Raw genomic sequence first — 55405 nt, forward strand, 5'->3', positions numbered from 1 at the left:
AAAACCCTCAGCTCCACCCCCTCGCCCGCCGACCGGCTGTTGGCGGATGCCAGCCTACCTACCGGACAGCGCCGGCAGGTGGACTGGGCCGCTCCCGGCGCGGTCATAGAGGTCACGCGCAAATTCATGCGGGACGGCAAGACCTTCAAGCAGGATACCCTCAAGAGCAGTTATCGCCCGTGGCCCAACATCTTTCTGGTCGGCACCGGCCGCTGAGCCTCATATCAAAGGAGGGGAGAGGTTTGTACGCCTCTCCCCTCCCCTGTTGCCTGGTTCTATTGCTCGGCTTCAAAGCCCAGCAGGTTCAGCAGCCGGTCCAGTTCCTCGCGCGAGCCGTAATTCAGCTCCACTTTGCCCTTATCCTCGCCGGTAATGCGGACGCGGGTGCCGGTGCGGCGGCTGAGGTCCAGTTCCAGCTGACGGTACGTGCGCGGCGGGTTGACCTTGACGGGCGCCGTGGGGCGGGCCTTGCCCTCGCGGCGCAGCGCCTCGGCCTCGCGGACATTCAGGCCGCGCGACGTGATCTGCTCCAGCGCCCAGGCGCGGTCTCCATCCGGCTGGGCCAGAATGGCGCGGGCGTGTCCGGCGCTGATCTGCCCGCTGTCCAGGGCATGCAAGGCGCCCTCGCCCAGGGTCAGCAGCCGCAGCGCGTTGGAGACGGTGCTGCGGCCCTTGCCCACCGCCTGCGCCACCCCTTCCTGGTTCAGCCCCTGGTCCAGCAGCGCCTGATAGGCCCGCGCCTCTTCCAGCGGCCCCAGGTCCTCGCGCTGCAGGTTCTCGACGATGGCAATTTCCAGCGCCTCGCGGTCCCCCAGGTCGCGGATGATGACAGGCAATTCGGTCAGACCGGCCAGTTGCCCTGCACGCCAGCGGCGCTCCCCGGCGACGATCTCGAAGGCCTCGCCACGCGGACGCACCAGCAGCGGCTGAATCACCCCCTGCTCGCGGATGCTCTGGGCCAGCTCGGCCAGCGAACTCGGCTCGAAGACCTGACGCGGCTGGTAGCCCGCCTGCACGATGCGGTTGATGTTCAGGGTCTGCACACTTCCCGCGCGATCCGCCGCCACCGCCTCGGCCGCCGGGCGGGCCAGCAGCGCGTCCAGACCCCGCCCCAGGCTAGATTTTTTCGACACGCGACATCACCTCCTCGGCCAGCCGCTTGTAGGCCGCCGCCCCGCTCGACAGCGGCGCAAAGGCGTTGATCGGCTTGGAAAAGCTGGGCGCCTCGGAGAGCCGTACGTTGCGCGGAATCACGGACCAGAACACCAGCTCACCGAAATGCTGACGCACCATCGTCTCGACCTCCTGCGCCAGATTGGTGCGCCCGTCGAACATGGTCAGCACCACCCCCAGCACCTTCAGGCGGGGATTGAGGCCGCCTTGCACCCGCTCGACCGTCTCCATCAGGCCGGCCAGCCCCTCCAACGCGTAGTACTCGGCCTGCAGCGGAATCAGCAGCGCGTCGGCGGCGGCCAGCACATTTACGGTCAGCGGCCCCAGTGAGGGCGGCGCGTCCACCAGCACCAGATCGTACCCGGTCAGGTGACTCAGCAGGCGGCGCAGGGCGTCGGGATCATCCGCAAGTTCCACACCGGCCCCAGCCAGATCCGGCGTGGCCGGCAGCAGATCGAGCCCCGGCTGGTCGGTGGGCCGGACGCACTCGGCGGCGCGGGCCGGGTCGGCCAGGGCCTCGTACAGCCCCTGCTCCGCACCACGCTGGCCCAGACCACTGGTGGCGTTGCCCTGGGGGTCCATGTCCAGCAACAGCACCCGCCGCCCCCCCGCCGCGAGGTACGCCGCCAGATTGATCGCGGTGGTGGTCTTTCCCACCCCGCCCTTCTGGTTCACCAGCCCCAGCACCTTCATTGCGGCGTCCTCTGTAGTGGTGCCTGGCCCTGCGGCCCCGCGTTCTGCCCGTCTCCCATCAAGTCAACCTCACCTTTGCGCCCCACTTTAGCGTGCCTGCTTCTGGGGTGGGGTCCAGAACAGCGGTTGGGCGGTGGGGACTCCCTCTCGCCGGGGATATTTGGATGGTGTACGCCCCAGCTTCTCGATCACGATCAGGGTCCGGGCGTCGCCCAGCACAGGCAATTCGAACGGATCGACGACCTGAACCTTGCCGCCCACCTCTCCAGCGGCGCGCCGCCCGGCATTCAGTTCGTCGGCGCTGATGGCTCCTTTCTGGGCCACCAGCAAGCCACCCTCGCGCAGCAGCGGCAGTGTCAGTTCGGCCAGCACCGGCAACGAGGCCACTGCCCGGACCACCACCCGGTCATAGTGCTCGCGGTGGTCGGCGCTGCGCCCCAGCGTCTCGGCCCGGCCCACCAGCGGGGTGACCTGTTCCAGCCCCAGCTGGACTGCTGTGTCGCGCACAAAATCGACTTTCTTGCGAATAGAGTCGACCGACGTGAAGTGCAGCTCTGGCTTCACGAGAGCCAGCGGGAAGGTGGGAAACCCAGCGCCCGTCCCCAGATCCAGCACCGTCAGCGGCCCCTCCAGGTACCCCCCACGCAGGCAGGTCAGCGAGTCCACGAAATGCTTGAGGACAATGTCCTCCTGGGTTTTCAGGGCCGTGAGGTTCAGCCGGGCATTGCCCTCCTGAAGCAGCGCGAACAGCCTGGCAAACTGGGGCAACTGTTCGCCGATCTCCAGTCCCAGCAGGCCGGCCCCGTGCCGCAGCAATTCCACACCGTCGGAATTCACAGGCCGTACCTGACTTTCATATCGGCATACCGTTCATACACATGCTCATCAATCTCCCTGAGAGGCAGCCGGTCCAGCAGCGGCAGCAGGGTCTCGCGCAGCACCTGACCCCGCGCCATCCACTGGAAATAGCTGCGTCCACCGTGCTCGTAGGGGCCGTACAGCTTAGAGCCGGGGCACAGGCGCAGCATCGTTTCGAACAGCTTGCGGTGCCGGGTGTGCATTCGCAGCGTGACTTGCGGTTGTTTGCCGTCACCGCCAAAATGCCCCTCGCCGATCAGAACGCCCAGCAGCAGCCCTTCCTCAAATGTATTCAACCCTGCCCTCCGATGTTTCACCGTCAAGTTTCCCGTGAAACATCGGTGCCGTCAAGCACCCACGACTGTCGACAGCATGGTGAAACTCATTCTTGCTGTCACAGTCTTGTTTCACCGTCAAGTTTCCCGTGAAACGCCTTGTTTCTTCAGGTGGACCAGCAGAGCGCCAATATCGGCGTGGCGAACGCCGGAGATGCGGGCCGCCTGCTCCAGGGTTTCGGGCCGACGCTGGCCTAACTTCTCGCGCGCCTCGTTGGAGAGGGCAGGCACCACAGCGTAGTCGAGGCCATCCAGTCGGGTGCCACGGGCACGTGCCTCCGCCCCCAACTGCTGACGGGCACGCTCGATATAGCCCGCGTACTTGACGCGGATCTCCACCGCCTCACGCTCCGCCGCGTCCAACGTGGCCGGGAGCGAGAGGCCCAGCGCCTCCACATCGGCCAGATGGAATTCCGGACGGCGCAACCAGGCATCTCCGGTCTGGCCGTTGGCGCGCTGGGCAGCCAGGGAGCGCATGGCCTCCGTCACACGCCCGTACTTGGCCCGAACCTTGGCCTCCTGCTCGTCAGAGACCAGGCCCAGCCGTTGCCCCAGCGGGGTCATTCGCTCGTCGGCGTTGTCCTGACGCACCAGCAGGCGATGTTCCACGCGACTGGTCATCATGCGGTACGGTTCGTCGCTGCTCTTGAACACCAGATCGTCAAGCAACACGCCGACGTATCCGGTTTCACGGCCAATCGTGGCTGTGTCCAGCCCCAACGCGCGGCGGGCCGCCGCCGTTCCGGCCACCAGACCCTGCGCCGCCGCCTCCTCGTAACCGCTGGTGCCGTTGAGCTGGCCCGCCGTAAAGACACCGGGCAGCAGGCGGGACTCCAGGTTCAGCGTAAGTTCGGTGGCATCCACCACGTCGTACTCCACAGCGTAGGCGTAGCGCTGCACCACCGCCCGTTCGAACCCAGGCAGGGTGCGCACCAGCTGGTCTTGCAGGTACGGCGGCAGCGAGGAGCTGAAGCCCTGCAGGTACACCTCACTGGTCTGGATGCCATCTGGCTCCACAAACAGCAAGTGACGATCATGGTGGGCAAAGCGCACCACCTTGTCCTCAATGCTGGGGCAGTAGCGTGGGCCTTTGCCCTCGATATCGCCGGAGAACATCGGAGACTCACTCAGATTCTCGTGGATCAGTTCGTGGGTCTGCGGGGTGGTGTGGGTCTGCCAGGTGGGCGACTCCTGGGCGCGGGGGCCAGGCGTGCCGGTAAAGCCGCGCGGCTGAGGATCGGCGGGAATCTCCAGCAGTTCCGCGAAATTGACCGAATCCGCCCGGACCCGGGGCGGCGTGCCGGTCTTGAAGCGCTTAAGCTTGTGGCCAGCCCGCTCCAGCGGAGCAGACAGGAAACGCGAGGGCGGCTCACCCTGCCGCCCCTCGGCGCGTGACTGCCGCCCGTACCACGTCACCGCCCGCATAAAGGTGCCCGCCGCAATCACGACGCTGCGGCAGGGGAGACGGCGTCCATCGGTGGTCACCACCAGCCAGCCCCCGAGCCCGTCGGGCTCCAGATCGGCGGCCTCGCCCCGGAGAATGTCGATCTCGGGCTGGCCGAAGATCACCTCCTGGGCATGCTCGGCGTAGGCGTCTCGCTCGTTCTGCACCCGCAGCGACTGCACGGCCGGTCCCTTGCTGGCGTTCAATACGCGGGTATGGATGGCGGTGTCGTCGGCCAAGCGGCCCATCAGGCCCCCAAGCGCCTGAATCTCGAACACCAGCTGACTCTTGCCGGGGCCGCCCACCGCCGGGTTGCACGGCATGCGGCCCACGGTGGCCGGGTTGCCCACCAGCAGGCCCACCCGCGAGAATTTGGCTGCGGCCCACGCCGCTTCCAGGCCAGCGTGGCCCCCACCAATCACAATCACATTCCAGCCGCTCATCGGCCCAAGTGTATCTGCCTGCCCAGACCATGACGGTGACCGGTATCGCGAGACGGCACGCCCCGGAATCGCAGGGTCACCGCCGGATGAGACGGCAGGTGACATAGCTTCATCTGGCCTTCAGACTCCCAAGCTCCTACAATCGGGCATGAACTTCACCACTCTCCAGGCCGATCTGATCGGAACTGACGCCGTGATTCGCACGCCCTTCGGAGAGCGGCGGGTCACCTACGCGGATTACGTGGCCTCCGGGCGGGCGCTGCGCAGCGTGGAGCAGCGGATCAGCACGCTGGCGCTGCCGCTGTACGCCAACACCCACACCGAGGACAGCGCCACCGGGGCGCACAGCACCCACCTGTCGCATCAGGCGTCCGACTACATCAAAGGACAACTTGGAGGCGACTCCAGTTGCAAACTGGTGTTCTGCGGTTCGGGCAGCACCGCGGCGGTGCGGCGCCTTCAGGACATCCTGGGCTTGACGGTGTGCAGCGACCACCGCGCCACCGTGCTGGCCTCCATTCCGGAGCACGAGCGCCCGGTGGTGTTCGTCGGCCCTTACGAGCACCACAGCAACGAGGTCAGCTGGCGCGAGACGCTGGCCGAGGTGGTGGAGTTGCCGCTGTGCGAGAAGGGCAACCTGGACCTGGACGCGCTGGTTCAGGCACTGAAAGCACCCCATTACGCCCGCCGCCCCAAAATTGGCTCGTTCAGCGCGGCCAGCAACGTGACCGGCCTGCTGACCGATACCCGCACGGTGGCACGCATCCTGCACCAGCACGGGGCCTATGCCTTCTTTGACTTCGCGGCCAGCGGGCCTTACGTCAAAATTGACATGAAGCCGGGCAAACCGGACGGCTATGACGCCGTGTTCCTCAGCCCGCACAAGTTCGTGGGCGGGCCAGGAACGCCGGGATTGCTGTGTTTTCAGGATCACCTGTACCACCTGAACGTGCCCAGCACGGCGGGGGGCGGTACGGTGCGTTACGTCAGCCGCACCAAACAGGTGTACATCGAGGACATCGAGGCGCGTGAGGACGCAGGCACGCCCGCCATCCTGGGAAAACTCCGGACCGCCCTGGCCTTCAAGGTCAAGGAGGAGCTGGGGGTGGACGAACTGACGGCGCGGGAGCATCAATTATTCGCGCGGGCGCTGGAGCGTCTGGGAACCAACGGGCGGATTCAGATTCTGGGCAACCCGCAGGCCGCCCGCCTCGCCTTTCTCTCGTTTCTGGTCAAAACGCCGGACGGCAGTTACCTGCATCCCCGTCTGGTGGTCCGCCTGCTCAACGATCTCTTCGGCATCCAGGCACGCGGCGGCTGCGCGTGTGCCGGACCCTACGGCCATGTGCTCCTGAACATCGACGACGAGCGCAGCGAGCGCTACATGCAGTGTGCGCTGTCCAATATCGACGGCCTCAAACCCGGCTGGACGCGCCTGAACCTCGCGCCGTGGGCCAGCGACGACGAGGTGGAGTTCCTGCTGGCCGCCATCGAATTCGTGGCCGAACACGGGACCCGTTTCCTGCCGCTGTACGACTTCGACTGGATGTCCGGGGCCTGGACCCACGCGCAGGACGAGGCGCCGATGGACCTGTTCGGAGACCAGCGTCCGCAGACGGGCGAGGGGGCCGTGCCGTTCACCGCCTATCTGGAAGAGGCACGGCGGCTGTCGGACACCCTGGCCCCGGCAGGGGAGGGGAGAGCGGTACCCGACTACGTCCCCACCGATCTGATCTTTTTCGCGCACTGAACGCACCTCAGCCTCTCCCCACAGAGACTGCTCCTTGCTGTTGTCCAATTCCACTGGACGGGCCTGGACCCTGCCTTCCTCACCCGGAGCGGCTAGAATGCCTAACGCCCGTTAGTTTAGACATCAGTTAGACAGATTCCGCCGACGGCAGAGAGTTCCAGCCTTTGCCGCACGCTCAGGAGGCCCGCTTCAGATGACCACATCACCTCTGGTTGAACCCTTTCCCGAGACTGGGATTCAGCCCTTCACGAAAGAACCGATCCGCTACGTGGGCGAGGACGGCCTGCCCGTCCAGAACCTGCCCGCCGCCTACACTCCTGAACGCCTGCGCGAGTTGCATGCCGTGATGCTGCGCGCCCGCGAGTTCGACCGCAAGCTGATCACGCTGCTGCGGCAGGGACGCACCACCTTCTACGCGCAGTCCAGCGGCATGGAAGCGACGCAGGTGGGCCTGGCCCACTCGATCCGGCCCGGCCACGACTGGGTCTGGCCGTACTACCGCGACCACACGCTGGCCCTGGCGCTGGGCGTGCCCATGTTCGAGCTGATCTCGCAGGTGCTGGGCAGCAACTCCGACCCCAGCCGGGGCCGCCAGATGCCGCACCACTTCGCCGCCCGCAAGCAGCACTTCGTCTCGATCAGCTCTTCCATTGCCAATCAGGTGCCCCCGGCCACCGGCACCGCGATGGCCCAGAAGTACCTGGGCACCGACGAGATCACGGTGTGCACCTTCGGCGACGGGGCCACCAGCGAGGGCGACTGGCACGCCGGCATGAACATGGCCGGGGCGATGGCCGCGCCGTGCCTGTTTGTGTGTGAGAACAACCAGTGGGCCATCAGCACCAACCTGAGTGGTCAGACGGCCAGCGAGAACATCCACATCAAGGCGAAAGCCTACGGCATGCCCGGCTTCTACGTGGACGGCAACGATATCGTGGCCGTCATGGAGGTCGGCCGTACCGCCGCCGAGTGGGTGCGCGCCGGCAACGGCCCCGCGCTGGTGGAGTGCCTGACCTACCGCGTCGGCTCCCACAGCAACGCGGACGCCGACGCCGAGAAGCACTACCGCACCCGCGAAGAGGTGCAGGAGTGGCTGGGGCGTGACCCGGTGGTGCGCGTCGAGAAACTGCTGGAACACCTGGGCCATCCCATCGAATCCGAGGAACGCGCCAATATGATCTCCGCCGTTCACCGCGAGGTCGACGAGCAGGTCATCCGCGCCGAGGCCACCGGGCAACCCGACTGGCGCATCATGTTCGAGGACGTGTACGCCGACCTGCCCGCCCACCTGCGCGAGGAGGCCGCCATGCTGCGGGCCGAGCAGGAAGGGGAGAGAAAATGACCGCCACCCAGGAAAGTCAGGACGTGACCGCCGCGTCCGGCGAACCCCGCACCATCAACCTGATCACCGCCGTCACCGAGGCGCTGCACGAGGAAATGGAGCGCGACAGCCGGGTGGTGCTGTTCGGGCAGGACGTGGGCGCGCGCGGCGGCGTGTTCATGGCCACCGCCGGGTTACAGGCCAGCTTCGGCAAGCAGCGCGTGTTCGACACGCCCCTCAGCGAGGCCGCCATCGTGGGCGCGGCGGTGGGCATGGCCGTGCGCGGCCTGCGGCCGGTGGCCGAGATTCAGTTCGCCGACTACATGGGGCCGGGCTTTGACCAGATCATCTCGCAGGCGGCCAAGATGCGCTACCGCAGCGGCGGACAGTACACCGCCCCGCTGGTGATCCGCACCCCGTCCGGCGGTGGCGTCAAGGGCGGGCACCACCACAGCCAGAGCCCCGAGAGCTACTACACCCACACGCCGGGCCTGAAAGTGGTGATGCCCAGCACGCCCTACGACGCCAAGGGGCTGCTGAAAGCCGCCATTAGGGGGGAAGACCCGGTGATCTTCTTCGAACCCAAGCGGCTGTACCGCGCCTCCAAGGGCGAGGTGCCGGGCCACGATTACACCGTCAAGATCGGCGAGGCCGCCATCCGCCGCGAGGGCACCGATCTGAGCCTGATCGGTTACGGCGGCGTGATGCCGGATCTGGAACGTGCCGCCGACGCGCTGGAGGCCGAGGGCGTGAGTGTGGAAGTGATTGACCTGCGCAGCCTGGTGCCCTGGGACAAGGCGCTGGTGGTGGACAGCGTGCAGAAGACCGGCCGGGCCGTCCTCGTCAGCGAGGCCCCGCGCATCAGCAACTTCATGGGCGAGGTGGCGTACAGCATTCAGGAGGCGGCCTTCGACTCGCTGCTGGCCCCGGTGGGGCAGGTGGCGGGCTTCGACATTCCGTACCCCTACGTGCAGGACAAGATCTACCTGCCCGGCCCCAACCGCATCACGGCGGCCTGCGTGCAGGCGCTGAACTATTAACGTCCTGCGCAAACCCAGACGGCGCGTTACGCTGCGGCCATGAAGCTGAATCCCGATCTGCTGCGCCCGCTGCTGGGCACCATCGGCCTGATGATCGGCTTCGGCGTGTACGCCGTGGCGGGCGATCTCCCGCAGCCATGGCAGCGCCTGAGCATCGGTTTGATGTTCGTCCTGCTCGGGGTCAGCGCCGTGATCTACGCGAAGGGTGAGCGCTGGATTCAGGTGCTGGGCGGGGTGCTGCTGTTGTACGGCGCCCTGCGGATGTTCCTGATCGGCTAGCGGGAGGCGGTGCGCGGGGCGCGGTCAAAGATGAAAAACCTGCTGATTCTCGATTCGTGATCCTCTCGCCTCGCGTTGTTCCCGCCTCCCGCGCACCGCTCCCTCTTTTCCCACTCCCTACAATCTCCACCCCACAACCGAGGTGACCCCATGAAAGAAATTCTGCTCCCCGAACTGGCCGAAAGCGTTGTCGAAGGCGAAATCCTCAAATGGCTGGTGGAGGAAGGCGACACCATCGCCCTGGAACAGCCGCTGTGCGAGGTTATGACCGACAAGGTGACCGTGGAACTGCCCAGCCCGGCGGCGGGCATCCTGAGCAAGCGCATGGCCCAGGAGGGCGACGTGGTGGCCGTTCACGCCGTCATCGCCCTGATCGACGAGAGCGGGCAGGCAGGCGCGGCAGCCCCGGCTGCACAACCCAGCCCCACCCAGGCCATTCAGGACAGCGGCGAGAACCCTGGCACCGCCGACGCCCAGTTGCCCCCCCAGGCCCAGGAGGAGCGCGAGCAAGTCGCCCAGGAGGAACAGGGCGGCAGCATCGTGGAGGCCGGCCACATGAAGGGCGGGGCCGATGACGACTCCAGCAGCCTGTTCAAGGCGTTCGCCTCCGACGAGCAGGTCAAGGTGCAGGGCCTGGGCAGCCGCAGCGGCAGCAGTGCGCCGGGCAGCTCCACCGCCGGAACCGGAATGCTGAACCGCGAGCCTGCGCCCGCCACCCGCGCCGATGGCCGGGTGCTGGCCGTGCCCGCCGCCCGCCAGCTGGCCCGCGAGCTGGGCATTGACTTGGCGCAGGTGCAGGGCAGCGGCCCCAACGGGCGCATCCGGGTGCAGGACGTGACGGCGCATGGGCAGGGCGGGGGAGAGCAGGCGTCGGCGCCTCAGCAGCAGGCTCCGACTCAGACACAGGCGCAGGCGCCCCAGACCCAGAGCGCCCCTTCACAGCCCGCCGCGAAGGGTGCAGGTAGCATGCCCGTCGCCCCCGTCCAGTACCGCACGCCCAAGGGGTACGAGCATCTGGAAGACCGCGTGCCGCTGCGCGGAATGCGCCGGGCCATCAGCAACCAGATGCAGGCCAGCCACCTGTACACCGTCCGCACGCTGACCGTGGACGAGGTCAACCTGACCAAGCTGGTGGAGTTCCGGGGCCGGGTCAAGGACGAGGCCAGGGCGGCGGGCGTCAAGCTGTCTTACCTGCCGTTCATCTTCAAGGCGGTCACGGCGGCCCTGAAGAAGTACCCCAGCCTCAACACCTCCTTCGACGAAGCCAGCGGCGAGATCGTGCAGAAGCGCTACTACCACATGGGCATGGCCGTCGCCACCGACGCGGGACTGACCGTGCCGGTGCTGAAGGACGTGAACCAGAAGAGCATCTTTGAATTGGCGAATGAAGTCGTCGATCTGGCGGGCCGCGCGCAGGCGGGCAAACTGGCCCCGGATGAGCTGGCCGGCAGCACCTTTTCCATTACCAACATCGGCTCCATCGGCGCGCTGTTCTCGTTCCCGATCATCAACGTGCCCGACGCCGCCATTCTGGGCATCCACAGCATCGTCAAGCGGCCCATCGTGGACGAACACGACAACATCGTCGTGGCCCACATGATGTACCTGAGCCTGTCCTTCGATCACCGTCTGGTGGACGGCGCGGAGGCCGCCCGCTTCTGCAAGGAAGTGATCCGCCTGCTGGAAAACCCGGACCGACTGATGCTCGAAGCGATGTAATACGGACTCCGATTGAAAGGTGTTGGAAACACCTGGAAATCCGAGCGGACTTGCAAAGCTGCGAAGCAGAGCGAGAAAGAGAAAAACGTCCCTCCGGACGTGGAATGTAGGAACCGGGAGAGCGCCGGTTCCTACACGAAACAAACGGAATCCGTATAACCCCCCGCTGTGCTGCAACTCCCAAGCTGACCTCAAGATGCGCCCGCGATTCGTCAAGGGCGCATCAGCTTGAAAGATTAAAGTGGAGCATCGGGGAAGTCCGCTGCGGCCTCCCCTTCCACCCCTCTCCAGGAGACTTCGTTACACTGCCATGATGACCCGCATTCTGATTCCCTTGCTGTGCCTGACGGCCCTGCCCCCGGCGGCAGCGGCCCTGAAGGTGCAGGTCTGGGACCGGGAATTGCAGACCAAGGTGGGCGACGGTGAAACCAGCGGCAGCAAGCTGGTCATGCAGTTTGTCGGCGACTACGACGGCCCGGTGGTGGTGCTGTTCGCCCAGACCGACGAGGAAAAGTCGCGCGTGACCTTTCCCGGCCTCAAGAGCAGCTACAACGGCGTGCTCAGCAAGGGGCAGCTGACCCTGCAACTGCCAGCCGCTGGAGCCAGTGCCGCCAACACCTCCCTGACCCTGGGCAAATTCCTCTCTCCCTTTAAACTCACCCTCAGCGCCCAGCCTGCCGGACAGGCCCTGAGCCTGCCGGGCCTCAAGACCACGGAGTCGGCGGCCAAGGACAGCAAGTAGGCCCGTCCCGTCCCCGCCCCACCCCTCAAGGAGAGTGCATGCTCGCGCAGATTCTGGTTGTAGAAGACGATCCACACCTCGGGCCGCTGCTCAAGGAATACCTGTCCGCCGACTATCAGGTGCATCACGCCGCCACCCTGCGCGACGCGCAGTCCTGGCTGGGCATGCACAGCGCCCAGCTGATCCTGCTGGACCTGAACCTGCCCGACGGCGACGGCCTGGATCTGGTGCAGGCGCTGCGGCAGTACAGCAGCACCCCCGTGCTGGTGCTGTCGGCCCGCAGCGGCGTGCAGGAGCGGGTGGCCGGGCTGAATGCCGGGGCCGACGACTACCTGACCAAGCCGTTCGCCATGCCGGAACTGGACGCCCGGATTACCGCCCTGCTGCGCCGCACCGCCGCCGGCACCGGGGTGAACCTGGGCAACACCAGCCTCAGCACCTCCAGCCTGCTGCTGACGGTGAACGACAAGAGCATCAACCTGACCGAGCACGAGGCGCGCATCCTGGAACTAATGATGCGGACCCCCGAACGGGTGTTCTCGCGGGCGGATATCGAGTCTCACCTGTACGGCTGGGAAACGCCCAACAGCAACAGCGTGGAGGTCCGCATCTCACAGCTGCGCAAGAAACTGGAACAGTCCGACAGCGACCTGAAAATCCGCACCATCCGCAACGTCGGCTACGTGCTGCAAGCCTGAGCCGCATGCTGCCTCCCGCACGCCCCGCCCCGCCCGTGCCAGCAACTGGCACACGGCGGGGCGGGGCATTGACGCCGGGGGCCAGTCTGTCCTCGGCGCGGGTGGCGTGGCGCCACAGCCTGCGCTTCCGGCTGGCGGCCACCTACAGCCTGTTGGCGCTGGCCCTGATCATGCTGATCAGTCTGGGCGTGGTCTCACTGCTTCTCTCGCGCATGGACCAGCAGTTCAACGCCCGTCTGAATGACCGCGCTGAAACACTGGCCGAGGCGTTCACTAACCCTGGCGCAGGCCTGGGCAAGACGGCGGGCGGAGTCGGCGCTTACACCATGCTGATCGACGGTGACGGCAAGGTCTACGCGACCAGCACAGCCCTGAACGATTACAAGGACGCGCCTTTTCCGTTCCAGAAACCAGGCAATGTCATGATTCAGAACACGCCCGTGCGGGCCGTGGAGCGCAAGGTGGGGCTGGTGGGCACGCTGTGGGTGGGCCTGCCCGAAACCGAACTGATCGCCGCCCGCCAGAGTGCCGTCAGCGCCCTGCTGGCCGCGCTGATCTGCACGCCGCTGATCCTGCTGCTGGTGGGCTGGTGGGTGGGCCGCCGGGCGCTGTCGGGACTGCAGGGGGCGGCGAACCTGGCCGATCAGATTGATCCCACCCGCAGCCTGGCAACCCTACCGCTGCCCGCCCGCGAGGACGAGGTCCACCGCCTGCTCAGCGCCATCAACCGCCTGCTGGTCCGCATCGAGGCCGGGCAGGCGCGCGAGAAGCAGTTGCTGGGCCAGATCGTGCATGAGTTGGGCGCGCCGCTGACCGTGTTGAAGGCCAGCCTGCGCCGCGCCGAGGAGCGCACCGACGACCCCGAGGTGCGCCGCGCCGCGCTGGTGGCCGACGAACTGACCTTCACCACCCAGGACCTGATGCAACTGGCCCGCGGCCAGCTGGAGCTGAAGCTGGCGTGGCACTACATCCCGGCGCGCACCCTGCAGGAGCGGCTGGAACGGCTGGTGCCCGGCACCACGTTTGCGGGCGACTGGACCGGCGGCATCCTGTGTGACCCGGACCGGCTGACCCAGGCCATCCGCAACCTGCTGGCCAACGCCCGCCGCGCCGCTGGCCCGAACGGCAGCGTCACGCTGACCCTAAAAGAAACGGCGGACAGGCTGACCTTCACCGTGCGCGACAGCGGCCCCGGCCTGCCGCCCGAGCTGGGCGAGCGCATCTTCGAGCCGTTTGTCAGCGGCGCGGGCAGCAGCGGCCTGGGCCTGAGCGTGTCGCGCCAGATCGCGGCCATGCACGGCGGCGGCCTGAGCGGCGGCACCCACCCGCAGGGCGGCGCGGAGTTCGTGCTGACCATCCCAGGGGCGGCGCTGGGCGACGAGGACTGATACGGAATCCGTTTTTCTCCTCGCGCTGCTCGGATTTCCAGGTGTTTTCAACACCTTTCAATCGGAGTCCGTATGAGGCCAGAACCGACTGAGGCAGAGCAGGGTCTGGAAAGGAAGCTGGAAGAGTCGCCGCCTATCCTGAACGCGTGACCCGTGCTGCGCCCACCCCCGACACCTCCGAACTGCTGGCCCTGCTGACCCTGCGCCTGACCCCCAACCTGGGACCGCGCCGAATTGAGGCCCTGCGGCGGCACTTCGGCAGTGCGGGGGCGGCCCTGCGTGCGCCACTGACCAGGTTGCGCGACGTGCCGGGGCTGGACGCCAGAAACGTGGCCGGTCTGGGCAACGCCAAGGCGGCAGCGGAAGCTCAGGCCGAGTTGGAAAAGGCCAGGCGGATGGGCGTGACCCTGCTGGGCCGAGGACTGGACGGTTACCCGGAGGCGCTGGAGGCCCTGGGAGATCCGCCCCCCGTCCTGTGGGTCCTGGGCGAACTGCCGGAATTGAGCGTGGTGCCGCGCGCCGTGGGCATCGTGGGCACGCGGGCGGCCAGTCCCCACGCGGTCAGCCTGACCCGCAAGATTTCGGGCGAGCTGGCGCGGGCAGACGTGGTGGTGGTCAGCGGCCTGGCGCGCGGCATCGACACGGCGGCACACGGCGCGGCGGTGGAGGCCGGAGGCCACAGCATCGGCATTCTGGGCAGCGCGGTGAACGTGATCTACCCGCGTGAGAATGGGGCGCTGGCCGGGCGCCTGACCCTGATCAGCGAGTATCCGCTGGACACCGGCCCGGCCCAGCACCACTTTCCGACGCGCAACCGCCTGATCGCAGCCCTCTCCGCCGGAACGCTGGTGGTGGAGGGCGAGCGCAAATCGGGCAGCCTGATCACCGCCACCCACGCGCTGGAATGCGGGCGCACGGTTTTCGCGGTGCCGGGCCGGGCGGGCGATCCCCGCGCTGCCGGTCCCCACGCCCTGATTCGCGACGGCGCAGTGCTGACCGAATCCGCCCAGGACGTGCTGGACGAGCTGGGCTGGGGGCAGGCACCCGCTGCCCCCAGCCCGGATCTACCTCCCGAACAGGCCCGTGCGCTGGCGGCCCTGAATGCCCCTGCCACACTGGACGATCTCCAGGCCACCACAGGGCTGACCCTGCCGGAGTTGCAGACCGCCCTGGTCATGCTGCAACTGATGGGGCTGGCGGAGGAGGTGGGCGGCCGCTGGGCGCGGCGCTGAGGACAGCTTCACACGTGCGGAGGTCCAAAATCCTTTTCCACGTCCACGCGTGGCGGCCCCTGGAGCGTTACGCCCTCACGGGCAGGCTCGGCCAGCGTGGAGAGCAGGCTTTGCAGGCCGACGCTCAGCCCACCCCCGAGTCCCGAAACGCCGTTTGAATGGGGATCGAGGTCCAGCCTCCACCCACCGCCCTGCCACAGCGTCTCCAGCTTCAACTGCTCGCCACGCCCCAGGGCCGCGAGTTCCAGATCGTCGATGCGGACGCGCACGCCCTGGCGTGTGAAGCGGACTTTCATGCGCTCTATTCTGGCCGCTCTATCGTGAAGGCATGAACATCCTGATTCTGGGCGGCACACAGTTCGTGGGGCGGCACATCGTGGAGGCCTTCGTGGACTCCGGCCACGCGGTTACGGTCCTGACGCGCGGCAAGTCGAAGGACGAGTTGCCCGAAGCCGTCGAGCGCCTGCAGGGGGACCGTAACGAGGGCAAGGCGGGTCTGAGGGCCCTGACCGGCCGGGAGTGGGACGCCTGCGTGGATGTCAGCGGCTACACGCCCCGGCAGGTGCGCGCCAGCGCGGAGGAGCTGCGGGGCCACGTGGGGCGCTACGTTTTCGTCAGCACCGTGAGCGTCTACGCCGAGCCGGAACGCCACCCCGTGCGCGAGGACGATCCGCTCTCGCCGCCCGCCGCCGAGGACGTGACCGAGGTTTCGGGGCAGACCTACGGCCCCCTGAAAGTCACTTGCGAGAACATCGTCCGCGAGCTCTACGGCGATCACTGCACAGTCCTGCGTCCGCAGATCGTGGCCGGGCCGTTCGATCACACCGCGCGCTACCCGTACTGGGTGGACCGCGCCGCGCGGGGCGGGCAGGTCCTGGCCCCCGGCGACGGCTCGGACTTCCTGCAGGTGATCGACGCCCGCGATCTGGCACGCTTCACAGTCAAAGTCGTTGAGGACGGCATCGATGGCGTCTTCAATCTGGCCGGGCCGAGAATCGGCTGGGCCGACTTCATGACGGTGCTGGGCGTCTCCGAACCCGTCTGGGTGGACGCGAAGACGCTGGAGACGAACGGTCTGGGCTTCAAGGAACTGCCCGTCTACATCCCCGCTGGGGGCGAGCAGAGCGGCCTGATGGACGTGGACAACGCGCGAGCCGTCGCGGCCGGTCTGACCCTGAGCGATCCGGCGGTGACGACGCGGGAGACGCGCGAATGGAGCAGGAATGCGGACCTCAACTACGCCCTGACCCCCGAGCGTGAGCGCGAAATTCTGGCATCGCTGGGCGGCTGAAGCTCCCGCAATCCGGGTCAGAAGGCGGGCAGGGTGGGTGGTATGCTGACCCGCGCTACGCAGTACGTAAGGGAGGTGCGCGCCTATCTCGCAGGAAATCTGGTCGGACGTGCTGGGGTACGTCCGCAAAAATATCTCGGAAGTCGAGTACCACACCTGGTTCGCCCCGGTCAAAAACCTGGGCGTGCAGGAGGGATCGCTGGTGCTGGGCGTCCGCAATTCCTTCGCGCAGGAATGGTTTCGCAAGCACTACCTGGAACTGCTGGAAGACGCCCTGCGCTCGCTGGGCGCGCAGAACCCGCAGGTCAGCTTTCAGGTGTTGCCTGCCGCCCAGGACACGCTGTTTTCCCCGGCTGACCCCTCTCCTGCGCCTGGCAGGCCGCCGCCCAGCACGCCCGGCGGTCCCTCGGCGCAGGACCAGGCCGAGAACCGCAAGCGGCTGAATCCCAAGTACACATTCGAAAACTTCGTGGTGGGGCCGAACAACAACCTCGCCCACGCGGCGGCGATGGGCGTGGCCGAATCGCCCGGCAAGGCGTACAACCCGCTGTTCATCTACGGGGATGTGGGCCTGGGCAAGACCCACCTGATGCATGCGGTGGGCCACTACATGTCCGAGCGCTTCCCCGAAAAACGCATCGAGTACGTGTCCACCGAGTCGTTTACCAATGACCTGATCAACGCCATCCGCGACGACAAGATGACCCAGTTCCGCAACCGCTACCGCAGCGTGGACCTGCTGCTGGTGGACGACATCCAGTTTCTGGCCGGCAAGGAGCGCACCCAGGAGGAGTTCTTCCACACCTTCAACGCGCTGTACGAGAACCACAAGCAGATCATCCTCAGCTCGGATCGCCCGCCCAAGGACATCCAGACCCTGGAAGGCCGGCTGCGCAGCCGTTTCGAGTGGGGTCTGATTACCGACATCCAGTCGCCGGAGTACGAGACGCGGGTGGCAATTCTCAAGATGAACGCCGAGCACAACCGCATTGATATTCCGCAGGACGTGCTGGAACTGATTGCCCGGCAGGTGACCAAGAACATCCGCGAGCTGGAAGGGGCGCTGATGCGTGTGGTGGCGTTTTCCAGCCTGAACAACGTGCCGTTCTCGCGGGCGGTGGCCGCCAAAGCGCTGAGCAACATCTTCGCGCCGCAGGAAGTCAAGGTGGAGATGATGGACGTGCTGCGGCAGGTGGCGTCGCACTTCAATATGCCGCCCGACGTCATTCGTGGTTCAGGTCGCGTGCGTGAGGTGGTGGTGCCGCGTCAGGTGGCCCAGTACCTGATCCGCGAGCTGACCGATCACTCGCTGCCGGAAATCGGACAGTTCTTCGGCCGAGACCATTCCACCGTTATGCACGCCATCAGCAAGGTCACCGAGCAATTGGGCAAGGATCAGGAAGTGACGGCTTCGGTCGAACTGCTCCGGCGCAAGATGCAGGGGCTGGATGACGAGGATTTGGATGCGTAATCTCTGCAGAGTATTCTCCTCCCAGTTAAATAAGTTCCAAAACCCGTTCCAAAACGGTGTGCAGAGTTTCACAAGCTGTGGATAACCCTGTGGATAACCTGTGGATAACCCTGTTTTTTCTGTGGATAACTTTGTGGATAACTCGCCCCTTTCCCACCCCTGTGGATAACCCCCCTTTTTATCCACAGGTTATCCACAGGCAAGTGCCACTTATCCACAATTTTGTCCACAGGTCAAACCTGCGCCCAGCGCTGGCGCAAGCCACTTTTCCACAGTTTCCACAGGCCCTATTACTACTACTACTATCTTTTATAGTTAATAAAGACAGGTAAGAGATAGGGGTTGGAAGGCAAGCCAGAAATCTTAGACCAAGCCCAAAAAGTGAGACGTTGAAATGAGACGAAATCCGAAGTTGGAATCCGGCAAAGCCACCCGAAAGGATCAGGCATGAAAGCCCACGTCACGAAAAAAGTTCTGAGCGAGGGCCTGGGTTTGTTGGAACGGGTGGTGCCCAGTCGAAGCAGCAACCCGCTGCTGACCTCGCTGAAAGTCGAGGCGAGCGAGACCGGGCTGACGCTGAGCGGCACGAACCTGGAAATCGATCTGTCGTGCTTTGTGCCGGCCGAAGTGCAGGAGCCCAAAGATTTCGTGGTTCCGGCGCACCTGTTTGCGCAGATCGTCCGCAATCTGGGCGGCGAGCTGGTGGAACTGGAGCTGGTGGGGCAGGAGCTGGCGGTGCGGGCGGGCGGCTCGGATTTCAAATTGCAGACCGGCGACACCGAGGCGTACCCGCCCCTGAGCTTTCCCAGCAACGCCGATCTCAGCCTGAATGCCGAGGAACTGGCCCGCGCGCTGGGCAGCGTGCGCTACGCCGCCAGCAACGAGGCGTTTCAGGCCGTGTTCCGGGGCATCAAGCTCGAACACCACAACGAGACGGGGTCGGCGCGGGTGGTCGCCAGCGACGGTTATCGGGTGGCGATCCGCGACTTCCCGGCCAGCGGCGACGGGCGCAACCTGATCATTCCCGCCCGCAGCGTGGACGAGCTGATCCGCGTGCTCAAGGATGGCGAGGCGCGCTTCACCTACGGCGAGGGCATGCTCAGCGTGACCACCGACCGCGTGCGGATGAACCTCAAGCTGCTGGACGGCGACTTCCCCGATTACGAGCGCGTGATCCCCAAGGACATCAAGTTGCAGGTCACGCTGCCCGCCACCGCCCTGAAGGAGGCCGTCAACCGCGTGGCCGTGCTGGCTGACAAAAACGCCAACAACCGCGTCGAGTTTCTGGTTTCGGAAGGGCAGTTGCGCCTGGCCGCCGAGGGCGATTACGGCCGCGCGCAGGACACGCTGGCAGTCACGCAGGGCGGCGTGGAGCCGGCCATGAGCCTGGCCTTCAACGCTCGGCACGTTCTCGATGCCCTCGGCCCGATTGAGGGAGAGGCCGAACTTCTGTTCTCGGGCTCCACAAGCCCCGCCATCTTCCGCGCGAGCGGTGGAGGTGGCTACATGGCCGTCATGGTCACGCTACGCGTTTAAAGGGCCAACCAGGGGCGGCACGGGGCATGCGGGGATGACCTCCCTGCTCCTAATTCAGTTCCGCAGAAACATTACTCAGTTTTCAGCAAAGTTATCCACAGCTATTCCGCCTGTGGATAACTTTTGTGGATAACTTTCGTCTCAGCCGTGTTTTTTGATCTCTCTTCGCCACGGTTAGACCGCCGGCACCACCACCGGACACGCGGCGCTTATAGTGTCCGGGATACACCTACTCGCTGGCCCGGCGCCGGAAGGGGTGACGTTCAGGAGGACTCGTCATGAACATTGAAAAAGTGATCGCCCGTGAAGTGCTGGACTCGCGCGGAAACCCCACCGTGGAGGCTGAGGTTCATCTGGACAGCGGCTACGTGGGCCGCGCCATCGTTCCCAGCGGGGCCAGCACCGGCACCCACGAGGCGCTGGAACTGCGCGACGGCGGCAGCCGTTACGGCGGCAAGGGCGTGCAGAAGGCCGTGAAGAACGTGAACGAGGCCCTGGGGCCTGCGGTGGTGGGTCTGGACGCCAGCGATCAGGGTGCGGTGGACGCCGCGCTGATGCAGCTGGACGGCACGCCCAATAAGGGCAACATGGGCGGCAACGCCATCCTGGCCGTCAGCCTGGCCACCGCCCGCGCCGCCGCCGAGGAACTGGGCGTGCCGCTGTACCGTTATCTGGGCGGCAGCAACGCCAAGACCCTGCCGGTGCCGATGATGAACGTGATCAACGGCGGCGCGCACGCCGACAACTCGGTGGACTTTCAGGAATTCATGGTGATGCCGGTGGGGGCGCCCAGCTTCCGCGAGGCGCTGCGTTACGGGGCCGAGACCTTCCACAGCCTCAAGAAAGTGCTGAGCGGGCGCGGCTACAACACCAACGTGGGCGACGAGGGCGGCTTTGCCCCTGACCTCAAGAGCAACGAGGAAGCCCTTGAAGTGCTGCTGGAGGCCATCGAGAAGGCCGGCTACGAGGCGGGCAAGGACATCTGCATCGCGCTGGACCCCGCCGTGACCGAGCTGTATAAGGATGGCAACTACCACCTGGAAAGCGAGGGCCGCGTGCTGACCACCGCCGAGATGGTGGATTTCTGGGCCGACTGGGCAGGCCGCTTTCCCATCGTCAGCATTGAGGACGGTCTGGCCGAGGACGACTGGGACGGCTGGCAGGCGCTGACCACCAAAATTGGCGACAGGGTGCAACTGGTGGGTGACGATCTGTTCGTGACCAACCCCGAACGCTTGCAACGCGGCATCGATACCGGCGTGGGCAACGCGATTCTGGTGAAGGTCAACCAGATCGGCTCGCTGACCGAGAGCATGGACGCCATCGAACTCGCCAAGCGGCACCGTTACGGCACCATCATCAGCCACCGCAGCGGCGAGTCCGAGGATTCGTTCATCGCCGATCTGGCGGTCGCCACCAACGCCGGGCAGATCAAGACCGGCTCGGCCAGCCGCAGTGACCGCATCGCCAAGTACAACCAGCTGCTGCGGATCGAGGACATGCTGGGCGACCGCGCGGTGTATCCGGGCCGCAAGGCGCTGAGGTAACGGGAAAACACAGGCGGCGGACGCTGGAAGACCGAGGAACATTCCAGCCTTCGCCGCCTCTTCAGATGCAGCTGGAATCACTTCCAAGTACACTGGTCTTTTGAGCTCCATCGCAAACGAGGCATGCCATGAAACATTTTGATCGAGCCACCAAAATTGTCGCCACCGTCGGACCGGCCAGCCGTAGCCCCGAGGTGCTGGGCCGCATGATGGACGCGGGCCTGAACGTCGTCCGCATGAACTTCAGCCACGGCGATCCCGAAGACCACCGCCAGACCTACACCATGGTCCGTGAACTGGCCGCCCAGAAGGGCCTCACGATAGGCATCCTGCAGGATTTGCAAGGCCCCAAGATTCGTGTCGGGCGCTTTGCTGAGGGGTCCGTGACGCTGGCGGCGGGCGATCACTTCACCATCACGATGGATGATGTGGAGGGCGACGCCACCCGCGTGTCCACCACCTACAAGGACCTGATCCGCGACGTGCATCCCGGGATGGCGCTGCTGCTCGACGACGGCAACATGGCCCTGCGTGTCGAGGGCGTGCGCGGCAACGACATCCTGACCAGCGTGGTGATCGGCGGCGTCCTGAAGAACAACAAGGGCATCAACGTGCCCGAAGCCGACCTTAGCGTGCCCGCCCTGTCCGACAAGGACGTGTCCGACATGGAGTTCGGCGCGGAGCTGGGCGTGGACTGGGTGGCCCTGAGCTTCGTGCGCTCGCGCGACGATCTGCTGCTGGCCCGGCACTACCTGTCGCGCTTCGGTTCACGCGCCAAGCTGATGGCCAAGATCGAAAAGCCGCAGGCGGTCGACCGCTTCGAGGACATCCTCAAGGAGGTGGACGGCATCATGGTGGCGCGCGGCGATTTGGGGGTAGAGATGCGCGCCGAACAGGTGCCGACCATCCAGAAACGGCTGATCCGCCTGTGCCGCGAGGCGGGCAAGCCGGTGATCACCGCCACGCAGATGCTCGAAAGCATGATCAGCCTGCCGCGCCCGACCCGCGCCGAGGCCAGCGACGTGGCCAACGCCATCTACGACGGCACCGACGCCGTGATGCTGTCGGCAGAGTCGGCGGCGGGGCTGTATCCCGTCGAGGCCGTCGAGATGATGGACCGCATCGCCCGCGAGGCCGAGTCCAGCGAGCACTACAGCATGCTCCAGCGCCAGCTGGTGATCGACACCACCCTGGCCCAGGATTCGATTGCCTACGCGGCCTGCAACATCGGCGCCAAGCTGGGCGGGTCCGCCATCGTGGCCTTCACCAGCACCGGTGGCGCGGCCCTGCGGATCGCCAAGAACCGCCCCCCGCTGGCGATTCTGGCCCTGACCCCCAACGAGACCACCCGCAACCAGTTGGCGCTGAGCTGGGGCGTCGTGCCGATCCTGAGCGAAGATCCGCGCAACACCGACGACATGGTGCGGATCGCCAATCGGGAACTGAAGAAGAGCGGGCTGGCCGATGTGGGTGACCGGTACGTCATCACCGCCGGCGTGCCGTTTGGCGTCCAGGGCACCACCAACATGCTGCGCGTGGAAGCCCTGCGCGAGGCGGACGTGATTTCCCAATTTTGACCTGAAGCTTAAAGCCCTGACTTGCCCTGACCACGAACAGTCATCGGCAGGTCAGATTTTTTATCCACAGGCACGGGCTTTGTCCACATGCCCCCTGTGGATAACTCCTGAACAGAGGAGATAGTTTTATCTGTGCTACACGGCATCCCCGGAACAAAAAGTTATCCACACCGCCCTGTGCATAACTTTCTATTCCGTGCCCTCTCGCCCTGGCGCGCAGGCGGCCCGTGAAGGTAGCGTAAAGATGTGGACCGGGTCAATCCCCCAGCCGGTCTTCCAGAAGCAGGCGCACAAACTTGTCCTTGCCCTTCTGGATGACCGCGCCGCCCTCTGCTGACAGGTCGGCCCGCGTCAGTTGGCCCTGGGGGTCGGTGTAGGTCTCGCCGTTCAGCTTCAGGCCCCGGTTCTGGATCAGCTTGCGGGCCGCGCCGTTGCTGGGTTCCAGGCCCGCCAGCACCACCAGTTTCGCCATGCTGATGCGCTCGGCATCCAGGCTGTCGTCCAGCCCCGCCGCGACGTTGACGCTGGGAATGTTGTCGGGAATGCCGCCCTTCGCCACGCTCTTGAAGCGGTCTTCCGCAGCGTCCAGATCAGCGTCTGGATGCAGGGACGCCACCACCGCGCGGGCCAGGGCACGGTGGGCCGCCACCGGATGCCCGTTCAGTAGTTCGGCGATCTCGGCCTGCGGCAAATCGGTCAGCAGCGTGAAGTAGTTGCCCAGCAGCGCGTCGGGCACCTTCATCAACTTGGCGAACATCAGGTGCGGCTCGTCGGTCAGGCCGATGTAGTTGTCCAGGCTCTTGGACATCTTCTCGGTGCCGTCCAGGCCCACCAGGAGGGGTAGGGTCATCACCACCTGCGCCTCCTGTCCGTAGTCGCGTTGCAGGGCGCGCCCCACCAGATTGTTGAATAATTGATCGGTGCCGCCCAGTTCCACGTCGGACTCCAGCGCCACCGAGTCGTAGCCCTGCGTGACCGGGTACAGCAGTTCGTGCAGGCTGATGGGGGTGCCGGCGTTCAGGCGCTTGGTGAAGTCGTCGCGCTCCAGAATGCGGGCCACGGTGTACTTGCTGGCCAGGCGAATCACGTCGGCGTAGCCCATGGGTTCGAGCCACTCGCCGTTGTAGCGGATTTCCAGCACCTCCGGCTCGTCACGCAGGATCAGGCGGCACTGTTCCAGGTAGCTGTGGGCGTTGGCGCGGGTTTCTTCCAGCGTCAGCGGCGGGCGGGTCTTGGACTTGCCGCTGGGGTCACCGATCATGGCGGTAAAGTCGCCGATCAGCATGATGACCTGGTGGCCCAGATCCTGAAACTGCCGCATCTTGCGAAGAATCACCGCGTGGCCCAGGTGCAGGTCAGGCCGGGTGGGATCGGCGCCCAGCTTGACGCGCAGGGGCTTGCCCGTCTCCAGGCCCTGCTCCAGCTTGCGGCGCAGGTCATCTTCCGTGACCAGATCGACGACGCCGCGTTTCAGGATTTCGATCTGCTCGTCGACAGGCACGTTCCGGCGAATTTCATTCATGTTGACTCCATGCAAGGAAGGCGACGCAGACCGTTCTGGCCGCGCCGCTCTGGGGATCTGGATTTCAGGCTAAGACTGACCTCCTACCGCAGGCGGCAGGGGGGATACGCACGTCGGGTCAGACGCCTCATGCCCCGCAGTGTAGCGGATAGCATGGCGGGCGTGAAGACCATTCAAGAGTTGCGCGCCACCTTTCCCCGCCCCGGACGGGTGGACTGGCTGGGCCTGCGCCCGGCCCGCCGCGTGACCCCGGTGCGCGTGTCCGAGGTGGAGGCGCACCCGCTCGTCGGCCTGCTCGGGGATCATGGCAAGACCGCCCCGGCCCGCCTGACCGCGCTGTCCGGCGAGTTGGAAGCAGCGCCCAGACCGTCCAACCCGGCCATTCCCGGCGGCCCCGGACGGCGGCAGGTCACACTGATTCAGGCCGAACACCTGCCAGTGATCGCTGCGCTGGCCGGGCTGGAAGCGGTCACGCCGGAGCTGCTGCGCCGCAACATCGTGGTCAGCGGTGTCGCGCTGCTGGCCCTCAAGGACGCCCGCTTTCGGATCGGCGAGGTGGTGCTGGAGGGCACGGGCGAATGTCACCCGTGTTCGCGCATGGAAGAGAATCTGGGTGAGGGCGGGTACAACGCGGTGCGCGGCCACGGCGGCCTGACCGCGCGGGTGATCGTGGGGGGCGTGATTCACGAGGGCGACGCGGTGACGCCGCTGCCGCCCGAGGGCGAGCCGCAGGGCTGATGGCGCGCAAACCGGCGAATCCGGCCTCGCGCACGCTGGCCCGCGCCTTCGGCTTCACGCGTCTGATCGTGGCCCTGGGCGTGTTCAGCGCGCTGGCCTTCAGCCTGGCGCTGTTCGTCGCCGCGATCGTGCAGGCGTACCACACCATCGGCGACGCCTTTCGCCACCTGGGCGAGCCGGAGACCACCAAGCACCTGCTGGTGGCCGCCGTGGAGCAGGCCGACACGCTGCTGGTGGGCGTGGCCCTGCTGATCATCGCGCTGGGCCTGCAAGGGCTGTTCGTGGGGAGGCTCCAGAACGTCCCGGAGTGGTTGCAGGTGGCCTCCTTCGATGACCTGAAGCAGAAGCTGCTGGGCGTGGTGGTCACGGCGCTGGCGGTCAATTTCTTCGCGGTGGCGCTGGAGTGGACAGGAGGCTCGGACATTCTGGTGTACGGCGCGGCCATTGCCGCCGTGATCCTGGCGGTGGGTGTGTACAGCTCGGTGTTGAGCCGTCTGCATGGGCCTGTCGCCCCCACGGAGCCGGAGACGATGGAGGCCCATGCCCACCCTTGACGCCCGCCTGGAAGCCGTTCTGGAGCTGATTCGGGCCGAAGCCCACGCCGACATCGGCAGTGACCATGCCCGGCTGCCGGTGCGCCTGATCCGTGGGGGACGCGTGCAGAGGTGCATCGCCGTGGAACTGAACCCTGGCCCGCTGGCGCAGGCGCGGCGCAGCGTGGCACGTTCCAGCCTGGAAGCCCGGATCGAGGTCAGGGAGGGCGACGGCTTCGCGCCCATCCTGCCTGGCGAGGTGGACAGCGCCAGCGTATGCGGCATGGGCGCGCACACCATCCGGGGCATTCTGCGACGGGCAGGGGAAAGTCTGCCCCCGTCCCTGGTGCTGCAACCCAATGACTCGGCCCTGCTGCTGCGTCTGTGGGCGCATGAGGCGGGCTACCACGTCCGCGCCGAACGTCTGATCGCCGGGTACTGGCCCTACACGGTGCTGCGGCTGGAGCGGGCCAGCGGTGCAGACCCAGTCTACGAGGGCGTGCCGCTCGACGCCGCCCTGAAGTACGGGCCATTGCTGCTGAGGCTGGGCGGAGACGTGTTGTACCGTCAGGTCTGGGACGACGCCGTGCGCCTGAGCAAGGTGGCCGCGCCGGGACGGGCCTCCTGGGCGGAATTGGAGACGGCCAGGACGGCTCTGAGCGTGCTGGATGGCGGAGTAATACGAAATTAAGATCACTCCCTTCCATCCTGTTGGCGAATCGGCTTGCCCGGTGGCCCCCTCACCCTTCCGCCACTTCGCGGCTCCCTCCCTCTCCCACAGGGGGAGAGGGGGAAGACACATAGTCCAGATTCTATTTAATCCCGTATAAAATAAAAAGCCCGCCTTTCGGCGGTGATAGAAAGAAAATAGCGCGGTATTCGCGAATTGTCAAATCTATGCGGCGGGGCGAAAAACGTCCTACTGCACGTCATCTTCTTTGCCAGCGGCTTGAACTTCTTGCATAATCTCCACCACTCGTCCTGGCTCGGCAAATGCACCTTTCAAGCAATAAAAAATCCGCCTCAATCGGCGGTGTTGATAAAAACTATAGCGCCCTATTCAGGGGCTGTCAAATCCATGCGGGCGGCGGCAGAAAATCCGCTGTAGGACGACATATTCTAGTCACCCTTGACTATGAAACCTGCATAGGCAATAGAAAGCGGCGGATAGGGCCTATCCCCATCCGCCGCCGTCCCGCACTACCTTACTCGCGCTCGCGTTCACGCTCGGCGTTCAACTGGGCCTGGAGCTGGGCCTGACGCTGGCGCACGTAGTCCTGGTGAAAGCGGGTCTCGTCCATCAGATCAGTGCCCACGGTCAGTTGACCGGTGGCGAGTTCGCGCATGGCCTGCGTCACCAGATTGCGGGTGCGCACGCGCTGCTCGACGGGCAGCACGCTGGGTGCGCCGGAGCGCAGCTGCAGGGCGCGCTTGGCCGTCACCACGCTCAAGCGGTACTTGCTGTCGGTCATCGAGAGCAACTTGTCAATGTCTTTTTCCGCCATAGTGTTTAAACCTCCAGTTTGGGGCTGGGCCGCCAGCCGCTTCAACCCCTCAGCTTAACCCCTGGATGGGAGCAAGAGAGAAAGTCAGCTCTCAAAAGCCGGCCAGACTCGAGCGCCGCGAAGGCCGGAAGCCTCCACTGCTGGAAACCCCGGCCTGAACGGTTGAGACGGCTTAGGACTGTTCTTCGCTGCTGGCGGTGTCGCCGGCTTCGGCGGTATCGCCCGCTTCGTCCGTAGTCTCGGCTTTGGCCTCTTCCAGGGTGGCCTCGCCTTCCAGCACGGCGGCGGCGGCTTCCTCGGTCAGCTCGCCAGACGCCACCAGACCCGCCACCTGGGCGGCCTGGGTTTCGGCTTCGGCTTCCTCGGCGCTCAGGCGCGGCGGCAGGACGCTCACCACGACCTGATCCTCGTCCACATTCAGCTTGACGCCCTCGGGCAGCGTGATCTGTCCGGCGGTGACGTGATCACCGATCTGCAGCTTGCTCACGTCCACGACCAGTTCCTGGGGAATGCGGCGCGGGCCGGGGGCGATGATGGCGAGGTTGTGAACCACGGTGTCGAGCAGGCCGCCCATGATCTCGCCCTGGCTCTTGCCCTTGGTGTGGACCGGCACGGAGACCTCAATGGCCTCGCCGTAGGTCACCATGTAGAAGTCCACATGAATCGGCACACGGCGGCGCTTGTCCATCTGCACGGTCTTGACCAGAGCGGGAAAGGTTTCCTGGCCTTCGACGGTGATGTCGTACAGGCCGGTGGTGCTGGTCTGGCGGAAGGCCCGGTCAAAGGTCTTGCGGTCCAGGGCAAAGGACACGTTGTTTTCCTTGTTGTAGGCAACGGCGGGGATCATACCTTCGGCCAGTTTTTCCTGGCTCTTGCGGGGCTTTGCGTTCAGTTCCATGTGCGTCTACTCTCCTTGGCGCGTTCCGTCTTCTGCTCCCCGCCGCACATCGGCCGTTTGCAGCAGGGCAGCAGGCCGGGGGCGGGGGTGAACGGGCAACCCTGGCAGCATAGCAAACCCGGACAGGGCAGGGGAAGGGTCACTCGCATGGTTTGGCGCGATTCTGCTAAACTGGCGGGCGGCACCGAGCGGCTCCCACCTTGAAGCGCAGCGCAAGGCCGAGGCGGCCCCGGTTGGCACAGCGTCTGCAGCGGGTCTTACCGATCCCCCGCAGACCTTCTAAGGAGCGAAAGATGATCAGCGTAACCGAACTGAGAAACGGCACCAAGGTGGAAATGGACGGCGGACTGTGGGAGTGCCTGGACTACTCGCACCTGAAGATGGGACGCGGCGGCGCGAAGGTGGTCACCAAGTTCCGCAACATGGAATCCGGCAGCATCGTCGACCGCACCTTCAACAGCACCGAAAAGCTGCAGGACATCTACGTGGAAGGCAAGACCATGCAGTACCTGTACAAGGACGGCAACGACTACATGTTCATGGACATGGAGACCTTCGAGCAGGTCACGCTGCCTCCCACCCTGGTGGGCGACGCCTCCAAATTCATGAAGGAGAACACCGAAGTCGAGGTGGCGATGTACGGCGACAAGGCCCTGAGCATCACGCTGCCCAACCAGGTGATCCTGAAGATCGTGGAAACCGATCCCGGCCTGCGCGGCGACACCGCCTCGGGCGGCACCAAGCCCGCCAAGCTGGAAACCGGCGCGACCGTGCAGGTGCCCCTCTTCGTGGAGCAGGACACCGACGTGAAGGTGGACACCCGCACCGGCCAATACCTCAGCCGCGCGTAAGGGATGACTCTGAAGCTGCCTCCGCCTGCGGGTGGGGGCGGCTTTTTTGTTGATGGGTGACGGTTGATGGAGAAAGGAGGGACGGGTGCTGATCTGTACGGATGTGGACTACCGCCCGGACGGCACGGCGCGGGCGGCAGGAGTGATGTTCCGCGAGTGGACGGACGCCACGCCAACGCATGAACTCGTCGTCTCGGTTGCGGAGGTAGAGCCGTACCAGCCCGGAGCGTTCTATCGGCGGGAGTTGCCGTGCCTGCTGGCCCTGCTGGAGCAGGCGGCTCAACTCCATCCCCTGGACGCTGTGATGATTGACGGCTACGTCACCCTGGACGCGTGCGGACGCGCTGGCCTGGGGCTTTACCTGTTCGAGGCCTTGCCCCGCGTTTTACCTGTGGCCGTGCCCGTCATCGGCGTGGCAAAGACGGCCTTTCAGGGATCAGGGCACGCAGTGGCCGTGACGCGCGGAGACAGCCTGACCCCGTTGTTCATCACGGCGGTGGGCCTGGACGTGGCCGAGGCAGCGGGGCACGTGGTGCAGATGGCCGGGCCTTATCGTCTGCCCACGCTGCTCAAGCGGGCCGATGCCCTGTGTCGTCGCGCCCCATAAACCTTGACTGGGACGTAGTTTGCCCGCGAGATCCCTTCAGTCTTCCTTAAACTTGAGCGTATGGCACTCAAGTCTATTGACTCTAATGAAGTGTAGCGTTATGCTGTTCCAAGTTTCAGAACTGTTGCCCGTGTGGCGGCAGAATCCTACTTACCTAAGGAGTCAAAACACATGGCTAAAGCTGTTGGGATCGACCTGGGCACCACCAATTCCGTTATTTCTGTCATGGAGGGCGGACGGCCCGAAGTGATCGTGAACTCTGAGGGCGCGCGCACCACGCCGTCCGTCGTGGCGTACAAGGGCGACGAGCGTCTGGTGGGGCAGATTGCCCGCCGTCAGGCCGCGCTGAACCCCGCCGCCACCCTGTTCGAGGTCAAGCGCTTCATTGGCCGCCGCTGGGACGAGGTCAAGGAAGAGGCCGACCGCAGCCCCTTCAACGTCAAGGAAGGCGAGGGCGGCTCCGTTCGCATTGAGGTGAACGGCAAGGACTACGCCCCTGAGCAGGTCAGCGCCGAGGTGCTGCGTAAGCTGGTGGCCGACGCCAGCGCCAAGCTGGGCCAGAAGATCACCGACGCCGTGATCACCGTGCCCGCGTACTTCGACAACTCGCAGCGCGAGGCCACCAAGCAGGCCGGGGAAATCGCGGGCCTGAACGTGCTGCGCGTGATCAACGAACCCACCGCCGCCGCGCTGGCCTACGGCCTGGAGCGCAAGGGCAACGAGACCGTGCTGGTCTTCGACCTGGGGGGCGGCACTTTCGACGTGACCATCCTGGAGCTGGGCGACGGCGTGTTCGAGGTCAAATCCACCGCTGGGGACACCCACCTGGGCGGCGCAGACTTCGACCACCGCATCGTGGACTGGCTGGCCGACGAGTTCAACAAGGAACACAACTTTGACCTGCGCAAGGACAAGCAGGCGCTGCAGCGTCTGATCGAGGCCGCCGAGAAGGCCAAGATCGAGCTGTCCAATGCGTCCGAAACCTCCATCAGCCTGCCATTCATCACCTTTGATCCCGAAACGCGCACCCCGATGCACCTGGAGCGCACGCTGACGCGCGCCAAGTTCGAGGAACTGACCGCCGACCTGCTGCGCCGCGTGCGCCAGCCCGTCGAGCAGGCCCTCAAGGACGCCAAGCTGGACGCCAGCAAGATCGACGAGGTGATTCTGGTGGGCGGCAGCACCCGCACCCCCGCCGTCAAGCGCATCGTGCAGGAGCTGATCGGCAAGACCCCCAACGAGTCCGTGAACCCCGATGAGGCTGTGGCCCTCGGCGCGGCGGTGCAGGCCGGCATCATCCAGGGCGACTCTAGCCTGGGCGACATCGTGCTGGTGGACGTGACCCCGCTGACGCTGGGCGTAGAGGTCAAGGGCGGCATGATCGCGCCGATGATCACCCGCAACACCACCGTTCCGGCCAAGAAGACCGAGATCTACACCACCGCCGAGAACAACCAGCCGGGCGTGGAGATCAACGTGTTGCAGGGCGAGCGCCCGATGGCGAACGACAACAAGAGCCTGGGCCGCTTCAAGCTGGAAGGCATTCCCCCCATGCCCGCCGGACGCCCGCAGATCGAGGTGACGTTCGACATCGACGCTAACGGCATCCTGCATGTGACCGCCAAGGAAAAGAACAGCGGCAAGGAAGCCAGCATCCGCATCGAGAACACCACCACCCTCGACAAGAGCGACGTGGAGAAGATGGTCAAGGAAGCCGAGGAGAACGCCGTGGCCGACAAGCAGCGCCGCGAGAAGGTGGAGAAGCGCAACAACCTCGACAGCCTGCGCGTTCAGGCGCTGGGCCAGATTGAGGAGAACGCCTCGGCCCCGCAGGACGCCAAGGACAAGCTGAAGGCCGCCGCCGACAGCGCCGAGGAAGCCGTCCGCAGCGACGACGACACCCAGATTGCCGACGCCCAGAAGCGGCTGGAAGAGGAACTGCGCGAGTTCATGACCGCCAACCAGAACGCGGCGCAGGCCGGGGGCCAGCCCGAGGGTCAGGACGGTGGCGTGAACATCGGCAAGGAGAAGGCCGAGGACGACGACGTGATCGACGCGGATTTCAAGCCCGCGCCCTAACGTCCACCCCGCACAGTCTCGATCAGGGAGAGGACGGCCCACCCGGCCTCCTCTCCCTCTTTCTTTGAACCTTGACAGCACTCCACCGCCAGCAAAGTCCCTATGTAAGTCACTATGCTGGTGCGATGTTCAGAAGGCGAGGTAATTCCGTGACCGACAACGATATGAAAAACGGCAAGCCCAACCCGGACGCCGAGACCGACACCACCGAGAATCTGAAATTCACCCCCGCTCAGGGCGATAAGCCCACCCTCGACGCGGACGGCGAGATCGTGGACGCCGAACTGCTGGACGAGGACGGGGAGGACGCCGACTTCGCGGGCTTTCCCGGCATGGACGAGGGCATGATGGCCCAGGTGCAGGAAATGATGGGCAAGCTCGAGCGCGTGGACGAGCTGGAAAAGGAAAACGCGGATCTGAAATTCAAGCTGGGCCGTCTGGCCGCCGACTTCGACGGCTACCGCACCCGCACCGGGCAGGATCTGGACACCGCCGAGGACAAGGGTGTCTCGAAGGCTGCCGAGCAGTTGATGCCCGTCTACGACGATCTGGAACGCGCGCTGACCATGGGATCGGAAGACCCCGCCAAGCTGATTCCCGGCGTGAAGGCCGTGCAGAACAAGGTGCTGACCATCTTCTCCAAGCTGGGCCTGGAAGTGACCGGGCAGGAGGGCGAGCACTTCGATCCCCAGTGGCACGAGGCGCTTCAGGTGGTTCCCGGCGATGAGGACGACAAGATCGTGCAGGTGTTTCAGGCAGGCTTCCGCATGGGTGACCGACTGGTGCGCCCGGCGCGCGTGGTTGTGAGCCGCAAGGGGTGATGGTTGATAGAGGACGGTTGATGGAACAAGACGAGCAGATGCCAGAGCCACAGCAGGAGGTTCCATCACCCATGAACCATCAACCCTCAACGTCCTCTGATCCCCTCCACGGCGTCACGTTGCAACTCATGCTGGAGCGCCTGCACGACGCCTACGGCTGGGACGGACTGGCCCGCCGCGTGCCGATCAATTGCTTTTCTTCCAACCCCAGCATCCAGAGCAGCCTGAAATTCCTGCGCCGCACGCCGTGGGCGCGGGCGAAGGTGGAGGGGCTGTACCTGGAACTGGTCAGTGTCTAAGGGTCTGAGAGTCGAAGGGTCTAAGGGCTGAAGAACCAAAACCCTGACTCGTTACCTGCCTCTTTTCTTATACCCTTGACCCTTAGACAACGCCGGAGGCGTCATGGCATACAAAGACTATTACGACGTGCTGGGCGTCTCCCGTGGGGCGTCCGATGCGGACATCAAGGCGGCCTACCGCAAGGCGGCCAAGACGTACCATCCCGACAAGAACGCCGGCGACGAGAAGGCCGCAGAGCGTTTCAAGGAGATCGGCGAGGCGTACGCCGTCCTCAATGACCCGGAAAAGCGCAAGGTCTATGACCAGTTCGGGCACACCGGGCAGGTGCCGCCGGGCTATGGCGATAGCGGCGGCTTTCAGGGCGGCGATATGGGTGGCTTCGATCCGGGGCAGTTCAGCGACTTCTTCCAGGGTCTGTTCGGTCAGGCGGCGCGGGGCCGGGCTGGAGCCGGAGGAATGGGCGGCATGGGCGGCGGCTTTCCCGGCGGACAGCAGGTGAACCTCGAAGACCTGCTGGGCGGTCTGGGCGGCGCGGGGCAGGGGAGGCGCTTCGTGCAGAACGTGGAGGGCGAGTTGCAGGTCACGCTGGCCGAAGCCTTTGCGGGCAGCGACGAGGTCATCAACGTGGACGGCAAGCGCCTGAGCCTGCGTGTCCCGGCGGGCACCCGCGACGGCGCACGGCTGCGGCTGGCCGGGCAGGGGCCGGGGGGCGGCGACGTGCTGCTGACCATCCGCGTGCTGGAAGACGCCCGCTTCGATCTGGACGGCGATCACCTGACCACCACCGCTGACGTGCCCGCTCCGGTGGCGGCGCTGGGCGGCGACATCAGCGTGCAGACCCTGAGCGGGCGCGGCAACCTCAGCATTCCCCCCGGCAGCAGCGGGGGCCGCCGCATGCGCCTGCGTGGACAGGGCTGGCCCAAGAAGGACGGCAGCAGGGGAGATCTGTACGTGCGCCTGAACGTGACTGTGCCCGCCGCGCCCAGCGACGAGGAAAAGGAACTGTACCGCAGGCTGCGGGACTTGCAGAAGTAGGAATTCTCAAAACCGGGCTGGGGAAGCAGAGCAATCTGCCTCCCCAGCCCCCTTATGTGCCCCCGTTACGGCACGTCGTCGTCGTCCAGCACCGGCACGTCGCCCACCGGCAGTTGAACATGCGCCACTGTTCCCTTGCCCACCTCGCTTTCCAGCCAGATGCGGCCCTCGTGTGCCTCGACGATGCCGCGCGCGATGCTCAGGCCCAGGCCCGCGCCGCCCACGTCGCGGCTGCGGCTGTCTTCCAGGCGGTAGAAGCGGTCGAACAGGCGGTCGAGCTGATCGGCGGGAATGCCGGGCCCGTCGTCGCTCACGCTCAGGCGAACCTCAGTGCCGTCTTGCTCCGGCTGGCTGCTCAGGGTGATGGTCCGCGCGCCGGCCTTGAGGGCGTTGCTGACCAGATTGATCAGAACCTGCTTGAGGCGGTCCGCGTCCCCCTCGAACGTCACCTCCTGCCCCGCCACCGTCAGGGCCGTGCGCTGAGCCTGGGCCAGCGGCATCAGCTCGCGGGCAATCTCGGTCAGGAACAGGCCGGACAGGATCGGGTCGCGGGCCATCACCAGCGCGCCGCTGTCCGAGCGGGCCAGTTGCAGCAGGCTGGCGATCAGGTTGGTCAGGCGTTCGGACTCGCTGCGAATGATCTTGAGGCTCTCTTTTTGCTGCTCGTCCGGACTGGTGCGGCGCAGCAGGTAGCTGGCGTGGCCGCTGATGGCGGTGACGGGGGTCCGCAATTCGTGGCTGGCGTCGCTGGTAAAGCGCCGCTGGGCCTCGAAACTGTCTTCCAGGCGGGCCAGCATGTTGTTCAGCGCCCCCGCCAACGCCTGGACCTCGTCCCCGGTCTCAGGTTCCGGCACACGCTCGGTCAGGTTCTGGCCGCCAATTCCCTCGGCGGCGCGCTGCACCAGCCCCAGCGGCTGCAGCGCCCGTCCGGCCAGCAGGTAAGCCCCCACCCCCGCCGTGACCAGCCCGGCCAGGAACAGCAGCAGAATCACGTTGCGCAGGTCGGCCAGCGTGCGCTGGATATCGTCCAGGCTGCGGCCCACGTACACGATGGTCAGCGTGTCGTTGCTGCCCGGCAACCCCAGCGGCGACGGTTGAAGCGTCAGGGGGGCCAGCCGCACCAGCACACGCATGGGGGTGGGCCGGTCCTGGTAGGCCTCGTTTACGTCCTGATCGATCAGCAGCTGGCCACCCGGCGAACGGATCAATTCGGCCAATTGCTTGTCGGACAGCTGAATAGGAGAGTCCCGGTCAATGCCTGCAGATTCCCGGTACGTGAGCCGCACGGAATTCAGGGTGGCGAAAAAGTCCTGGCGGTTCGGACCCTCGGCGTTGTTCTCCAGCGACTGAAACAGGCTGGCCTGGCTGTAGAACGGCAATTGCTCAAGCTGAAGGGCGTAGTTGGGGAACTGATAGCGCACACTTCTCTGGTCACCAGCCGAATCCCGGTTGATGTCGTTGGAGGGCGTCAGGCTCAATGAAGGCAGCAACTGCACGAATCGTCCATAGGTGTTGCTCAGGTCGCGGTTGACACTCGTGATCAGGTTGTTGCGCATGATCACCAGCGTGGTCACGGCCACCGTGGTCAGCAGGACAGCCAGCAGCGCCGTGTAGAACAGGGTCAGCCGCCAGCGCAGGGTCATACGGCGCCCGGCGGGCCGTGGCCTGGGTGCCCCCGATGCCCCGGTCTTTCTGGTGGCCCCGGCAAGCTGGCGTGGCAACAAACGGACCCTCACGCCCGGCAGTGTAGCGGTCCAGGGTGAGGGTCAGGGTGATGGGCCTCAGACGAGGGGTGGGAGGGACGCTGCTACTCCTCGCGCAGCACGTAGCCGACGCCGCGCACGGTGTGGATCAGCCGACGCTCGCCGCCCTCTTCCAGCTTGCGGCGCAGGTAGCCGATGTACACGTCCACCACGTTGCTGCCCCCGGTGTATTCGGGCCAGACCTTTTCCTCGATCTCGAAGCGCGAGAAGACCTTCCCGGGATTGCGGGCCAGCAGTTCCAGCAATTCGAATTCCTTGGCCGACAGTTCCACCCGCCGTCCCCCCCGGAAGATCTCGCGGCCGTCAAGGTTCATGACCAGATCGGCCACGCGGACCTCACCGGTCACTGCTGGGTTGACGCGGCGCAGGTGGGCGCGCACGCGGGCCAGCAGTTCCTCGATGGAAAAGGGCTTGATCAGGTAGTCGTCTGCTCCCGAATCCAGCCCCTCGACCTTGTCCTGAATGCCGTCCTTGGCGGTTAAAATGATGATCGGGGTGTTGCTGGTCTTGCGGATGCGGCGCGCTACTTCCAGACCGTCCAGCACGGGCAGCATCAGGTCAAGAATGACCAGATCAGGATTGACTTCGCGGAATTTGGACAGGCCGGTCACGCCGTCGAAGGCCACCTCGGTGGCGTAGCCCTCGGCGGCCAGCTCCAGCTCAATAAAGCGGGCAATGTCTTTCTCATCCTCAATGACGAGGACCAATGGCTTACGTTCCATAGGGTCAGTCTAGGGAGCGTTCTCATGAGAAGACGCGAGGGGTGCTTAATCGACTTTCATCCGGGTCTGAAGGTAGGACGGGTCAGGCCAGGTCAGCCGATTGACCTGACAGGCCGGGCCAAACCCCCGCAGTGTCAGCGGTTCGCGCGGCTGCGCCACCAGCTCCGGACCAAGCTGCGCGGCTGTTGCGGCGCAGGTCAGGGTCTCGCCGGAGTGGGCCGCGTCGCACAGGCGCCGGGCGTAATTGACCGGCAGTCCGTAGGCACTGGGCTGTCCGCCCACCAAGCCGACAATCACTTCCCCCAGCGCCACGCCGGCCCTCAAGCGCAACTCCGCTCCTAACAGGCCGGCCAGACCCAGCCGCGCGGCACGGTCATGCGCCTCCAGCGCCACCCGGCAGGCGTCGTCTGCCTGCTGCGCGGGCCAGTAGCCCAGCACCGCGTCGCCCTGATGCTGCAAGACGGTGCCGCCGCGTGCCTCGAAGCTCAGGATCATCACCTGCACGAATTCGGTCATCAGCGCCATGTAATGGGGCAGCGGCAGCGACTGCGCCAGCACGGTGCTGCCCGTCAGGTCCACCAGCACGACGCAGACCGGTGTGGCCATGAGCGGCTCGGCAGATAGGGGCAACAGCAAATCAGGCATGGGAACCGCTCTATTCTGAACCTTCTGCACGGAAAATGAAAGCTGTATGTGCGTCAGCTTCAGGACATTCAGGGTTTTGTATCCTGCTGGTCTAGACAGGCTGCCGTTCAGGAGGCTTTACGGCACGATGAAGCCGTGCAGTGGGGGCAGCGTTCTGAACACCACGTGCTGACCGACAGCCACTGGGGGCAGGCCTTCAAAACAGGCCAGCACCAGCGGCAGCCGGGCCTGAACCACCCACACCTGGCCCACCACATGCGTGACCTGCCCGCAGCCTTCCAGCGCCGAGACGCCCTGCACGCTCAGGGTCTCGCCGCGCTCGGGCGAGACCAGCTGCACCGAGCCCGCTTGCAGAACGCCGTGCACCACCACCCGCGCGTGTCCAGGCTGCGCCGCGTAGGGGCCGCTGCGGTCGAACAGGTACAGCACCCGCCCCCCGGCCACGAATTCCAGCAGTGGGCTGCCCTCGGGCTGCGGGTAGAGCAGGCCGTGCGCGGCGTGTGGGGCGAAACGCGCCGCGAAATCCCGGTCAGAGCTTTCCAGCGTCAACGCGGTTCCCGGTTCAGATGGTGGTCCCAGCGCGGGGACCGGGGGGACGCGGCGGAGATCATGCGCGAATTCTAGCGGACGGGCCGCCGCTTCAGCTCCAGCCGTTCTTCCAGCCAGCCCAGGGTGGGGCGCGGCGCCTCCCGGTCCAGCCGGTCCAGCAGGGTGTCGGCCCGTTCCAGCGCGAAGGTGCCTTCCACCTCACGCAGCACGTGGATCAGGACCAGACCGTGCAGCCGCTCCAGCACCGCCCAGGCCCGGCTGTCCGGCGGGTGAAGGTCACGGGCGCGGGCCAGCCGGGTCAGGGCCAGTCGCTCGTCGCCGTCCGCAAACGCCTCCGCGGCCTCTAAAGGAACGAGGTTCAGGTCAGGGTACGCCACGTCACGTCCACGATCACGCCGGCCAGCATGGTCAGCGCCAGCCACATGTTGGCGTCAAAAAAGGCCACGTTGACCCGTCCCAAATCGTCTGGATTGACGATGCGGTGTTCGTAGAGCAGGATCGCGCCCATCGCCACGGCGGCCAGGTAGTACCAGCCACTGGCCCCGGCCACCACGCCCACCAGCAGCAGCAGCGCGAAGGTCAGCGCGTGGCTGGCGGCGGCCATCTTCAGGGCGCGCGGAATGCCGAAGCGTGCGGGAATGCTTTTGATGCCGTGCTTGACGTCGAAATCCCGGTCCAGCGTGGCGTAGATCACGTCCAGGCCGATCATCCAGAAGATCACCACGGCCCACAACACCCAGGCGGTGGGCGCAAAGTGACCGGTCACGGCGACGTAGCCTCCCGCCGCCGCCGCGCCGTCCGTGATGCCCAGCCAGACGTGGCACAGCCAGGTGAACCGTTTGGTGTACGGGTAACCGATCAGAAACACCACCGCCAGCGGCAGCAGCGCCAGGCACAGCGGGTTCAGCTGCGCCGCCGCGAAAGCCATGACGACGAGGCTGACCACCACCAGCCCCCAGGCCTGGGCCGGACTGACCTTGCCTGCGGGCACCTCGCGGCCCGCCGTCCGCGGATTGCGGGCGTCGATGGCGCGGTCGATCACGCGGTTGGCCCCCATCGCCGCCGTGCGGGCCGCCGCCATTGCCACCGTGACCCAGACCACCACGCCCAGGCCGGGCCAGCCGGTACCGTTTTGCGTCATGCTCGCCAGCAACATCCCTGCGTACGCAAAGGGCAGAGCAAATACGGTGTGCTCGAATTTCACCAGATCCAGATAGGTTTTCAGACGCGGGGCCACGCTCATGCTGGGGGCAGCATACGCCCAACGGCTGAGCCGCGCCTTGCGGACGCGACATTTGCCAGTAATTTTGCTATAGTGCCGCCTGCGCGTGAATGTCGAGGCGTAGCGCAGGCTGGTAGCGCACTTGGTTTGGGACCAAGGGGTCGCTGGTTCGAATCCAGTCGCCTCGACCAGATTTCCCCGTTTCCCAGCGGGGGCACGCGCAACGGGCGAGATTGGTGTAGTGGTAGCACAGCAGCCTTCCAAGCTTCTGGCCTCGGTTCGAATCCGTGATCTCGCTCCACACCCTGTCAAGGCTCCCCCCGTGGGAGCTTTTGCCCTTTCACAGACACGCACCCTTAGCTCAGTTGGATAGAGCAACCGCCTTCTAAGCGGTCGGTCAATGGTTCGAGTCCATTAGGGTGCACCACAAAGAGGAGGCCGTCCAGAACGGCAAGCGAAGAGGCCTGCAGTGTGCGCCCCTTCGCCTTTTTATCTTTTGCGTTCTCTCCGCGCGCTGGAATGAGGCGCTCAAAACGATGCGGAGGCGTGCAGGCTCCTCGCCCTCCGGCCTGATCAGGCGCAGTCCCGATGAAAGTGATTGTCTGGCCTGCCAGCGACCGGACACTTTTCTCCTCGACGCAATGCGCGGTAGTGTCCAAGTCCCCTGGTGAATCTAGAAAATACCTCTGTCCAGGTTGAGCCGGGGCCGCGTCACGCACTGGCAGGCTCGGGCTGGATCTGACCTACGGTTCCCCTGACGGAGCAGGATAGATCACGGTTCTGGCCGTCTCGACCACAGCGCCCTTGTTGAGCTGGGCAGGCTCAACCTGGTCTCTTCCCATCAGGTGAAAGACAGCCTCGTCGCGGGCCAGCAGATGGTCACTGATCATGCGTCGGTGGCATCGCCACCACACCGCTTCCGAGCACATCACGGCGGTGTTGCGCTCGCGCCCCAGCATAATCAACTGCTCGAGGCCAGCGCGAAATTCGTCGGAGAGCGCGTAATCCGCGTAGTTGTGAAAACTCTGGTTCTCCCACATCCCGTTGATGTCCGGGGGCACAGTTGTGGATTTTGGCCGTCGTCCGCCGAGCTTGGGGATAGGTTCGTAGGCAATCCCGAACGCTCCCAGATCGGTGCCAAGCGTCGCCTCGTCGTACTGTGGGTTGGTGCGTGACCTGCGGATCAGGCGGACGTCCACGATCCGTTCCACTTCGCCCGCACGCAGCAGTTCCACGAACTCCTCGAGAGTCCGCGTGGAGTGCCCCACCGTGTAAAAGGGCCGGTTCATGCCCAGGCTCCATTGGCTAGATGCAGGCAACCGCCATGCTGTGCCGGGGTACAGCGTGCCTTGCCTGTGCTGATTCCTCCCCGCAAATCGCTGCTGGTAGGGCGGCGCGACTGGCACTGGCGCCCAGGATCACGGGTATGGACGGTGCTGATCTTCGCGTCGACGTTCCCCACTTTCAGGATCAGGGTGACATTCTCCACGTTCTTCAGGGCCTCTGGCATTCCCGCCTCCTTCACACTTCAATATCGCCCTTTCTAACGTTGTTGAGCTGAATTTGGGCGAATGTCGACTTCACAAACCAGTGATGCAGCGCCAGAGGACCGCCTGCGGTGACAATCAGCAAAGAGACCTGCAGGCGATACGGAGAGCGATTAAGCGGCTCGCTACAACTCGCCCAGAAGCAGCAGCCAACCGAAACGCTGCCGGAACGCACGGCAGTGGCCTTATCCGTTCTCGGTGTTCAGAATCCCGGACGGCGGGGGAGCAGGCCAGCTCATCTGCAAAGTCAGGACTTCGGGATGTGGGGCGTGTCCCTCAAGGTGCGGCAGAAGGGGGGCCGTTCTCGTTCCACGACGCTCCAGCTTCTGCCGCATCAACTGGGCGTCGGCCTGCTCCAACAGGTCGCATAGGCTCTGATCGTTGCGGGGAGCGCCGGACAGGCCGTAGGAGAAGCCCCGGACTTCCAGACCGGATTGCGCTGCCGAATGCCGGAATAGGGTCTGGAGGCCCCTCAACCGCGTGGGCTCCAGCGTTTCGGCACTCAGGAGCACGAATTCGTCGCCGCCCAGCCGGTAGGCCCGCGCGTTCCAGAGGCGGGCGTTGGCGCGCAGAAGCTCGGCCAGGGTCACCAGCACCGCGTCGCCCGCCGCGTGGCCGTGCGCGTCGTTGACAGCCTTGAAATCGTCCACATCCAGCAGTGCCAGCCCCACGTTTCCAGGGTGGGCTGCCAGGTCCAGCCGCAGTGACCGGAGGGTGTCCAGTCCGGTCAGGGGATCCTGATAGTCGTCTTGCACGTTCTCGATGAGGCCCAGTCGGCTGTGATCCGGCAGGGTACACAGGTAGACCCGGCACAGGGGCTGATCGCGGCCACACCCGGCCAGGCGCAGCGTGTGGCTGCCGTCGGCCCAGGCATAGAATTCAGGCAGGTTGGCCAGCGCGTAGGCGTGCAGGAACGCCCGGTTGGGGCTGGGCGGGGGCAGCGGCTGGGCGGGCGAGGGGGCGGCCCAGCTCAGGGCAGGAAGAGGCAGATATTCGAAGGTGGAGTCATGCATGGACATGAACGGCTCTCCTCTGGGACAAAAGCGTCTGATGGTTCCAGCCTGCCAGACGCGGCGTCGGCACACCATGAACAGCCAGTCTCCAGCGCGATGAATTGGCAGATGGAAGCCGGCTACGGTTGAGCTGGAGTGGAGACGCCGCCCCAGAGACCGACGCTATCCGCACCGAGTCTGGCTGCCGGGCAACACCCCGCCGTTCACCGTAAGGGATGCACCATGATCAGGCCATGATCGCCGCGACGCCCGCTATTCCAGGGTTGCTCGCGATCGGCCAGTACAGGAGTAATGGGGTGTCGGCCGACCACCTGTGGTCCCTGAATCCACAGTGCATGACGGCGGTCCTGGGAGCGAGAAGAGCCCTCAAACACAGCCCACCCCGCCGTTGCATCGGCGAGGTGTGGCCATTCCAGATCGGATGGCAGAACGCACTTGAGTGAGGTGGTGTTCTGCGGTCTTTCAGAAGGACGGGCCTTCTTCGGCCCCCATCCTTCTCGGCTTCAGCGGCGGGGCCGCCGGCTGCACCTTGCTGAAGGATGGCCGATGTTCAAGGCTGGCGCCTTCAGGGGTGACAGCACCGCCGCCTGCCTCCCGAAGGCAACGTAATCCCGTGGCCGGTTCAGGCGGGCAGCATCTCCCGGACGCCCAGATGCGCCAGGATCGCCGGGTACACATCGGTGGCCTCCAGGGGCCGGTCTGGCAGCAGGTCGCCGCGCGAGGTGATCAGCAGCGGGCCGGCGGTGGGGTCCTCACCTATCCGCCCGTGGGTGCCCCGCACCAGCGCGGCGTCGAAGCCGATGATGTTCAGCAGGTAGCGGAAGCCCAGCTTTTTCTTGAGCAGCGCCACGCCCGCGTTGAGTTTCGCCGGGCTGTGCGGGTCCATGAACAGTTCCACGGGGTCGTAGCCGGGCTTGCGGTGGATGTCGACAGTGCGGGCGTAATCCGGCGCCGCGGCGTCGTTCAGCCAGTAGTAATACGTGAACCACGCGCCCGGCTCGGCCACCACCACGAAGTCCCCGGCGCGGTCATGGTCCAGATGATGGCGGGCTCGGCCCTCACCCTCCAGCACCTCGGCCACGCCGGGCAACGCGTGAAGCAGCGCGCGCACCTCGTCCAGGCGGCTGGCATCGTTAACGTACACGTGTGCCACCTGATGATCGGCCACCGCAAATGCGGCGCTCGCGCCCGCGTCGAGCAGTTCGCGCCCGACTTCACGGCGCACGCTGATCAGTCCGGCCTCGCGCAGCGCGCGGTTGATGTGCACGGGCCGCCACGCCCGCTCGATGCCGTACTCGGACACGACCATGACCTGCACGCCCCGGCGCTCGTAATGGTCGATCAGATCGCCGGCCACCCGGTCAATCTCCGCGAGCTGCGTGCTCAGGGCGGCGGGGTCCGGACCGTGCTGCTGCAGACCGTAGTCGAGGTGTGGCAGGTACACCAGATTCAGTGTCGGCTCGTAGCGCTCGTCGATGTGCTTGGCGGCCTCGGCCAGCCACGCGCTGGAGGTGATGTTGGCGTTGGGACCCCAGTAGCTGAACAGCGGGAAGGTGCCCAGTTTGGTCTGCAGCTCGTCGCGCAGGTCCTGCGGCTGGGTGTAGCAGTCGGGCAGCTTGCGGCCGTCGGCCGGGTACATGGGCCGCGGCGTGACGGTGTAGTCCGCGCCGGAGTACATGTTGTACCACCAGCCGATGTTGGCGACGGTGGCACTGGGATCATGGGCGCGCAGGGCGTCCCACAGCTTGGGGCTCTGGATCAGGTGGTTGGACTGTCGCCAGAACTTGATCTCGCGCTCGTCCTTGAAAAACCAGCCGTTGCCGACGATGCCGTGGGTGGACGGCCACTCGCCGGTCAGGTAGGTGGCCTGCACCGAGCAGGTCACGGCGGGCAGCATGGGGGCCACCGAAGTGACCTGCCCGCGTCCCGCGAAGGCCCGCAGGCGGGGCAGGTGGTCCAGCAGATCAGGCGTCAGGCCGACGATGTCGATCACGGCCAGACGGGGGGAATTTGTTGGGGTCATGTCAGGTTCCTTTGATGTGTTGCTGCCACCACAGGGTCAGCAGAAAAGCGGCGTAGGCGACGGGCAGCCATGCCCACGCCCCGGCGGCGGCCAGCACAGTGGCGTCGAGCAGGCACATGCCCGCGATCATCTTGCCCACCGACGCGCCGATGTTGCGGTGGGGACCATACACGAAGCCCAGGCTGTGGACCGTCCACGCGGCCAGCACCAGCGCCGCGAGCCACACCGGCCACGCGAAGCCGCCCAGCAGGGCGTAGGCGACCGGGGCGACGACCAGCGCCACCGGCCAGTAACGCGCGGCCCAGCCCTGCGGCTTCTGCGGGCGGCCCTCGGTCTTGGCGACGTAGGTCAGCCCCGCGGTGTACGCAGCCAGCAACAGCGCCCAGACGATCACCCCCACACCAGGTGTGGCAGTCACGGCCAGCGCCGCCGTCAGGTACACCAGGGCGCGGGTGGCGCCCATCACCACCGGGCTTAGCGGATTGGTCTTGTGCCAGACGTCGTACAGCACGATCAGGGCGGCCAGCACCACGCCGCCCAGCGGGGCGCGGCCCCCGGCCAGCAGCAGCAGCGCGAAGCCCGCCGCGAACAGCAGGCCCGTGACCGCCCACGCCTCGGCCGGCGCAATCAGGCCCGACGGCAGCGGGCGCTCAGGCCGCTCGCGGCGGTCGATCTCCAGGTCGAGCAGGTCGTTGAGGTACATGCCCGCCGTGTAGAACAGCGTCATGCCCAGTGCCGCAGGCAGCGCCTGACCCCCGCTGCCGCCGACCAGGGCCGCCCCGGCCAGCGCGTTGGTCACCACCGTGGGCGAGTTCGAGATGCGGGCCAGCGACAGGTGCCCGCGCAGGCGGCCCGGCTGCCGCGCGGCGCTAGAGGACATCGCGCACCCACTCCAGCTCACGCGCGATGGACTCGCCCAGCGGCCGCTTGAGTTCGGGGGGCAGCACGTCCCAGGTGTAGGTCTCGACCTCCAGGTGCCGCCCGGCCAGTTCCGGACGCAGCAGGTCAAGCGTGCCCAGTAGCGCCGCCTGCGTGGAGCCGAAAGCCCCGGCCTGTTCCAGAAACACCGGCACGTGAAAATGCACGCGCCACTCGGTCACGTCGGGGTGGTGAATGTCGGCCAGCGCGGGTGGCAGGTCCGGGTACTGCTTCAAACTACCGTCCCGCGTGCGCGCCACCACCTGATGCAGGTAGGTGCCCTCCGCGAAGGGGGCCAGGGCCGCCGCCAGCGCTTCGCGCTCCTGAGCGTCGTCCGGCAGCGGCAGCCGCAGCGCGGAGCTGAGCTGAATTTTCCCGATCTGCATGCCCGCGTCGCGGTACAGCGCCAGCGCCCCCGCCGGGTCCTCGTACATCACGGCCACGTGGCACACGTCGAAGCACGCCTGGAAATGGTCACGCAGGTGGGCGCGGGCGCGTTCCTCGTCCGTTCCAAGCCGCTCCGCGAGCAGCCGCGCGCCGCGTCTCAGCAGATGGTCCTGGTAAAAGGCCGCCAGGTCCGCGCTGCGTTGCAGCAGGCCGTCCGGCTCGGGTTCCATGTCCAGATGGATGAAGACGCCGCTGGCCTCGCGCAGCCGCACCAGCGCCTCGATGACCTGAATCACGTTTTCGGTCAGTACGGCCCAGGTCTGCGGGTCCTCGGCGTCTACCCACGCGGCGTAGCTCAGCGGGCTGGTGCTGATGCTGCCCTCCTGGCCCTCCGGCAGCAGGGCCGCCAGGATGTCCACCAGCCGCAGGGTGTACGCCACGCGCTCCGGGTCGCGCCAGTCCGGGGCGTGGACCTGCGCCTTGACCGCCTGTCCGTGGAAGGGACCGTAAGGAAAGCCGTTCAGGGTAAACACGTACAGCCCGCGTTCGTCCAGAAAGGCGCGGAAGTCGGCCAGGGCCGTGCCGCGCAGCAGTTCCGCGCTCTCCTCGCCGGACAGGCGCAGGCCCACGCCGAAGGGCTTATCTGGCGAGAACTGCGCCCGCAGCGGCACCGTGTACTCGTCCAGGCTGCGCCGCACGCCGTCCATGCCGCTGGCCGGGTGAATGTTGGTGCAGTACGTCAGGTGGGCGCCGTGAACGAGCACCCTATCGCCCGGCCAGGGCCGTCTCGCGCTGGGGGGGCACGAACTTCGGCGACTGGCCCAGGAAACGCTGCGGATTGTCCAGCACGATCTTGCGGATGGTGGCCTCGTCGTGGCCGCGGCGGCGGGCCTCGAAGATGAATTCCGGCACCGCCAGCGGCTGGCTGGGGCCCCAGTCACAGGCCGAGGCCACGATCAGGCGCTCGGAGCCGTACAGCTCGATCATGTCGATGGCCCGCGCCGGCGAGGCCTTGGTCTTGGGATACAGGGTGATGCCGGTCCAGAAGCCGTGGCTCAGGATCAGTTCGGCGGTGTGTTCCTCGGCGTGGTCGATCATCACGCGGCCCGGCTCGATGCGGGTGTCGGCGGCCAGGGCCTCGACCATCACGCGGGTGCCCTTGTACTTGTCTTCCAGGTGCGGCGTGTGGATGTGGATGAGCTGGTGATGCTCCAATGCCAGTTCCACGTGATCGAGAAAGGTCGCCATCTCGTTGCGGGTCACGCGGTTCAGGCCGATCTCGCCGATGCCCAGCACGGTGGGGCGCTGCAGGAATTCGGGGATGATCTTCAGCACCTGCCGGGTCAGCTCGCGGTCCTCGCCCTCCTTGGGATTCAGGCACAGCCACGCGTAGTGCGCGATGCCGTACTCGCGTGCACGGGCCGGCTCGAAGGTGGTCAGGTGATCGAAGTAGTCGGCGAAAGCCTCCGGCCCCAGCCGGTCCCGCCCGGACCAGAAGGCGGGTTCGGTCACGGCCAGGCAGCCGCTCAGGGCCATGGCGTGGTAGTCGTCGGTGGTGCGCGAAACCATGTGGGCGTGCATGTCGATGTAGTTCACTGTTCGGCCTCGCTGTCCAGGGAATGGGGACCCTCGCCCCGCTGCGGCGCGCCGTAGGCGCTCTGCGAGTCGCGCAGATCCAGCAGCGTCAGGTCCTGATCGCTCAGGCGCATCTGAGCGCGCATCACGCGGCCCGGCTCCGGTGAGACCAGTTCGTGCAGCGCGCCGCGCAGGGCCCCCAGGCGAAAATCTTCAGCCGCATCTGCCGCGCCCTGGGCACGTTCCAGCCGGTCCAGAAAGGCGGCGATGGCCAGCAGGTGGGCGCGGTGCTCCATAAACGACAGGTCCAGCAGTTGCGCCTGGGTCAGCAGGCAGGTTTCGGCGTGGGCGTTCACAGGACTCCTTGGGTGTGGGGGGAGGAGAGCGGAAGGCTGGAGGCCTGGGCCTGCACGTCCTCCAGCAGGGCGATGGCGCGGCGCAGGATGTCGTGGTCCATCTCGTGCACCTCGACAGGCTGGCCGATGCCGGTGAGCAGCGGAATGGTCAGGCGTCCGCCCAGGTGTTCGCGGAATTCGTTCAGGCCGCTCAGCACGGACGTCGGGTTCGTGGCGTCCTGCGTGCCGGACCCCAGTTCGGGCACAGACACCGCCAGTTTCAGCGTCCGCAGCACGTCCAGGATGCGTCGCCAATCGGCCTCAGGCAGCAGGCCGCTCAGCGCCGCGTAGGTGCAGTCCAGCGCGATGCCCACGGCGACGGCCTCGCCGTGGCGCAGCTCATAGTTGCTGAGGCTCTCGAGCTTGTGCGCCGCCCAGTGCCCGAAATCCAGCGGGCGCGACGAGCCGCGCTCGAAGGGATCGCCGCTGCGGGCGATGTGCTCCAGATGCAGCTCTGCGCAGCGGTACACGGCGTGGTCCATGGCCTCCTGGTCCCGCGCGGCCAGGGCCACGGCATTCGCCTCCAGCCACTCGAAAAAGGCCGCGTCCTTGAGCAGCGCCACTTTCAGGGCCTCGCTCAGGCCGCCCAGCCAGTCGCGGTCCTCCAGTGTGGTCAGGAAGGATCGGTCGTTCAGCACCGCGTGCGGCGGGGCAAAGGTGCCCAGCCAGTTCTTCTTGCCGAAGGCATTGACGCTGTTCTTGACACCCACCGCCGAATCATTCTGCGACAGCACGGTGGTCGGCACACGCACCAGCCGCACACCCCGGTGCGCCGTCGCCGCCGCGTAGCCCACCATATCCAGCACCGCGCCGCCACCCACCGCGATCACGTAGGCGTGCCGGTCAATGCCGTGCGCGTTGATCGCTTCGTGGATGCGTCCAACGACGTCCGGGTCACTCTTGCAGCGCTCCCCACCCGGCACGGTCAGCGGTGGCGCCACCAATGTCAGGTCCAGTTGTGCGGCGAAGTAGGCCTGGATCTGGCCTTCCAGCCCAGGAAAGGCCGCCAGCACGCCATCATCCACCACGCACAGCACCCTCGGTGGCTGGCCCCCGGAGGCTTCCGGCCCGGTCAGGATGTCGCGCAGCAGGGTCTGCTGCGGATCGAAGAGGTGCTCGGTGAAATGCACCGGGTAGGTGAAGGTGACGGGCACGACCTGCGTGATCGTCCGGTCCCTGCGGCTCGACCTGCCCAGGCCCGCCGATTCGACGTTGACCGTCTGTGTGTCGATCATGCCCTGAAGCTGCGCTGGGCGGCATAAAAGGAACGCTAACCTGAGCGGCTGATGAGGCCGATGACGGCGAGTCTGTCCTGCATCGTGGTACGCCGCGCCACATCCCCTACGCCTCTGGTTGGGCCGGACCCTGAAGTGCCGCAGGCCTCCGATCAGAACACTGGGAGACCGCCCCTGCAGGGTGGGGAAGGTATGGCAGCGCAGCCTGGAGATCCCCCTATCACCGCCATTGCAGCGTTCACGGTCCATTCCGGGGCCAATCAACGAAAGCAGGCAACCTTTTGACGGGTTGCCTGTTGCAATGGGTGGACCTTAGCGGGTGGCGGGTGCGGGCGTCGCCGGTTCCGCATCGGTGGCCGGAGGCGTCGCGCTGTCCTTGGGCGCGGCGTCGGCAGGGGCACCATCAGCAGGCGTCGCACCGGCAGGCGCGGCAGAATCCGGCGTGCTGGAATCGCTGGCGGGTGCCGTCGGCTTCGGCTCGGCGTCGGCCACCCGCTTGGCCTGGGCCGCCAGCACCTTGTCCAGATTGTCGGTGGGCTTCAGGGCGGCCACCTCCTTGCTCACGAACGCCTGACCGGCCTCGTTCTTCTTGGCCGCCAGCACCTGCGCTTCAATCTGGCCCCGAACGGCGCTCAGCGGCTGGGTCACCGCCGGCTTAAGGTCGGTGACGTACAGCACCGAGTAGCGGTCCCCGACTTTCACCACGTCGCTCAGGCTGCCCTCGCCCGCGTCCTTGAGGGTCTTGGCGCTGAAGACGGCGGCTTCCAGCTCGGGGCTCAGTTTGCTGTCGCCGGCCGTCACGGCGCCGCGTTCGCTGACGGTGGCTCCGGCCTTGCCGGCCGCCGCCGTGAAGTCGCCGTTGCCGTTCCAATCGGTGCGGAAGGCCAGCGCCTGGTTGCGGTCACGGAAGCTGGCCTCGCTGACGGTGGCGCCGGCGGGGGTCTGGAACTGCTCCTTGTTCTGATCGTAGTACGCCTGCAGGTCCGCGTCGGTCACCTTCACGTCACGCGCGCCGTAGGCGGCCAGCCCCTGCACGATGTCCTGGCGGGTGCCGGTCAGGTCCAGCTTCAGCTTGTCGGCAATGGTGGGGGCGGCGTAGGTCTGGATCAGCCCCTGCGTCACTTGCGGCTTGAGGATGCCGTTGACCAGCCCGGCGGCCTGTTCGGGCGGCACCTGTTGCAGCAGCGAGGCGAACTGCTGGTTGCTGACCACGCCTTCCACCACTTCCGAGTACGGGATGTCCTTGCCTGCCACCGTGGCGACGGTGGGGTTCGTGGTCTTCCAGTTGGGATCGACGTACTCGATCTTGGCGTCCTTCTCCAGTCCGGCCAGCCACTGTTCGATGGCCGCGTTTTCCTTCTGGGTCTTCAGCGCGGCCATGATGTCGGTCTTGGCCTCGTCGAAAGGCTTGGGAGCGGGCGGCAGATACTTCTCGACTTTCACGATGTAGAACTTGCCGCCGCTGGGAATCACGTCGGTCAGGCCGCCGTCCGTGAGGGCAAAGGCCGCCGCGCCCACCTCGGCGGGCAGGGCCACCTGGGCCACCGGGCGGGGGGCACCGCTTTCGACGGGACCGAGCGCGCCGCCCCGGTCCTTGAATTCGCTGCTGTTGGCCGAGGCCAGCGCCGCGAAGTCCGCGCCGCCCTTGGCCTGTGCCAGCAGGGCCTTGGCCTTGGCCTCGTCGGCCACCACGATCTGACGGCCCACAATGCGCGCGTCACTCTGGAAGGCTTCGGGGTTCAGGGTGTAGTACAGCTGGGCCTCGGCGTCGGTGGGGGCGGGCACGGCCGCCTTCAGGGCGTCCACCTTGCGCTGCACGGCGATGCTGTCACGAATCTGGGTGCGTGCGGCGGCGTCACTCAGCCCGACGCCCTGTAGGAAATCGGTCCAGGCCTTGTTGTCCTTGAGGCCGCGCTGCTCGCGGATCTTGTCCACCTCGGCGTTCACGTCGGTGCGGCTGACCTTGATGTCCTGCGTGGCCCCGGTGACCAGCGCCTGCTGAATCTGGTTGGCGACCACAACCGTCTTGAAATCGTCGCCCAGCACGCCGGTATCGGTGCTGCTCAGGACCGGGTTGGCGCGGCGGGCCTGATCCAGTTCCTCGGCCGTGATGGTCTGTCCGTTGACCTTCACGGCCGGGGTGCCGGTGGTCTGGCTGCGGTTGAACAGGCCCTCGATGTTGGGGGTGAACTGGTAGGCCATGCCGACCACCAGAAGCAGGGCCAGCACGATCAGCATGACGTTGGTGACTTTCTTTCGGTTCACTTGATCTCCTTAAATAATGGTGCTAGCGTAGCGGATGCCCAGCCGGGCACTCGTAGCTCAGGTGGATAGAGCGTTGGCCTCCGAAGCCAAAGGCCACTGGTTCAAGTCCAGTCGAGTGCACCATTCATGTTCACGGTCCAGCCCAGATGGTCCACTCACGCCACCCTGCGGGGTGGTTTTTTCGTGGACTGGATCCGGACGGACACTTCCAGCCAGCCAGCACGCGCGCAAACACACGCGCAGGAGTCTAGCATGCAAGGTTAAACGGGCGTGAAGCTGGAAAGCCCGTTGTGGCGGCCACTTTTTGCAGTCTTCATGCATCTGGAAGGTGGGCGGCGGCCCTGGCCTGTACGCTGGGGCCATGAGCGATTCCACCTCCGAGACCCATGCCCCGTCCGGCGGCCTGCTGGGCCTGCTGTCGCGCCTGCCGGGCAGCTACGCCGGACCCCAGGCGCCCGAGGCGGCCCCCTACGCGCTGGTCGGCGTGGGCGAGGGCACTCTGGCCGCGCACCTCTTGCAGGCGCTGGCGCTGCCCAGCCTGACCCGCGCCGGCACCCAGTTCGTCCTGGGCAGCCCCGACGCCGCCGCCCTCGCCACCGATTACGCCGATCTGGCCGAGGTGGCCGGGGCCAGCGCCCGCCGCATCGGGACCGGGGGCCGCCCCGAGGAGATTGACGTGCTGGTGCCGGGCGGACCGCTCTCCACCTACCACTTCGCGCAGGCGGTGGCCTACGCCAGCAGTCACGCCGACGAGGCCCGGCAGGCCGACGCCGCCCTGGCCGATCTGGCCGCCCGCTGCGCCCCGAACATCGAGGAGAACAATCCCGCCCGCGACCTGGCCTGGAGCCTGTGGGGCCGCACGCCGCTGCTGCTGGCGGCCCCCGACGCCGACGCCCTGCCGCACGCGTGGCAGCAGCTGCTGGCCCGCACCGGCAAGACGCTGGCCGTGCCGCTGCTGGGGGACCCCTTGCCGCTGGCGAGCGGCGCCTTCGACGCCCGCCACGAGCAGGGCGACGCCAAGGTGGCCCTGATCCTGGGCGACACCGATCCGGCCCTGCTGCTGGCCCGCGAGATTCTGGAGTCGCGCATCGACGAGATCATCCACGTGCCGGCCCCGGACGGCGCGCAGGGCTACCCCGCCGCGCTGGCGCTGTGGTACTTCGGCGCGTGGGTGGCCGCCTACCTGGCCGAGCGCTACGACACCGAACCGGCGGACCCTGCGGTGCTGGCCCGTGCCCAGGCCAGCCTGAGCGGTGAGGGCGGCAGCGAGGCAGGGGGCGATCTGCGCCTGAGTGCGCCGCGCGACGACCTTCGCCGCACCCGTGTGGAGGAAGACGAGCCCGACTGGGCCGACGACGCCGATGACGATCTCGACGACCCGGAGGACCGCGAGGAGGACTGAGCGCGGCGGCTGAAAGACTTTCCTGGAGCGAGTTCACCCAGCGCCCGAGGGGCGACGTGTCTCACGGCGGGGCGCTATCATGCGGAATGTGCGGCTGCTGTTGCTCTCCGACATTCACGCCAACAACACCGCACTCGGGGCGGTGCTGAAGGACGCGTCCTCACGCCGGTACGACACGGTGATTCACCTGGGTGACGCGCTGGGCTACGGTCCCAACCCACGTGAGGTGCTGGACACGCTGCGCGATCTGGACGCCGTGTGCATCATGGGCAACCACGATCAGATGCTGCTGGAATACGTCGACGGCAAGCGGGCCACCCGTGACAGCGTGGTGTCGCTGGCCCTGCGCTGGCAGATCGAGCGGCTCTCGGAGCGCGACATCGCCTGGGTCCGCACCTGGCGTGACGGCATCGATGATCCCGACGTGGGCGCACGCTACCGCCACGGCACCCCGGTCAGCCTGGACGACTACACCGATTCGGTGGCGGCGGCCCGCGAGGCGTTCGGGCAGTGGCAGGGCCGTCTGGGCTTCGTGGGCCACACTCACGTGCCCGCCGTGTACGCCACCCTGAACGCCCCCACCGGCGAGTGGATCAAGGGCCAGCTGTTCCACGACGGCGGCAGCTACATGGTCCCGCCCACCACCCGCGTGATCCTCAACCCCGGCAGCGTGGGCCAGCCGCGCGACGGCAACCCCCGGGCCAGCTACGCCCTCTACGACACGGCCCGCTCCCACTTCGAGGTCTTCCGCGTGGCCTACGACATCCCCCGCGCCCAGGAGGCCTCTCTGGAGGCCGGGCTGCCGCAGGTGCTGGCGGCGCGGCTGGCGGTGGGGAAGTGAGCGGCTGGGACGCGGGACGCGGTTGGCAGGAGGCGGTGAAAAGATCGGGGGGAAGCTGCGTCCAGAATCTTGATCTGTCTTCATCTTTTCCCGCGCACCGCGCACCGCATCCCGCCACCCACCCATGACCCTGCACGCCCCCCTGGTCGAGCAGGCCGACGCTTTTACCGGCAACGCGCTGCTCTTGACCGGCCCGGCGCGGGTGGGCAAGCGGGCGGCGGCGTGGGCCATCGCGGCGGCGCAGAACTGCCAGGGGGCGCGGGGCATGGACGGCGCGGCCTGTGGGGTATGCCGCTCGTGTGCGGCGCTGGCGGCGGGGGCGCACCCGGACGTGCTGCTGGTCGAGCCGCGCGCCACCACCGCTGCGGGCAAGGCGGCGCGGCGCAAGCTGATTCCCATCGGCGCGGTGCTTGAGGGGCGCGACAAGGGGCGCGAGTACGAGACGCACGTCTACGAATTTCTGGAAGTGCGCCCCAGCTTCCAGCGCCGGGTGGTGATCGTGGACGGCGCGGAATACCTGGGGCCGGAGGCCGCCAACGCCCTGCTCAAACTGGTGGAGGAACCCCCGCATCGCGCCCTGTTCCTGTTTCTGGCCGAGGACCGCCGTTCGGTGCTGCCCACCATCGTCAGCCGCAGCGCCCGCCTGGGGGTGGCCCCGCTGGCCGATCACACCCTCGAGTCGGCCCTGCTCCGCGCCGGACACCCGGCCGACGCCGAGCTGATCGCCTTTGCCGCCGGGCGTGCGGGCGTGCTAAACGATCTGGACGGCGTGCGCGCCGCGCTGGAAGACGCCCGCGAGCTGGACAACTCGCTGGGGGTGGGTCTGCTGAGCGCCTTGGAAGCCGCCGAGCGGTTGGAAAAACGCTTCGATCCGGCCTGGCACCCCGAGGCTCTGCGCTTCACCTGGCGCGAACGTCCGGCCTACCAGCGTGCCCGCGCCGACACTGCGCTGGACGCCCTGCAAGGGGCGCTGGAGGCGTACGCCAGCCCCAGCCTCAGCTTCCAGGTCTTCGCCCTGAACGTGCGCGACGCCTTCGGCCTGAGCTGAATGGGGTCCGGGGTTTGGCCTCCACAAGACATCAAAAAATGCAACTCCCGTCCTGCTGAAGTTGCCGCTGAGTGTGGGTTGTCGGGAGGGGCGTTTCAGTCCAGGGGAAAGCCCGGATGTTGTTGCTGGGGCAGCACGCGGTACGCGAAAATCTGGATCAGCCGGGGATCGAAGGCCGTGCCTGAGTGTTGCAGCAGGTACGTGGTGGCCTCGTCGGCGGTCCAGGCGGCGCGGTACGGGCGATCCGAGACCAGGGCGTCGTACACGTCGGTCACCTTGATGACGCGGGCCAGCAGCGGAATCGACTCGCCGATCAGGCCCAGCGGGTAGCCCTCGCCGTCCCAGCGTTCGTGGTGGTGCAAGATGGCGCCCAGAATCTCGTCGTCGGCCCTGGGGGCCGTGCGGGCCAGGCGGTGGCCCAGACTGGGGTGCTGCTGAATGATCTTGAATTCTGCCGGTGTCAAGGCGCCCGGCTTGTCCAGAATCCTGGTGCTGATGGCGGCCTTGCCGATGTCGTGCAGCAGGGCGGCCCAGACGATCTGGCACACGTCCCGCTCCGTTTGAAGCAGCCCGGCGGCCTCGGCGAGCTTCAGAGACAGGTCCATCACCCGGCGGTCATGCTCGGTGCAGGCGCGGCCCACCACTTTCATGGTCCAGGCATTGACTTCCTGAACGGTGGTTTCGATCAGCAGGGCGTGGTCACTGGGCTCAACGTTCCAGACCTTGCGGGTTGGGTTGTTCCAGGGCACCCACTTGCGGCTCATTCCAGGCCAGCACAGGACAGGCGACCCATCCGGAACGAGAGGCTGTCCATGCGGTTGGTCAGCAGGGAGGCGCTGGCAGGCCGCACGTTGGAAGCGGAGGCGGCCTGGGGCCGCGCCTGCGTTCCCGCCTCGGTGTTGAAGCCTTCACGGACTCTTTGCGTTTTGCGAGGATAAGATGCGGTCATGTCACTTTCCTCAGTTGCCGGTGAAGCTGGACTGGATGTTGACAGTGGGCGTTTTTTCGAGGCAACCGCCACAACCACCGACGCTCTTGGCGTTCGCGGATGTCACGGCTAAAACGAGGACGAGACTGATGAGGGCGCTCAGGCTTTTCTTCATGGCCCCATCATAGTAGGGGGAGTGTGAAAAAGCGTTCTTCGCGTACAGCACAGCTCCAGGCGGATTTTGGCACTGGCAATTATGATGCGGTTTTAACAGCCCTGCAGTCGCAGCAGGACCTGAGCGCTGAGGAAATGGCCTGGCTGGGGGTCTCACTTCTCCGCATCGGCCAGTTTGCAGACGCCGAGGAACCCCTCGAGATGGCAATGGCGCTGGGAAATGACGAAGCGGCGGTGGAGTACGGCAATCTTCTCCGCGCGACAGGTGAACACAGAAGAGCGGCCGCGCATTTCCACGATCTGCTCTCCCGCCTTGACGGTGAGTTGCGTTTCCGAACTCTGCGCTGGTATGGGCTGACTCTGAACTATCTGGGCGAAAATGGCGGCCTCAAGGCCATCGAGGAGGCCCGCAGAGGCTATTTCTCTCTGGGCAACAAGGTGATGGCTGCCCGGATCGCGCATACACTGGCCGCTGTCTATCTCGATCAGGGCAACTTCAAAAATGCTCTCAAGGTGCTAGGGCCTGCCATTCCAGTGCTGGAACTCGACGAAAATAAACGTCCCTTGATAGCCGCGTTCAATACCCTCATTGATATTCAAGTTGACTCTGGTCAGTTAGATGAGGCGGGCGAGACGTTGGAACGGGCACAGGCCACCGCAGCTTTGCTGCACAATGATTACGTCCTTCTGCAGCTTGACGCCAGGCGCATCGATCTGATGCTGCGCGGCGGTGATTACGGTGGTTTCATTGAACAGCTGATCGACCTGGCCAACCGCGCAGAAGAGCTGCGCGAGTTCAATGTCACCGAATACGCCCTGTCCCATCTCGCCAACCATTACAGCCGCATCGGGGAACATGCCGAGGCGGTCCGGACCATTGCCCGCCTGCGCGCCCTGAATCCCGATCTGTCGCTGTACGCGCGGGTGGTCCTGGCGATGATGGCGCTGCGGCGCGGCGACAGCGCCTCGGCGCTGCGGATGCATCTGGAGGTGCGCGAGGAGGCCACGCAGCGCGGCGCGCACATCGACGCCACCCGCGCGCTGCTGCTGGCGGCGTTCAGCGCCTACCGCATGAATGACCTGCCACGCTGCACCGGCCTGCTCTCGGAAGCGTTGCTGGAACTCGCGGGGTTGCCCCACGCCCAGTCGCAGGCCTCGATTGCGCCGGATCTGCGGGAAATCGAGGAGATGCTGGCCTACGCCCGCCTTCAGCCCAATCTGGCCCCGCTGCTGGAAGCCGCGCTGGAGGACGCCTCCTCCCTTGGCGGCACGCTGCGCGACGATCTCTTTACCAGCGGCATGCGCCTGGAGATCATGACGCTGGGTC

General features: G+C 66.1%; 56 protein-coding genes and 4 tRNA genes (2 of these 60 cut by a window edge). 32 read left to right on the forward strand and 28 right to left on the reverse strand.

Translation table 11 applies throughout. From position 1 onward, the window contains the following. On the forward strand, positions 1 to 216 hold the 3' end of the coding sequence (locus FHR04_RS09045; protein ID WP_139402617.1) for a VanW family protein. 1170 nt of this gene lie to the left of the window's left edge; only the last 216 of its 1386 coding nucleotides appear in the window; its start codon lies beyond the left edge, outside the window; its stop codon occupies positions 214 to 216. 59 nt (positions 217 to 275) lie between these two features. Here FHR04_RS09045 and parB read toward each other — a convergent pair whose 3' ends face one another. The 5 genes from parB to mnmG all read right to left on the reverse strand — a co-directional run bounded on the left by parB (position 276) and on the right by mnmG (position 4946). Next, complete coding sequence (gene parB, locus FHR04_RS09050; RefSeq protein ID WP_139402619.1) at positions 276 to 1133, reverse strand: ParB/RepB/Spo0J family partition protein ParB; 858 nt, start codon at positions 1131 to 1133, stop codon at positions 276 to 278. After that, positions 1117 to 1866: a ParA family protein gene (locus FHR04_RS09055; protein WP_139402621.1), complete on the reverse strand. Its 750-nt coding sequence runs from the start codon at positions 1864 to 1866 to the stop codon at positions 1117 to 1119. The genes parB and FHR04_RS09055 overlap by 17 nt, the downstream gene beginning before the upstream one ends. A gap of 87 nt (positions 1867 to 1953) precedes the next feature. Next, on the reverse strand, positions 1954 to 2703 hold the full coding sequence (gene rsmG / locus FHR04_RS09060) for a 16S rRNA (guanine(527)-N(7))-methyltransferase RsmG (protein ID WP_139402623.1): 750 nt from the start codon (positions 2701 to 2703) through the stop codon (positions 1954 to 1956). Continuing rightward, positions 2700 to 3020, reverse strand: a complete 321-nt coding sequence (locus FHR04_RS09065) for a hypothetical protein (protein ID WP_039686158.1) — start codon at positions 3018 to 3020, stop codon at positions 2700 to 2702. The genes rsmG and FHR04_RS09065 overlap by 4 nt, the downstream gene beginning before the upstream one ends. Before the next feature lie 117 nt (positions 3021 to 3137). After that, positions 3138 to 4946, reverse strand: a complete 1809-nt coding sequence (mnmG, locus tag FHR04_RS09070) for a tRNA uridine-5-carboxymethylaminomethyl(34) synthesis enzyme MnmG (RefSeq protein WP_139402627.1) — start codon at positions 4944 to 4946, stop codon at positions 3138 to 3140. A gap of 148 nt (positions 4947 to 5094) precedes the next feature. Here mnmG and FHR04_RS09075 point away from each other — a divergent pair, with 148 nt between their 5' ends. The 9 genes from FHR04_RS09075 to dprA all read left to right on the forward strand — a co-directional run bounded on the left by FHR04_RS09075 (position 5095) and on the right by dprA (position 15115). After that, on the forward strand, positions 5095 to 6696 hold the full coding sequence (locus FHR04_RS09075; RefSeq protein ID WP_139402629.1) for an aminotransferase class V-fold PLP-dependent enzyme: 1602 nt from the start codon (positions 5095 to 5097) through the stop codon (positions 6694 to 6696). Positions 6697 to 6889: 193 nt separating this feature from the next. Beyond that, complete coding sequence (locus FHR04_RS09080) at positions 6890 to 8038, forward strand: thiamine pyrophosphate-dependent dehydrogenase E1 component subunit alpha (RefSeq protein WP_139402631.1); 1149 nt, start codon at positions 6890 to 6892, stop codon at positions 8036 to 8038. Continuing rightward, positions 8035 to 9057, forward strand: a complete 1023-nt coding sequence (locus FHR04_RS09085) for an alpha-ketoacid dehydrogenase subunit beta (protein ID WP_139402633.1) — start codon at positions 8035 to 8037, stop codon at positions 9055 to 9057. Before FHR04_RS09080 ends, FHR04_RS09085 begins: the two co-directional genes overlap by 4 nt. Before the next feature lie 39 nt (positions 9058 to 9096). Next, on the forward strand, positions 9097 to 9336 hold the full coding sequence (locus FHR04_RS09090) for a hypothetical protein (RefSeq protein WP_039687729.1): 240 nt from the start codon (positions 9097 to 9099) through the stop codon (positions 9334 to 9336). Positions 9337 to 9486: 150 nt separating this feature from the next. Continuing rightward, entirely contained in the window at positions 9487 to 11055 is a 1569-nt protein-coding gene (locus tag FHR04_RS09095) for a dihydrolipoamide acetyltransferase family protein (protein ID WP_139402635.1), read from the forward strand. Between the two features lie 313 nt (positions 11056 to 11368). Then, on the forward strand, positions 11369 to 11797 hold the full coding sequence (locus FHR04_RS09100; RefSeq protein ID WP_139402637.1) for a hypothetical protein: 429 nt from the start codon (positions 11369 to 11371) through the stop codon (positions 11795 to 11797). 38 nt (positions 11798 to 11835) lie between these two features. Continuing rightward, positions 11836 to 12495: a response regulator transcription factor gene (locus FHR04_RS09105; RefSeq protein WP_039686169.1), complete on the forward strand. Its 660-nt coding sequence runs from the start codon at positions 11836 to 11838 to the stop codon at positions 12493 to 12495. 68 nt (positions 12496 to 12563) lie between these two features. Beyond that, positions 12564 to 13883 (forward strand): sensor histidine kinase, encoded by a 1320-nt coding sequence (locus FHR04_RS09110; protein ID WP_249039057.1) that lies wholly within the window; start codon positions 12564 to 12566, stop codon positions 13881 to 13883. 146 nt (positions 13884 to 14029) lie between these two features. Further along, the gene (gene dprA / locus FHR04_RS09115; RefSeq protein ID WP_139402641.1) at positions 14030 to 15115 is read left to right on the forward strand and encodes a DNA-processing protein DprA; all 1086 of its coding nucleotides are present in this window, start codon (positions 14030 to 14032) and stop codon (positions 15113 to 15115) included. A gap of 8 nt (positions 15116 to 15123) precedes the next feature. Here the strand turns inward: dprA and FHR04_RS09120 are convergent, their stop codons facing one another. Then, entirely contained in the window at positions 15124 to 15411 is a 288-nt protein-coding gene (locus tag FHR04_RS09120; protein ID WP_139402643.1) for a hypothetical protein, read from the reverse strand. Between the two features lie 32 nt (positions 15412 to 15443). Here FHR04_RS09120 and FHR04_RS09125 point away from each other — a divergent pair, with 32 nt between their 5' ends. From FHR04_RS09125 to pyk, 5 genes are all read left to right on the forward strand, one after another. After that, positions 15444 to 16406, forward strand: a complete 963-nt coding sequence (locus tag FHR04_RS09125; RefSeq protein WP_139402645.1) for an NAD-dependent epimerase/dehydratase family protein — start codon at positions 15444 to 15446, stop codon at positions 16404 to 16406. Positions 16407 to 16515: 109 nt separating this feature from the next. Then, entirely contained in the window at positions 16516 to 17877 is a 1362-nt protein-coding gene (gene dnaA, locus FHR04_RS09130; RefSeq protein WP_375782568.1) for a chromosomal replication initiator protein DnaA, read from the forward strand. A 447-nt stretch (positions 17878 to 18324) separates the two neighbouring features. Next, the gene (gene dnaN, locus FHR04_RS09135) at positions 18325 to 19413 is read left to right on the forward strand and encodes a DNA polymerase III subunit beta (RefSeq protein WP_139402647.1); all 1089 of its coding nucleotides are present in this window, start codon (positions 18325 to 18327) and stop codon (positions 19411 to 19413) included. A 278-nt stretch (positions 19414 to 19691) separates the two neighbouring features. Next, a complete protein-coding gene (gene eno, locus FHR04_RS09140; protein WP_139402649.1) occupies positions 19692 to 20960 on the forward strand; it encodes a phosphopyruvate hydratase in 1269 nt (422 codons plus the stop codon). Positions 20961 to 21088: 128 nt separating this feature from the next. Further along, the gene (gene pyk, locus FHR04_RS09145; RefSeq protein ID WP_139402651.1) at positions 21089 to 22537 is read left to right on the forward strand and encodes a pyruvate kinase; all 1449 of its coding nucleotides are present in this window, start codon (positions 21089 to 21091) and stop codon (positions 22535 to 22537) included. A 256-nt stretch (positions 22538 to 22793) separates the two neighbouring features. Here pyk and tyrS read toward each other — a convergent pair whose 3' ends face one another. After that, a complete protein-coding gene (tyrS, locus tag FHR04_RS09150) occupies positions 22794 to 24059 on the reverse strand; it encodes a tyrosine--tRNA ligase (protein WP_139402653.1) in 1266 nt (421 codons plus the stop codon). A 162-nt stretch (positions 24060 to 24221) separates the two neighbouring features. Here tyrS and FHR04_RS09155 point away from each other — a divergent pair, with 162 nt between their 5' ends. Genes FHR04_RS09155 through FHR04_RS09165 form a run of 3 tightly spaced genes read left to right on the forward strand, consistent with a single transcriptional unit; the run spans position 24222 to position 26021 of the window. After that, a complete protein-coding gene (locus tag FHR04_RS09155) occupies positions 24222 to 24797 on the forward strand; it encodes an MOSC domain-containing protein (protein WP_183944772.1) in 576 nt (191 codons plus the stop codon). After that, positions 24797 to 25351 (forward strand): YqhA family protein, encoded by a 555-nt coding sequence (locus tag FHR04_RS09160; protein ID WP_139402657.1) that lies wholly within the window; start codon positions 24797 to 24799, stop codon positions 25349 to 25351. Before FHR04_RS09155 ends, FHR04_RS09160 begins: the two co-directional genes overlap by 1 nt. Beyond that, a complete protein-coding gene (locus FHR04_RS09165) occupies positions 25338 to 26021 on the forward strand; it encodes a tRNA (adenine(22)-N(1))-methyltransferase TrmK (RefSeq protein ID WP_139402659.1) in 684 nt (227 codons plus the stop codon). The genes FHR04_RS09160 and FHR04_RS09165 overlap by 14 nt, the downstream gene beginning before the upstream one ends. A 514-nt stretch (positions 26022 to 26535) precedes the next feature. On the opposite strand, the gene rpoZ is transcribed toward FHR04_RS09165, so the two are convergent. Together rpoZ and FHR04_RS09175 are read right to left on the reverse strand one after the other, a co-directional pair. Beyond that, on the reverse strand, positions 26536 to 26835 hold the full coding sequence (gene rpoZ / locus FHR04_RS09170; RefSeq protein WP_039681510.1) for a DNA-directed RNA polymerase subunit omega: 300 nt from the start codon (positions 26833 to 26835) through the stop codon (positions 26536 to 26538). A 172-nt stretch (positions 26836 to 27007) separates the two neighbouring features. Then, on the reverse strand, positions 27008 to 27733 hold the full coding sequence (locus tag FHR04_RS09175; RefSeq protein WP_139402661.1) for a 50S ribosomal protein L25/general stress protein Ctc: 726 nt from the start codon (positions 27731 to 27733) through the stop codon (positions 27008 to 27010). A gap of 293 nt (positions 27734 to 28026) precedes the next feature. Between FHR04_RS09175 and efp the strand changes: the two genes are divergently transcribed. The 6 genes from efp (at position 28027) to FHR04_RS09205 (ending at position 33426) form a co-directional block, all read left to right on the forward strand. After that, on the forward strand, positions 28027 to 28584 hold the full coding sequence (gene efp / locus FHR04_RS09180; protein WP_039681512.1) for an elongation factor P: 558 nt from the start codon (positions 28027 to 28029) through the stop codon (positions 28582 to 28584). 85 nt (positions 28585 to 28669) lie between these two features. After that, positions 28670 to 29191, forward strand: coding sequence for an endonuclease V (locus tag FHR04_RS09185; protein ID WP_139402663.1), 522 nt, complete (start codon positions 28670 to 28672; stop codon positions 29189 to 29191). Between the two features lie 171 nt (positions 29192 to 29362). Then, positions 29363 to 31270 carry a molecular chaperone DnaK gene (gene dnaK, locus FHR04_RS09190; RefSeq protein ID WP_139402665.1) on the forward strand — a complete coding sequence of 636 codons (1908 nt, stop codon included), beginning with the start codon at positions 29363 to 29365 and terminating at the stop codon, positions 31268 to 31270. A gap of 164 nt (positions 31271 to 31434) precedes the next feature. Beyond that, positions 31435 to 32091, forward strand: a complete 657-nt coding sequence (locus tag FHR04_RS09195) for a nucleotide exchange factor GrpE (protein WP_139402756.1) — start codon at positions 31435 to 31437, stop codon at positions 32089 to 32091. A gap of 71 nt (positions 32092 to 32162) precedes the next feature. After that, complete coding sequence (locus tag FHR04_RS09200) at positions 32163 to 32390, forward strand: VF530 family protein (RefSeq protein ID WP_039681516.1); 228 nt, start codon at positions 32163 to 32165, stop codon at positions 32388 to 32390. Positions 32391 to 32493: 103 nt separating this feature from the next. Continuing rightward, positions 32494 to 33426, forward strand: a complete 933-nt coding sequence (locus FHR04_RS09205) for a DnaJ C-terminal domain-containing protein (protein WP_039681517.1) — start codon at positions 32494 to 32496, stop codon at positions 33424 to 33426. 65 nt (positions 33427 to 33491) lie between these two features. Here FHR04_RS09205 and FHR04_RS09210 read toward each other — a convergent pair whose 3' ends face one another. From FHR04_RS09210 to mqnP, 6 genes are all read right to left on the reverse strand, one after another. Next, on the reverse strand, positions 33492 to 35069 hold the full coding sequence (locus FHR04_RS09210) for a sensor histidine kinase (protein ID WP_139402757.1): 1578 nt from the start codon (positions 35067 to 35069) through the stop codon (positions 33492 to 33494). 164 nt (positions 35070 to 35233) lie between these two features. Next, positions 35234 to 35911: a response regulator transcription factor gene (locus FHR04_RS09215; RefSeq protein WP_010887388.1), complete on the reverse strand. Its 678-nt coding sequence runs from the start codon at positions 35909 to 35911 to the stop codon at positions 35234 to 35236. 45 nt (positions 35912 to 35956) lie between these two features. Then, positions 35957 to 36556, reverse strand: coding sequence for an adenylate/guanylate cyclase domain-containing protein (locus FHR04_RS09220; protein WP_052195127.1), 600 nt, complete (start codon positions 36554 to 36556; stop codon positions 35957 to 35959). Positions 36557 to 36673: 117 nt separating this feature from the next. Continuing rightward, the gene (locus FHR04_RS09225; RefSeq protein WP_139402667.1) at positions 36674 to 37105 is read right to left on the reverse strand and encodes a hypothetical protein; all 432 of its coding nucleotides are present in this window, start codon (positions 37103 to 37105) and stop codon (positions 36674 to 36676) included. 71 nt (positions 37106 to 37176) lie between these two features. Further along, complete coding sequence (locus tag FHR04_RS09230; RefSeq protein ID WP_139402668.1) at positions 37177 to 37482, reverse strand: hypothetical protein; 306 nt, start codon at positions 37480 to 37482, stop codon at positions 37177 to 37179. Then, a complete protein-coding gene (mqnP, locus tag FHR04_RS09235; RefSeq protein ID WP_139402670.1) occupies positions 37464 to 38348 on the reverse strand; it encodes a menaquinone biosynthesis prenyltransferase MqnP in 885 nt (294 codons plus the stop codon). Before mqnP ends, FHR04_RS09230 begins: the two co-directional genes overlap by 19 nt. 93 nt (positions 38349 to 38441) lie before the next feature. Here mqnP and FHR04_RS09240 point away from each other — a divergent pair. From FHR04_RS09240 to FHR04_RS09250, 3 genes are all read left to right on the forward strand, one after another. Then, positions 38442 to 38518 (forward strand) — tRNA-Pro (locus FHR04_RS09240). Between the two features lie 36 nt (positions 38519 to 38554). After that, positions 38555 to 38628: transfer RNA gene (locus FHR04_RS09245), tRNA-Gly, on the forward strand. Between the two features lie 49 nt (positions 38629 to 38677). Further along, positions 38678 to 38754 (forward strand) — tRNA-Arg (locus FHR04_RS09250). 316 nt (positions 38755 to 39070) lie between these two features. Here FHR04_RS09250 and FHR04_RS09255 read toward each other — a convergent pair. The 9 genes from FHR04_RS09255 to FHR04_RS09295 form a co-directional block, all read right to left on the reverse strand. Next, a complete protein-coding gene (locus FHR04_RS09255; protein ID WP_139402672.1) occupies positions 39071 to 39616 on the reverse strand; it encodes a DUF488 domain-containing protein in 546 nt (181 codons plus the stop codon). Positions 39617 to 40059: 443 nt separating this feature from the next. Further along, the gene (locus tag FHR04_RS09260; protein ID WP_183944774.1) at positions 40060 to 40893 is read right to left on the reverse strand and encodes a GGDEF domain-containing protein; all 834 of its coding nucleotides are present in this window, start codon (positions 40891 to 40893) and stop codon (positions 40060 to 40062) included. Positions 40894 to 41509: 616 nt separating this feature from the next. Continuing rightward, positions 41510 to 42910: an alkaline phosphatase family protein gene (locus tag FHR04_RS09265; protein ID WP_139402676.1), complete on the reverse strand. Its 1401-nt coding sequence runs from the start codon at positions 42908 to 42910 to the stop codon at positions 41510 to 41512. Between the two features lies 1 nt (position 42911). Further along, the gene (locus tag FHR04_RS09270) at positions 42912 to 43790 is read right to left on the reverse strand and encodes a UbiA family prenyltransferase (protein ID WP_139402678.1); all 879 of its coding nucleotides are present in this window, start codon (positions 43788 to 43790) and stop codon (positions 42912 to 42914) included. Further along, entirely contained in the window at positions 43780 to 44979 is a 1200-nt protein-coding gene (gene eboE, locus FHR04_RS09275) for a metabolite traffic protein EboE (RefSeq protein ID WP_249039053.1), read from the reverse strand. The genes FHR04_RS09270 and eboE overlap by 11 nt, the downstream gene beginning before the upstream one ends. A gap of 1 nt (position 44980) precedes the next feature. Next, a complete protein-coding gene (locus FHR04_RS09280) occupies positions 44981 to 45811 on the reverse strand; it encodes a TatD family hydrolase (RefSeq protein ID WP_139402680.1) in 831 nt (276 codons plus the stop codon). Then, entirely contained in the window at positions 45808 to 46146 is a 339-nt protein-coding gene (locus tag FHR04_RS09285) for a hypothetical protein (protein WP_081994740.1), read from the reverse strand. The genes FHR04_RS09280 and FHR04_RS09285 overlap by 4 nt, the downstream gene beginning before the upstream one ends. Continuing rightward, a complete protein-coding gene (locus tag FHR04_RS09290) occupies positions 46143 to 47420 on the reverse strand; it encodes a 3-dehydroquinate synthase (RefSeq protein ID WP_139402682.1) in 1278 nt (425 codons plus the stop codon). The genes FHR04_RS09285 and FHR04_RS09290 overlap by 4 nt, the downstream gene beginning before the upstream one ends. A gap of 312 nt (positions 47421 to 47732) precedes the next feature. Beyond that, on the reverse strand, positions 47733 to 49685 hold the full coding sequence (locus FHR04_RS09295) for a peptidylprolyl isomerase (protein WP_139402684.1): 1953 nt from the start codon (positions 49683 to 49685) through the stop codon (positions 47733 to 47735). Between the two features lie 46 nt (positions 49686 to 49731). Here FHR04_RS09295 and FHR04_RS09300 point away from each other — a divergent pair. The 4 genes from FHR04_RS09300 to FHR04_RS09315 all read left to right on the forward strand — a co-directional run bounded on the left by FHR04_RS09300 (position 49732) and on the right by FHR04_RS09315 (position 52976). Beyond that, positions 49732 to 49808 (forward strand) — tRNA-Arg (locus FHR04_RS09300). A gap of 238 nt (positions 49809 to 50046) precedes the next feature. Continuing rightward, on the forward strand, positions 50047 to 51087 hold the full coding sequence (locus FHR04_RS09305) for an SIS domain-containing protein (RefSeq protein WP_139402686.1): 1041 nt from the start codon (positions 50047 to 50049) through the stop codon (positions 51085 to 51087). Positions 51088 to 51166: 79 nt separating this feature from the next. Continuing rightward, positions 51167 to 51928 carry a metallophosphoesterase family protein gene (locus FHR04_RS09310; RefSeq protein WP_139402688.1) on the forward strand — a complete coding sequence of 254 codons (762 nt, stop codon included), beginning with the start codon at positions 51167 to 51169 and terminating at the stop codon, positions 51926 to 51928. Positions 51929 to 52052: 124 nt separating this feature from the next. Then, positions 52053 to 52976: a DNA polymerase III gene (locus FHR04_RS09315; RefSeq protein WP_139402690.1), complete on the forward strand. Its 924-nt coding sequence runs from the start codon at positions 52053 to 52055 to the stop codon at positions 52974 to 52976. A gap of 95 nt (positions 52977 to 53071) precedes the next feature. Here the strand turns inward: FHR04_RS09315 and FHR04_RS09320 are convergent, their stop codons facing one another. From FHR04_RS09320 to FHR04_RS20970, 4 genes are all read right to left on the reverse strand, one after another. Beyond that, positions 53072 to 53740, reverse strand: a complete 669-nt coding sequence (locus FHR04_RS09320) for an HD-GYP domain-containing protein (protein WP_052195130.1) — start codon at positions 53738 to 53740, stop codon at positions 53072 to 53074. Next, positions 53737 to 53925, reverse strand: a complete 189-nt coding sequence (locus FHR04_RS09325) for a hypothetical protein (protein WP_139402692.1) — start codon at positions 53923 to 53925, stop codon at positions 53737 to 53739. The genes FHR04_RS09320 and FHR04_RS09325 overlap by 4 nt, the downstream gene beginning before the upstream one ends. A gap of 10 nt (positions 53926 to 53935) precedes the next feature. Then, positions 53936 to 54079: a hypothetical protein gene (locus FHR04_RS20965; protein WP_156122909.1), complete on the reverse strand. Its 144-nt coding sequence runs from the start codon at positions 54077 to 54079 to the stop codon at positions 53936 to 53938. Positions 54080 to 54231: 152 nt separating this feature from the next. Next, positions 54232 to 54375 carry a hypothetical protein gene (locus FHR04_RS20970; protein WP_169745377.1) on the reverse strand — a complete coding sequence of 48 codons (144 nt, stop codon included), beginning with the start codon at positions 54373 to 54375 and terminating at the stop codon, positions 54232 to 54234. A 27-nt stretch (positions 54376 to 54402) separates the two neighbouring features. On the opposite strand from FHR04_RS20970, the gene FHR04_RS09330 reads away from it, so the two are divergent. Beyond that, on the forward strand, positions 54403 to 55405 hold the 5' portion of the coding sequence (locus FHR04_RS09330) for an AfsR/SARP family transcriptional regulator (protein WP_139402694.1). The gene runs 611 nt beyond the window's last position; only the first 1003 of its 1614 coding nucleotides appear in the window; it begins with the start codon at positions 54403 to 54405; the stop codon falls past the right edge of the window.

It is taken from the genome of Deinococcus radiopugnans ATCC 19172 (genome assembly GCF_006335125.1).
GTDB lineage: Bacteria > Deinococcota > Deinococci > Deinococcales > Deinococcaceae > Deinococcus > Deinococcus radiopugnans.

What these genes read in the sequence shown, in the direction of transcription:
- FHR04_RS09055 (WP_139402621.1), bottom strand. Translation starts at nt 1,866, where the DNA reads ATGAAGGTGCTGGGGCTGGTGAACCAGAAGGGCGGGGTGGGAAAGACC.
- mnmG (WP_139402627.1), bottom strand. Translation starts at nt 4,946, where the DNA reads ATGAGCGGCTGGAATGTGATTGTGATTGGTGGGGGCCACGCTGGCCTG.
- FHR04_RS09075 (WP_139402629.1), top strand. Translation starts at nt 5,095, where the DNA reads ATGAACTTCACCACTCTCCAGGCCGATCTGATCGGAACTGACGCCGTG.
- FHR04_RS09080 (WP_139402631.1), top strand. Translation starts at nt 6,890, where the DNA reads ATGACCACATCACCTCTGGTTGAACCCTTTCCCGAGACTGGGATTCAG.
- FHR04_RS09085 (WP_139402633.1), top strand. Translation starts at nt 8,035, where the DNA reads ATGACCGCCACCCAGGAAAGTCAGGACGTGACCGCCGCGTCCGGCGAA.
- FHR04_RS09090 (WP_039687729.1), top strand. Translation starts at nt 9,097, where the DNA reads ATGAAGCTGAATCCCGATCTGCTGCGCCCGCTGCTGGGCACCATCGGC.
- FHR04_RS09095 (WP_139402635.1), top strand. Translation starts at nt 9,487, where the DNA reads ATGAAAGAAATTCTGCTCCCCGAACTGGCCGAAAGCGTTGTCGAAGGC.
- FHR04_RS09100 (WP_139402637.1), top strand. Translation starts at nt 11,369, where the DNA reads ATGACCCGCATTCTGATTCCCTTGCTGTGCCTGACGGCCCTGCCCCCG.
- FHR04_RS09105 (WP_039686169.1), top strand. Translation starts at nt 11,836, where the DNA reads ATGCTCGCGCAGATTCTGGTTGTAGAAGACGATCCACACCTCGGGCCG.
- FHR04_RS09120 (WP_139402643.1), bottom strand. Translation starts at nt 15,411, where the DNA reads ATGAAAGTCCGCTTCACACGCCAGGGCGTGCGCGTCCGCATCGACGAT.
- FHR04_RS09125 (WP_139402645.1), top strand. Translation starts at nt 15,444, where the DNA reads ATGAACATCCTGATTCTGGGCGGCACACAGTTCGTGGGGCGGCACATC.
- dnaN (WP_139402647.1), top strand. Translation starts at nt 18,325, where the DNA reads ATGAAAGCCCACGTCACGAAAAAAGTTCTGAGCGAGGGCCTGGGTTTG.
- eno (WP_139402649.1), top strand. Translation starts at nt 19,692, where the DNA reads ATGAACATTGAAAAAGTGATCGCCCGTGAAGTGCTGGACTCGCGCGGA.
- pyk (WP_139402651.1), top strand. Translation starts at nt 21,089, where the DNA reads ATGAAACATTTTGATCGAGCCACCAAAATTGTCGCCACCGTCGGACCG.
- tyrS (WP_139402653.1), bottom strand. Translation starts at nt 24,059, where the DNA reads ATGAATGAAATTCGCCGGAACGTGCCTGTCGACGAGCAGATCGAAATC.
- FHR04_RS09160 (WP_139402657.1), top strand. Translation starts at nt 24,797, where the DNA reads ATGGCGCGCAAACCGGCGAATCCGGCCTCGCGCACGCTGGCCCGCGCC.
- FHR04_RS09165 (WP_139402659.1), top strand. Translation starts at nt 25,338, where the DNA reads ATGCCCACCCTTGACGCCCGCCTGGAAGCCGTTCTGGAGCTGATTCGG.
- rpoZ (WP_039681510.1), bottom strand. Translation starts at nt 26,835, where the DNA reads ATGGCGGAAAAAGACATTGACAAGTTGCTCTCGATGACCGACAGCAAG.
- FHR04_RS09175 (WP_139402661.1), bottom strand. Translation starts at nt 27,733, where the DNA reads ATGGAACTGAACGCAAAGCCCCGCAAGAGCCAGGAAAAACTGGCCGAA.
- efp (WP_039681512.1), top strand. Translation starts at nt 28,027, where the DNA reads ATGATCAGCGTAACCGAACTGAGAAACGGCACCAAGGTGGAAATGGAC.
- dnaK (WP_139402665.1), top strand. Translation starts at nt 29,363, where the DNA reads ATGGCTAAAGCTGTTGGGATCGACCTGGGCACCACCAATTCCGTTATT.
- FHR04_RS09195 (WP_139402756.1), top strand. Translation starts at nt 31,435, where the DNA reads ATGAAAAACGGCAAGCCCAACCCGGACGCCGAGACCGACACCACCGAG.
- FHR04_RS09200 (WP_039681516.1), top strand. Translation starts at nt 32,163, where the DNA reads ATGAACCATCAACCCTCAACGTCCTCTGATCCCCTCCACGGCGTCACG.
- FHR04_RS09205 (WP_039681517.1), top strand. Translation starts at nt 32,494, where the DNA reads ATGGCATACAAAGACTATTACGACGTGCTGGGCGTCTCCCGTGGGGCG.
- FHR04_RS09210 (WP_139402757.1), bottom strand. Translation starts at nt 35,069, where the DNA reads ATGACCCTGCGCTGGCGGCTGACCCTGTTCTACACGGCGCTGCTGGCT.
- FHR04_RS09215 (WP_010887388.1), bottom strand. Translation starts at nt 35,911, where the DNA reads ATGGAACGTAAGCCATTGGTCCTCGTCATTGAGGATGAGAAAGACATT.
- FHR04_RS09220 (WP_052195127.1), bottom strand. Translation starts at nt 36,556, where the DNA reads ATGCCTGATTTGCTGTTGCCCCTATCTGCCGAGCCGCTCATGGCCACA.
- mqnP (WP_139402670.1), bottom strand. Translation starts at nt 38,348, where the DNA reads ATGAGCGTGGCCCCGCGTCTGAAAACCTATCTGGATCTGGTGAAATTC.
- FHR04_RS09255 (WP_139402672.1), bottom strand. Translation starts at nt 39,616, where the DNA reads ATGAACCGGCCCTTTTACACGGTGGGGCACTCCACGCGGACTCTCGAG.
- FHR04_RS09260 (WP_183944774.1), bottom strand. Translation starts at nt 40,893, where the DNA reads ATGTCCATGCATGACTCCACCTTCGAATATCTGCCTCTTCCTGCCCTG.
- FHR04_RS09265 (WP_139402676.1), bottom strand. Translation starts at nt 42,910, where the DNA reads ATGACCCCAACAAATTCCCCCCGTCTGGCCGTGATCGACATCGTCGGC.
- FHR04_RS09270 (WP_139402678.1), bottom strand. Translation starts at nt 43,790, where the DNA reads ATGTCCTCTAGCGCCGCGCGGCAGCCGGGCCGCCTGCGCGGGCACCTG.
- FHR04_RS09290 (WP_139402682.1), bottom strand. Translation starts at nt 47,420, where the DNA reads ATGATCGACACACAGACGGTCAACGTCGAATCGGCGGGCCTGGGCAGG.
- FHR04_RS09305 (WP_139402686.1), top strand. Translation starts at nt 50,047, where the DNA reads ATGAGCGATTCCACCTCCGAGACCCATGCCCCGTCCGGCGGCCTGCTG.
- FHR04_RS09310 (WP_139402688.1), top strand. Translation starts at nt 51,167, where the DNA reads ATGCGGAATGTGCGGCTGCTGTTGCTCTCCGACATTCACGCCAACAAC.
- FHR04_RS09315 (WP_139402690.1), top strand. Translation starts at nt 52,053, where the DNA reads ATGACCCTGCACGCCCCCCTGGTCGAGCAGGCCGACGCTTTTACCGGC.
- FHR04_RS09320 (WP_052195130.1), bottom strand. Translation starts at nt 53,740, where the DNA reads ATGAGCCGCAAGTGGGTGCCCTGGAACAACCCAACCCGCAAGGTCTGG.
- FHR04_RS09325 (WP_139402692.1), bottom strand. Translation starts at nt 53,925, where the DNA reads ATGACCGCATCTTATCCTCGCAAAACGCAAAGAGTCCGTGAAGGCTTC.
- FHR04_RS20965 (WP_156122909.1), bottom strand. Translation starts at nt 54,079, where the DNA reads ATGAAGAAAAGCCTGAGCGCCCTCATCAGTCTCGTCCTCGTTTTAGCC.